The sequence below is a fragment of the Streptomyces sp. NPDC104581 genome, from assembly GCF_055583685.1.
Genome location: NZ_JBVJNN010000030.1, coordinates 1 through 56,747, shown reverse-complemented (window position 1 = coordinate 56,747; position 56,747 = coordinate 1). Strand labels below are relative to the sequence as shown.

Annotated in this window: 55 protein-coding genes (1 of these 55 running past the window's edge); 34 read left to right on the top strand and 21 right to left on the bottom strand. The window is 70.1% G+C overall.

The features are described 5' to 3' along the window. Positions 1-131 carry the final stretch of an Nramp family divalent metal transporter gene (locus ACZ61E_RS23100; protein ID WP_469701737.1) on the top strand. Its footprint begins 1,177 nt before the window's first position, so the window shows 131 of its 1,308 coding nt (coding positions 1,178-1,308); its start codon lies beyond the left edge, outside the window; its stop codon occupies positions 129-131. Between the two features lie 101 nt (positions 132-232). Here ACZ61E_RS23100 and ACZ61E_RS23095 read toward each other — a convergent pair whose 3' ends face one another. From ACZ61E_RS23095 to ACZ61E_RS23070, 6 genes are all read right to left on the bottom strand, one after another. Further along, positions 233-1,339 carry a chitinase gene (locus ACZ61E_RS23095; protein ID WP_469701736.1) on the bottom strand — a complete coding sequence of 369 codons (1,107 nt, stop codon included), beginning with the start codon at positions 1,337-1,339 and terminating at the stop codon, positions 233-235. Positions 1,340-1,457: 118 nt separating this feature from the next. Beyond that, entirely contained in the window at positions 1,458-3,116 is a 1,659-nt protein-coding gene (locus tag ACZ61E_RS23090) for a chitinase (RefSeq protein ID WP_469701762.1), read from the bottom strand. A 264-nt stretch (positions 3,117-3,380) separates the two neighbouring features. Continuing rightward, on the bottom strand, positions 3,381-3,824 hold the full coding sequence (locus ACZ61E_RS23085; RefSeq protein ID WP_469701735.1) for a hypothetical protein: 444 nt from the start codon (positions 3,822-3,824) through the stop codon (positions 3,381-3,383). A gap of 62 nt (positions 3,825-3,886) precedes the next feature. After that, on the bottom strand, positions 3,887-4,309 hold the full coding sequence (locus ACZ61E_RS23080; RefSeq protein WP_469701734.1) for a DUF3592 domain-containing protein: 423 nt from the start codon (positions 4,307-4,309) through the stop codon (positions 3,887-3,889). A gap of 10 nt (positions 4,310-4,319) precedes the next feature. Continuing rightward, positions 4,320-4,964 (bottom strand): hypothetical protein, encoded by a 645-nt coding sequence (locus tag ACZ61E_RS23075; protein WP_469701733.1) that lies wholly within the window; start codon positions 4,962-4,964, stop codon positions 4,320-4,322. 25 nt (positions 4,965-4,989) lie between these two features. Next, positions 4,990-6,501: a hypothetical protein gene (locus ACZ61E_RS23070; protein ID WP_469701732.1), complete on the bottom strand. Its 1,512-nt coding sequence runs from the start codon at positions 6,499-6,501 to the stop codon at positions 4,990-4,992. A 434-nt stretch (positions 6,502-6,935) separates the two neighbouring features. On the opposite strand from ACZ61E_RS23070, the gene ACZ61E_RS23065 reads away from it, so the two are divergent. From ACZ61E_RS23065 to ACZ61E_RS22975, 19 genes are all read left to right on the top strand, one after another. Then, the gene (locus tag ACZ61E_RS23065; protein ID WP_469701731.1) at positions 6,936-7,814 is read left to right on the top strand and encodes a hypothetical protein; all 879 of its coding nucleotides are present in this window, start codon (positions 6,936-6,938) and stop codon (positions 7,812-7,814) included. Positions 7,815-7,940: 126 nt separating this feature from the next. After that, entirely contained in the window at positions 7,941-8,654 is a 714-nt protein-coding gene (cpaB, locus tag ACZ61E_RS23060) for a Flp pilus assembly protein CpaB (RefSeq protein ID WP_469701730.1), read from the top strand. A gap of 7 nt (positions 8,655-8,661) precedes the next feature. Next, entirely contained in the window at positions 8,662-9,909 is a 1,248-nt protein-coding gene (locus ACZ61E_RS23055) for an AAA family ATPase (protein ID WP_469701729.1), read from the top strand. Positions 9,910-10,003: 94 nt separating this feature from the next. After that, positions 10,004-10,402, top strand: coding sequence for a TadE/TadG family type IV pilus assembly protein (locus tag ACZ61E_RS23050; protein WP_469701728.1), 399 nt, complete (start codon positions 10,004-10,006; stop codon positions 10,400-10,402). 2 nt (positions 10,403-10,404) lie between these two features. After that, on the top strand, positions 10,405-10,767 hold the full coding sequence (locus ACZ61E_RS23045; protein WP_469701727.1) for a TadE family protein: 363 nt from the start codon (positions 10,405-10,407) through the stop codon (positions 10,765-10,767). 74 nt (positions 10,768-10,841) lie between these two features. Then, positions 10,842-12,182, top strand: coding sequence for a CpaF family protein (locus tag ACZ61E_RS23040; RefSeq protein WP_469701726.1), 1,341 nt, complete (start codon positions 10,842-10,844; stop codon positions 12,180-12,182). 57 nt (positions 12,183-12,239) lie between these two features. Then, entirely contained in the window at positions 12,240-13,181 is a 942-nt protein-coding gene (locus ACZ61E_RS23035; protein ID WP_469701725.1) for a type II secretion system F family protein, read from the top strand. Between the two features lie 20 nt (positions 13,182-13,201). Further along, on the top strand, positions 13,202-14,092 hold the full coding sequence (locus tag ACZ61E_RS23030) for a DUF5936 domain-containing protein (protein WP_469701724.1): 891 nt from the start codon (positions 13,202-13,204) through the stop codon (positions 14,090-14,092). 74 nt (positions 14,093-14,166) lie between these two features. Continuing rightward, on the top strand, positions 14,167-15,501 hold the full coding sequence (locus ACZ61E_RS23025) for a sensor histidine kinase (protein WP_469701723.1): 1,335 nt from the start codon (positions 14,167-14,169) through the stop codon (positions 15,499-15,501). A 69-nt stretch (positions 15,502-15,570) separates the two neighbouring features. After that, positions 15,571-16,677, top strand: a complete 1,107-nt coding sequence (locus ACZ61E_RS23020) for a response regulator transcription factor (RefSeq protein ID WP_469701722.1) — start codon at positions 15,571-15,573, stop codon at positions 16,675-16,677. 221 nt (positions 16,678-16,898) lie between these two features. Then, the gene (locus ACZ61E_RS23015; protein WP_385046369.1) at positions 16,899-17,132 is read left to right on the top strand and encodes a hypothetical protein; all 234 of its coding nucleotides are present in this window, start codon (positions 16,899-16,901) and stop codon (positions 17,130-17,132) included. 2 nt (positions 17,133-17,134) lie between these two features. Further along, positions 17,135-17,803 carry a pilus assembly protein TadG-related protein gene (locus ACZ61E_RS23010; RefSeq protein WP_469701721.1) on the top strand — a complete coding sequence of 223 codons (669 nt, stop codon included), beginning with the start codon at positions 17,135-17,137 and terminating at the stop codon, positions 17,801-17,803. Between the two features lie 30 nt (positions 17,804-17,833). Continuing rightward, positions 17,834-18,427, top strand: coding sequence for a hypothetical protein (locus ACZ61E_RS23005; RefSeq protein ID WP_469701720.1), 594 nt, complete (start codon positions 17,834-17,836; stop codon positions 18,425-18,427). Continuing rightward, entirely contained in the window at positions 18,427-19,095 is a 669-nt protein-coding gene (locus tag ACZ61E_RS23000; RefSeq protein WP_469701719.1) for an OmpA family protein, read from the top strand. Before ACZ61E_RS23005 ends, ACZ61E_RS23000 begins: the two co-directional genes overlap by 1 nt. Before the next feature lie 289 nt (positions 19,096-19,384). Further along, positions 19,385-19,618: a hypothetical protein gene (locus ACZ61E_RS22995; RefSeq protein WP_469701718.1), complete on the top strand. Its 234-nt coding sequence runs from the start codon at positions 19,385-19,387 to the stop codon at positions 19,616-19,618. 293 nt (positions 19,619-19,911) lie between these two features. Further along, positions 19,912-21,330 carry a Hint domain-containing protein gene (locus ACZ61E_RS22990; protein WP_469701717.1) on the top strand — a complete coding sequence of 473 codons (1,419 nt, stop codon included), beginning with the start codon at positions 19,912-19,914 and terminating at the stop codon, positions 21,328-21,330. Further along, a complete protein-coding gene (locus ACZ61E_RS22985; protein WP_469701716.1) occupies positions 21,330-21,728 on the top strand; it encodes a hypothetical protein in 399 nt (132 codons plus the stop codon). The genes ACZ61E_RS22990 and ACZ61E_RS22985 overlap by 1 nt, the downstream gene beginning before the upstream one ends. A 210-nt stretch (positions 21,729-21,938) precedes the next feature. Further along, a complete protein-coding gene (locus ACZ61E_RS22980; RefSeq protein ID WP_469701715.1) occupies positions 21,939-22,097 on the top strand; it encodes a hypothetical protein in 159 nt (52 codons plus the stop codon). 235 nt (positions 22,098-22,332) lie between these two features. Then, positions 22,333-23,160 carry a hypothetical protein gene (locus ACZ61E_RS22975; RefSeq protein ID WP_469701714.1) on the top strand — a complete coding sequence of 276 codons (828 nt, stop codon included), beginning with the start codon at positions 22,333-22,335 and terminating at the stop codon, positions 23,158-23,160. Positions 23,161-23,177: 17 nt separating this feature from the next. Here ACZ61E_RS22975 and ACZ61E_RS22970 read toward each other — a convergent pair whose 3' ends face one another. Continuing rightward, on the bottom strand, positions 23,178-23,531 hold the full coding sequence (locus ACZ61E_RS22970; RefSeq protein WP_469701713.1) for a DUF192 domain-containing protein: 354 nt from the start codon (positions 23,529-23,531) through the stop codon (positions 23,178-23,180). 125 nt (positions 23,532-23,656) lie between these two features. Here ACZ61E_RS22970 and ACZ61E_RS22965 point away from each other — a divergent pair, with 125 nt between their 5' ends. Together ACZ61E_RS22965 and ACZ61E_RS22960 are read left to right on the top strand one after the other, a co-directional pair. Next, positions 23,657-24,673: a prepilin peptidase gene (locus tag ACZ61E_RS22965; RefSeq protein ID WP_469701712.1), complete on the top strand. Its 1,017-nt coding sequence runs from the start codon at positions 23,657-23,659 to the stop codon at positions 24,671-24,673. 102 nt (positions 24,674-24,775) lie between these two features. After that, the gene (locus ACZ61E_RS22960; protein ID WP_469701711.1) at positions 24,776-25,576 is read left to right on the top strand and encodes a class I SAM-dependent methyltransferase; all 801 of its coding nucleotides are present in this window, start codon (positions 24,776-24,778) and stop codon (positions 25,574-25,576) included. 358 nt (positions 25,577-25,934) lie between these two features. On the opposite strand, the gene mgrA is transcribed toward ACZ61E_RS22960, so the two are convergent. Continuing rightward, entirely contained in the window at positions 25,935-26,972 is a 1,038-nt protein-coding gene (gene mgrA, locus ACZ61E_RS22955; RefSeq protein ID WP_469701710.1) for an L-glyceraldehyde 3-phosphate reductase, read from the bottom strand. A gap of 189 nt (positions 26,973-27,161) precedes the next feature. On the opposite strand from mgrA, the gene ACZ61E_RS22950 reads away from it, so the two are divergent. The 5 genes from ACZ61E_RS22950 to ACZ61E_RS22930 all read left to right on the top strand — a co-directional run bounded on the left by ACZ61E_RS22950 (position 27,162) and on the right by ACZ61E_RS22930 (position 33,100). Next, on the top strand, positions 27,162-27,926 hold the full coding sequence (locus ACZ61E_RS22950) for an isoprenyl transferase (RefSeq protein WP_383833110.1): 765 nt from the start codon (positions 27,162-27,164) through the stop codon (positions 27,924-27,926). Between the two features lie 414 nt (positions 27,927-28,340). Further along, entirely contained in the window at positions 28,341-29,657 is a 1,317-nt protein-coding gene (locus ACZ61E_RS22945; protein WP_469701709.1) for a PhoH family protein, read from the top strand. Between the two features lie 392 nt (positions 29,658-30,049). Next, the gene (locus ACZ61E_RS22940; RefSeq protein WP_469701708.1) at positions 30,050-30,748 is read left to right on the top strand and encodes an aggregation-promoting factor C-terminal-like domain-containing protein; all 699 of its coding nucleotides are present in this window, start codon (positions 30,050-30,052) and stop codon (positions 30,746-30,748) included. Between the two features lie 160 nt (positions 30,749-30,908). Then, positions 30,909-32,312, top strand: coding sequence for an AI-2E family transporter (locus ACZ61E_RS22935; protein ID WP_469701707.1), 1,404 nt, complete (start codon positions 30,909-30,911; stop codon positions 32,310-32,312). Further along, on the top strand, positions 32,309-33,100 hold the full coding sequence (locus tag ACZ61E_RS22930) for a hypothetical protein (RefSeq protein WP_469701706.1): 792 nt from the start codon (positions 32,309-32,311) through the stop codon (positions 33,098-33,100). The genes ACZ61E_RS22935 and ACZ61E_RS22930 overlap by 4 nt, the downstream gene beginning before the upstream one ends. 24 nt (positions 33,101-33,124) lie before the next feature. Here the strand turns inward: ACZ61E_RS22930 and ahpD are convergent, their stop codons facing one another. From ahpD to ACZ61E_RS22915, 3 genes are read right to left on the bottom strand one after another with little or no spacing between them, the layout of a single operon-like run. Continuing rightward, positions 33,125-33,673, bottom strand: coding sequence for an alkylhydroperoxidase, AhpD family (gene ahpD / locus ACZ61E_RS22925; RefSeq protein ID WP_469701705.1), 549 nt, complete (start codon positions 33,671-33,673; stop codon positions 33,125-33,127). Between the two features lie 26 nt (positions 33,674-33,699). After that, positions 33,700-33,981 (bottom strand): type II toxin-antitoxin system antitoxin, encoded by a 282-nt coding sequence (locus ACZ61E_RS22920; protein ID WP_469701704.1) that lies wholly within the window; start codon positions 33,979-33,981, stop codon positions 33,700-33,702. Next, on the bottom strand, positions 33,978-34,913 hold the full coding sequence (locus tag ACZ61E_RS22915) for an SPFH domain-containing protein (protein WP_469701703.1): 936 nt from the start codon (positions 34,911-34,913) through the stop codon (positions 33,978-33,980). The genes ACZ61E_RS22920 and ACZ61E_RS22915 overlap by 4 nt, the downstream gene beginning before the upstream one ends. Before the next feature lie 280 nt (positions 34,914-35,193). Here ACZ61E_RS22915 and ACZ61E_RS22910 point away from each other — a divergent pair, with 280 nt between their 5' ends. Then, positions 35,194-37,470 carry a transglycosylase domain-containing protein gene (locus ACZ61E_RS22910; protein WP_469701702.1) on the top strand — a complete coding sequence of 759 codons (2,277 nt, stop codon included), beginning with the start codon at positions 35,194-35,196 and terminating at the stop codon, positions 37,468-37,470. Between the two features lie 23 nt (positions 37,471-37,493). On the opposite strand, the gene ACZ61E_RS22905 is transcribed toward ACZ61E_RS22910, so the two are convergent. The 4 genes from ACZ61E_RS22905 to ACZ61E_RS22890 all read right to left on the bottom strand — a co-directional run bounded on the left by ACZ61E_RS22905 (position 37,494) and on the right by ACZ61E_RS22890 (position 43,739). Next, positions 37,494-38,957 (bottom strand): catalase, encoded by a 1,464-nt coding sequence (locus ACZ61E_RS22905; protein ID WP_469701701.1) that lies wholly within the window; start codon positions 38,955-38,957, stop codon positions 37,494-37,496. A 168-nt stretch (positions 38,958-39,125) separates the two neighbouring features. Continuing rightward, on the bottom strand, positions 39,126-41,066 hold the full coding sequence (locus ACZ61E_RS22900) for a SpoIIE family protein phosphatase (protein WP_469701700.1): 1,941 nt from the start codon (positions 41,064-41,066) through the stop codon (positions 39,126-39,128). A 475-nt stretch (positions 41,067-41,541) separates the two neighbouring features. Next, on the bottom strand, positions 41,542-42,216 hold the full coding sequence (gene fomD, locus ACZ61E_RS22895; protein WP_469701699.1) for a cytidylyl-2-hydroxypropylphosphonate hydrolase: 675 nt from the start codon (positions 42,214-42,216) through the stop codon (positions 41,542-41,544). Positions 42,217-42,353: 137 nt separating this feature from the next. Beyond that, the gene (locus tag ACZ61E_RS22890) at positions 42,354-43,739 is read right to left on the bottom strand and encodes a class II fumarate hydratase (protein ID WP_469701698.1); all 1,386 of its coding nucleotides are present in this window, start codon (positions 43,737-43,739) and stop codon (positions 42,354-42,356) included. A 117-nt stretch (positions 43,740-43,856) separates the two neighbouring features. Here ACZ61E_RS22890 and ACZ61E_RS22885 point away from each other — a divergent pair, with 117 nt between their 5' ends. Then, positions 43,857-45,407: a ricin-type beta-trefoil lectin domain protein gene (locus ACZ61E_RS22885; RefSeq protein ID WP_469701697.1), complete on the top strand. Its 1,551-nt coding sequence runs from the start codon at positions 43,857-43,859 to the stop codon at positions 45,405-45,407. Positions 45,408-45,518: 111 nt separating this feature from the next. Here the strand turns inward: ACZ61E_RS22885 and ACZ61E_RS22880 are convergent, their stop codons facing one another. Continuing rightward, positions 45,519-47,210 carry a fumarate hydratase gene (locus ACZ61E_RS22880; protein ID WP_469701696.1) on the bottom strand — a complete coding sequence of 564 codons (1,692 nt, stop codon included), beginning with the start codon at positions 47,208-47,210 and terminating at the stop codon, positions 45,519-45,521. A gap of 187 nt (positions 47,211-47,397) precedes the next feature. On the opposite strand from ACZ61E_RS22880, the gene ACZ61E_RS22875 reads away from it, so the two are divergent. Beyond that, positions 47,398-48,063 (top strand): DUF1707 SHOCT-like domain-containing protein, encoded by a 666-nt coding sequence (locus ACZ61E_RS22875; protein WP_469701695.1) that lies wholly within the window; start codon positions 47,398-47,400, stop codon positions 48,061-48,063. Positions 48,064-48,343: 280 nt separating this feature from the next. Continuing rightward, positions 48,344-48,718, top strand: a complete 375-nt coding sequence (locus ACZ61E_RS22870) for a WhiB family transcriptional regulator (protein ID WP_469701694.1) — start codon at positions 48,344-48,346, stop codon at positions 48,716-48,718. Positions 48,719-48,854: 136 nt separating this feature from the next. On the opposite strand, the gene glpX is transcribed toward ACZ61E_RS22870, so the two are convergent. Then, on the bottom strand, positions 48,855-49,886 hold the full coding sequence (glpX, locus tag ACZ61E_RS22865) for a class II fructose-bisphosphatase (RefSeq protein WP_469701693.1): 1,032 nt from the start codon (positions 49,884-49,886) through the stop codon (positions 48,855-48,857). Positions 49,887-50,008: 122 nt separating this feature from the next. Here glpX and ACZ61E_RS22860 point away from each other — a divergent pair, with 122 nt between their 5' ends. Further along, positions 50,009-50,599 carry a DUF4245 domain-containing protein gene (locus ACZ61E_RS22860; RefSeq protein WP_469701692.1) on the top strand — a complete coding sequence of 197 codons (591 nt, stop codon included), beginning with the start codon at positions 50,009-50,011 and terminating at the stop codon, positions 50,597-50,599. Between the two features lie 81 nt (positions 50,600-50,680). Here the strand turns inward: ACZ61E_RS22860 and ACZ61E_RS22855 are convergent, their stop codons facing one another. The 4 genes from ACZ61E_RS22855 to ACZ61E_RS22840 form a co-directional block, all read right to left on the bottom strand. Further along, complete coding sequence (locus ACZ61E_RS22855; RefSeq protein ID WP_469701691.1) at positions 50,681-51,271, bottom strand: malonic semialdehyde reductase; 591 nt, start codon at positions 51,269-51,271, stop codon at positions 50,681-50,683. A gap of 208 nt (positions 51,272-51,479) precedes the next feature. Beyond that, entirely contained in the window at positions 51,480-51,737 is a 258-nt protein-coding gene (locus ACZ61E_RS22850; protein WP_469701690.1) for an exodeoxyribonuclease VII small subunit, read from the bottom strand. 69 nt (positions 51,738-51,806) lie between these two features. After that, positions 51,807-53,015 carry an exodeoxyribonuclease VII large subunit gene (gene xseA, locus ACZ61E_RS22845; RefSeq protein WP_469701689.1) on the bottom strand — a complete coding sequence of 403 codons (1,209 nt, stop codon included), beginning with the start codon at positions 53,013-53,015 and terminating at the stop codon, positions 51,807-51,809. Between the two features lie 128 nt (positions 53,016-53,143). Then, positions 53,144-54,691 (bottom strand): APC family permease, encoded by a 1,548-nt coding sequence (locus ACZ61E_RS22840; RefSeq protein WP_469701688.1) that lies wholly within the window; start codon positions 54,689-54,691, stop codon positions 53,144-53,146. A gap of 85 nt (positions 54,692-54,776) precedes the next feature. Here ACZ61E_RS22840 and ACZ61E_RS22835 point away from each other — a divergent pair, with 85 nt between their 5' ends. Next, entirely contained in the window at positions 54,777-55,805 is a 1,029-nt protein-coding gene (locus ACZ61E_RS22835) for a 4-hydroxy-3-methylbut-2-enyl diphosphate reductase (protein WP_469701687.1), read from the top strand. 34 nt (positions 55,806-55,839) lie between these two features. Continuing rightward, complete coding sequence (gene ppgK / locus ACZ61E_RS22830; protein WP_469701686.1) at positions 55,840-56,577, top strand: polyphosphate--glucose phosphotransferase; 738 nt, start codon at positions 55,840-55,842, stop codon at positions 56,575-56,577. Positions 56,578-56,747: the final 170 nt, after the last annotated feature.

Sequence of the window (56,747 nt, the reverse complement as noted above, 5' to 3'; positions counted from 1 at the left end):
TGTGGCTGCTCAACTCCTCGCGTACGCCCACGGAGTGGCGCAACGGCATGCTGAGCAACGTGATGCTCGCGTCGGGCGGGCTGCTGTTCGTCGTCCTGTGCGTGCAGCAGGTGCGGGACCTGCCCTGGTGAGGGGCGGGCGGAAGAACACAGGCTGAGAGCACACGGTGGCGCCGTCGGAGTCCGACGGCGCCACCGGTTTGTGGGGGGTGGTTCGGGGTGTCGCGGTACGGCTACGGCAGGCCGTGCACGTGCGGGCCGACCGCCTTGGACCAGGCGTCGCCGGCCGTCGCGTCCCAGTTGGTGGACCAGGCCATCGCACCGCGCAGACCGGGGTAGGTCTTGTCGGGCTTGAAGCTGCCGCAGTTGGTGCCCTGCGTCAGGCAGTCCAGCGCGTCGTTGACGACGGCCGGGTCGGTGTAGCCGCCGCCCGCCGCGCTCGGCGAGGCCGGCAGGCCGAGGCCGACCTGGGAGGGGTCGAGGCCGCCTTCGAGCTGGATGCAGGCGAGCGCGGTCAGGAAGTCGACCGTGCCCTGGGAGTAGACCTGCCCGTCGCAACCGAGCATCGAACCGCTGTTGTAGTACTGCATGTTGACGACCGTGAGGATGTCCTTCACGGCGAGCGCCGTCTTGAAGTACTCGTTGGACGTCGACTGCATGTCGATGGTCTGCGGCGCCATCGTCAGGACGAAGCCGTCCCCCGCCTGACCGGCGATCGACTTCAACGCCTGTGTCATGTAGGTGGAGTCGAGGCCGTTCTCCAGGTCGATGTCGACGCCGTCGAAGCCGTAGTCGTCCATCAGCGCGGACACGGATTCGGCGAACGCGTTCGCCGACGCCTCGTCGTTGACCGAGACGGTGCCCTTCTCGCCGCCGATGGAGATGACGACCGACTTGCCCGCGGCCTGCTTCGCGGCGACATCGGCCCGGAACTGCTCGTCGGTGTAGCCGCCGAGACCGGCCGAGTCGAGGGTGAAATCGACCTGCCCGGGTGTGGCGGTGGCGTCCGCGAACGCGACGGCGATGATGTCGTAGTCGTCCTGGACCTCGGCCAGCGTCTGGACGGTGGCGCCGTTGTCGAAGTTCTGCCAGTACCCGGTCACGGCGTGGGCCGGAACGGCGGCGGGCGCGGCGGCGGCAGGCGCGGGCTCGTTCGCGGCGTTGGCCACGGGTACGGCCAGTCCGGCGACCGCGAGGACGCCTGCTACGGCGAGGACTTTGAGCGTGCGGGGAGTGCGGGGTCGCGCTTTCCGGTGCACTGCATGGCCTCCGTGGGGGGAGATGTGGGGGCGGTACGGAACGGTGGCCACCGTTTGAACGTACAAGCTGGTCCAGACCATTGGCCCTTGTCAAGGGGCTGGACACGATGGGCCGTTTTCGGACCGGCCACGCAGCAGCGCCGCCGGGGGAGCGGCGGCGCTGCTGGTCCGGGCGTGGGGGAGCGTGCGGTGCGGGTGATTACGGCAGGGCGTGGACGTGCGGCCCGACCGCGTTCGACCAGGCGTTGCCGGCCGTCGCGTCCCAGTTGGTGGACCAGGTCATCGCGCCGCGCAGCGACGGGTAGGTCCTCGACGGCTTGAAGGTGCCGCAGTTGGTGCCGCGCGTCAGGCAGTCGAGGGCGTTGTTGACGATGGCCGGGGAGACGTAACCGCTGCCCGCGCCACGTGTGGAGGCCGGGACCCCGAGGCCGACCTGGGAGGGGTCGAGGCCGCCTTCGAGCTGGATGCAGGCGAGCGCGGTGAGGAAGTCGACGGAGCCCTGGGAGTAGACCTTGCCGTCGCAGCCGAGCATCGAACCGCTGTTGTAGTACTGCATGTTGACGACGGTGAGGATGTCCTTCACGGCGAGCGCCGTCTTGAAGTACTCGTTGGACGTCGACTGCATGTCGATGGTCTGCGGCGCCATGGTGAGCACCAGACCGGAGCCGGCCTTCGCGGAGAGCTGCCGCAGCGCCTTGGTCAGATAGGTGGAGTTGATGCCGTGTTCGAGGTCGATGTCGACCCCGTTGAAGCCGTACTCCTGCATCAGGGCGTAGGTGCTGTCGGCGAACGCCGCCGCCGAGGCGTCACTGTTGATCGTGACGTTGCCCTTCTCGCCGCCGACCGAGATGATCACGGACTTGCCGGCGGCCTTCTTGGCGGCGACGTCGGACTTGAACTCGGCGACGCCCGAGTAGCCGACGGCCGGGTCCAGGTTGAAGACGATCTGGCCCGGTGTGGTCGTCGAGTCGGCGAACGACACGGCGATGATGTCGAACTGCGACTGGACGTCCCGGAGTTTCTGGACGGCCGCGCCGTTGTCGAAGTTCTGCCAGTAGCCGGTCAGCGCGTGCCTCGGCACCGAGGGCCCGCCGGGACCGCCGCCGGGTGAGGTCCGGCCGCTGACGGCCGCGGACTTCGCGGACTCGCCGGCCGCGTTGGTCGCCGACACCTGGAACTGGTACGTGGTGGCCGCCGCCAGTCCGGTCACGGTCGCCGACGTCCCGCTCGCCGTCTGCCCCTTCGTGCCGTCGCGGTAGATGTTGTACCCGGTCGCCCCGCTCACCGCGTTCCAGCTCAGCGCGACCGACGAGCTGGTCACGGCGCCGGTGGTGAGCCCGGCGGGGGTGCCGGGGGCCTGCGGGTCGGGGTCGCCGCCCCCGCCGCCGTCCGGGCCGAAGACGGAGAGGTCGTCGACGAGGTACGCGCTCTGCCCGTACCAGCCGTGCGTGTAGACGGTGACCGCGCGCGTCGAGGCGCCGGTCCTGAAGGTCGTGGTGAGCTGCTTCCAGCCGCTCTCACCGGGCGTCCAGGTCGACACGTCGGTGGTCCCGGTGCCGCTGGCCCCGAGATACGCGTACCCGCCCTGCACCCACGCGCTCAGTGTGTAGGTGGAGTTGGGCTGCACGGCCACGGACTGCGAGCACCTGGCGTTGTCCTGCCCGGCGGGTGTCGCCCTCAGCGCGCCGGCCCCGCTCCGTACGGGAGACCCGACGACGGCCCCGCTCCCGCCGGAACACGACCAGTTGGCGAGCCCGGCCTCGAAGCCGGCGTTCTTGGCCACGTTGATGTCGGCGGCCTGCGCGACGCCGCCCAGCGCGCCCACGCTCAGGGCCCCGGCGGCCAGGACGGCCACCATCCCTCCCAGCCGGCCGCGCCTCCTGCCGGGCCGGTTGCCGGTGGCGCCGGTGCTGCCGGGTCTGCGTCTGCCGTCGGGTACACGTTCCACTTGATGCCTCCGCTGGGGATGTCGGGTTGGAGGTACGGATCAGGAACGGTGGCCACCGCCAGGCCCGGGACAGGACCTGGCGTAAAAATGGTCCAGACCATTCGAGTTGTCAATACCTCTGGCACGACATCCCTCCGGCGGGAGATCCCCGCGCGGTGGCGACGTGGGCGCCGGCTACTCGTCCTGGAGCCGGTCCGCCGCGTAGCCCGCCACCACGCCCACCACCAGGACCGCGTTCGACATCAGGATTCCCTCGGCCTCCAGGTCGTGCCACTGCATCACCATGTTCAGCGCCTGGGCCGCCACGCCGACGGTGAAGACCGCCAGGGCGTGCTGCGTCCTCGAATCGCGGAACGGGTCGCGGTGGAACCTGCCGGCCGCCCAGGTGGCCAGCGCGATGCAGACGGCGTTCGGGATGTGGATCAGCATCAGTCTGCCGTCGAAGGTCTCCAGGTTCTCCGAGGTGGCCAGGTGGTCGTTGACCAGCGTGGTCTGCAGGTACTCCGTCAGGACCAGGACGACGATGCCGGCCGCCCAGGCGCGTGCGAGCGCGAACACCGCCGCTCCGCGTCCCTCGTCCCGCTGGGCGGACGCCCCCGGGTAGCCGTACCTCGTCATCGCCAACCGCCTCCGTAAGTGCTCGTGCCGTGGCCGGGGGCGGGAACCTGAATCCCGCCCTCTCAGACCACCGTGAAGAGAAGAACCGCCGCGAAGCCGGCCGCCGCCAGCCCGCAGCCCGCCACCAGCAGCCCGTACTGGAGCAGCGGCGACCAGTTGCCGCGGGACGCGACCGTCGCCGTGCGCTCCGGAGCCGCCGGGTCGTACGCCACCATCACCGGGTCGCCGACGCGAATCGACCGGCTCGCCAGATCCTCGAACTCGACCTGGCGGCCGTCCGGCAAACGGAAGGTGAAGAAGTACCGCCGTGCGTCGGACCGGTTGTAAGGCTCCTGATCGATCCGTACGCAGACGCCTTCTGCCCGAATGCCTTTTCGCAGTGCCCGATTCACGCCCGAAAGGCGACGCGCGTAGTGCGTTGCCAACCAGCCGAAAAGCAGAATCATGCCGCCGAAGAAAAGGTAATCACCGCCCGGAACATCCATTGCCGACCGCCTATTCGACCGTGATCGATTCGATGATCTTCTTCAGGTCGCCCTCGCCGAGCGCGCCCTTGACCGCGTCGATCCGTACCGCGAATGTCTTGTCGCCGGCGTCCAGTCCCGCGATGATCACGCCGTCGACCCGGGTCCCCGCCTTCGGGGCGAGCGCCCCGCCCGGGGTCCCCGACCCGGAACCGTCGCCCGAATCCTTCTGGGTGAACTCGAAGTTGATCCGCCGGGCCTCCTCCTCGCCGTCCGGGCCGGAGACCGTGATCTCCTCCTGCTTCCCGAGCGTCGAGCCGAGCGCGACCCCCGCCTCCGCGCCGATCGCCGCCTCCTCCACCGAGTCGGCGTCCGTGAAGTCCAGCTGCACGGTGATCATCCCGATGGTCCCGCTGTCGTCCCGGAGCGTCGCCGCCGCGGCGTTGTACTTGCTGCGCTCGGCGGCGCTCTGCGCCTTGAACTCCGGCGGGTGGGCCACCGTCACGGCCGGGGTCCTGAGCGTCCCCCAGCCCTCCGGCACCGTGCCGCTGCTCGCCTCCGTGCCGCACCCCGCCGCGAGCAGGAGTGCCGCGAGCGCGGCGGTCGCGGTCGCGAGGGCCGTCCGTCCGGCGGGCCCGGCCGTCGTGTCTTCTCTCTTGCCGTCGTTGCTGCTCATGGCGTGTGTGCTCCTGTCCCCGGGATCAGTTCGCACAGTAGCTGTACGGGACGTAGCTGCGGTTGTTCCCCTGCGGCGCACCCAGGAACTGCGCGTCGTTGAGGTTCTCCTCCTTCTTCTCGGTGGAGACCGAGAAGCCGAAGCTCAGACCCAGATTCAGTTCGAATCCGTACTCGGCGGCCTCCGTCTGGCCGGTGTACGTGTTCTTGCTGGACAGGCCCTCGTCGAAGAGGAGCTGCCCGAACGGGTCGTCGGCGCCGGGCCGCTTCGTCGGCGCGTGGTCGTCGAACATGTAGGCGAACGGCGCTCCGTTGTCGCCGGTGCCGTCGAGGAACTCCTGGGCGACGGCGCGCTGCTTGTCACCCTCGGGGCCCGGCTTGAGGACGATCGAGTTGGTGACGACCTCGATACCGGACTCGTCGTCGGTGCCCTTGCCGCTGCCGCTGCCGCCGCGCTTGTCGCCGTCCTTCTTGCCGTTGTCGCCGCCGACCGAGACGCCGTCCTTCGTGGCGCCCTTCTCGACCGTACGCGTCATGTCGATGCGCAGCAGCTCACCGGTCGTCTTGTCGTGGCTGACCGTGATGGTGCCGGTCTGGGTGGTGGTCGCGCTCGACTCGCCGCTGATGGGCCCGGCCTCGTAGCCGACCTTGCCCGTGTACTCGATGGCCGCGCTGTACGTGTACGACTTGAGGTTGCGGTAGTTGTTGTCGGTCCAGGTCACCTCGGGCGAGAACTTGAAGCTGCCGCCGAGGGTCGCGCTGAGCTTCGACTCGTCGCCCGCCGACAGCTTCATACCGCCGGCGGCGCTGGCCTCCAGGCCGACCTTGCCGTAGCTGATGTGCCGGTTGCCGAGCTTCTCGTCGATGCGCTTGCGGAGCTGCTCCTCCTCGTACATCGGCCCGCTGTTGAAGAAGTAGGCGATGCTGTTGCCGAGCCCGCCCCCACGCGAGTTGGAGTGCCGGTTGGCCAGCTCGTACGTCTTGAGGTCCTCGATGTCCTCGCGGAACCTGGCCGCGTCCTCCTCGCTGTCGAAGACCCAGGTGTCCCCGTTGGTCACCTTGATCCCGGCACCGAGCTCGACCTTGTCCGAGCCGAACTTGCCCACCTTGGCGCCCGGCTTCCAGTCCTTCTTGGCGGCGACGGACGCGGCGTCGGTGAAGGTCATCATCACCTGCTGGTCCTTGTCGTCGACCTTGCCGTCCTTGTTCACGTCGGTCTTGGACTGGAAGGTCTGCTGCTGGAACCCGTACTCCTCGCCCCACTCGATGAACAGCAGCTTGCCCTTGGCGCCGGCCTTGTCGCTGATCGAGGAGATCTGGCAGAGCGGCGGCTCGTAGTCTGCGTCCGTCTTCGGCGCGGCCTGGCTCTCCTTGCCGCCGCCCGGCGTGCACGGCCCGAACGTGACCAGGCACTTGAGCTGGTCGGCGATGGTCCCGTCGACACCGGTCCCCACCAGTGCCCCGGCGACCGCCGCGACGACCACCACCATGCCCACGTACTCGGTGGCGGAGGTGCCGCGGTCCCCTCGCGGCCCCACTCTGACCCCTCGTACCGGTTCCCGCCTCATCCGACCGTCCCCCTCGGTGGACCGCACAGCTCCTCTGTATGCGGAATCGGATTCGGAGCGTACGGAGGGGCCGGACCCGGTTGCGTGGGTCCCTGGACCCAACCCGGACCCAAAGACCACCAGTTGCCTGGTGGCCGCTGTTCGGGTCGGCTACTTTCAAGTTCAAATGAAACATGGGTTAACGCCTGACTGCTTCGCCCGCTTTTGGTGGTGCGTACGATGTGCGGGCCGCACCACCGACATCGGTGAGGTGTTCTCTGCGCCCTAAGTCGTGGATAAAGTGCTGAGCAGTAGTTGAAGCTGTTTCCAAGCGGAAGTGCGCGGAAGGGCTGCGACGAGCTGTACCCAGCAGGAGAGAACCGCGGTCACCGGAACTCCGGCGGCCGAGCTGAACGGGGATCCAGGTGTCAACCGCCATAGCTGTCACCAGTTACGATCTGGTGCTGCCACCGACCGACCAGCAGACGCCCACGGCGGCCCTGCTGCAGGCGCCCGATGCCCAGCCTCTGGAGGCTGCGCTCGCGGACATGCAGGTCTTGGTCGAGCAGCACGGTTATGTCGTCGCGCTCTATCCCGCCTCCATCCCGGTGGCGCACGAGCGGCGGCTGCACACGGTCCGTTCCGTCCTGGAGAGCGACCGGATCGCCCTCCTCAAGCTGGACCTGCCACCCCTCGGGCTCGCCGTACTCGTACGGCAGCTCCGACAGTTGTCGATCTGTGACTTCAGTGCCGGAGTCGTCGCTTCGGCGGCCCGGCTGCTCTCGCACTACATCCACGCCGGCGCGCTCCTCAACTCGGTCACCAAGCTGGACCGCGTCCCGGTGAGCCTCAAGGCGCACGCCAAGTCCTGGATGCCGGGCACGCAGTTCGGCGTACTCGCCAACCCGGACCCCCAGCTGATCAAGATCGGGAACGGTGAACTCACCGGTCCCGAATTCGGCACGCAACTGCTGGTCGGAAAGGGACAATTGCAATCGGACTGGGTGACCGCGACACTCGCTCCGGCCTGGCAGGTGCAGGGAGTGGAGGAGATGTCACTGCTCGCGGACTCACCCCGCTGGTGGGGAACGTCCAAGATGGTGGAATTCGCCGCGTTCCTGCCGGACATCTCCGTTCTCTACCAGCTGGTTTCATCCGTACGGCGAGAGGTGTGTTCCTGGTGCGGTCTCGAACTCATCGGTGATCGTTGCGGATTCTGCTCGGCTCCGCTCCCCGCCGCTGAGAACCAAACCCACGGTTCGGGTGTCTTGAATCAAGGAACACCAACCCGCCAGGGGTCGTAGCCCGCCGCCAGGCGGTCCGTACGGGCCGGAGGCGGCAGCCGGCACCGCGCGGCGACCGCAGCCCCCGTACCTGCCCCCCGCCACGTCAGTCCCCGTCCCACGTCTTCGAACGAGGTTGTCCCGCTCATGAATTCACGGCAACGCCGCGGCATCATTCTTCTGCTCCTCTCGGTCCTCTGCGCCTTCGGCGCCTTCGCCGGCGTGCTCTCGGTGATCAGCGACGTGAATTCGAAGGTCGGACCCGAGGTGGCCGCGTACCGGCTGAAGGCGGATGTCGCCCCCTACACGGCGCTGGAGGAGGGGCAGTTCGAGAAGATAGAGATGCCGAAGCGCTGGCTGTCCGACAACGCGGTCACCGACCTCGCCGTCGTCAACGGCAAGATCGCCGTCACCCAGCTCAAGAAGGGGTCGCTGCTCCAGGACGACATGATCGTCAAGCGTCCCGCCCTCGCCAACGACGAGCAGGAGATCGCGATCATGATCGACGCCGCGACCGGCGTCGCGGGCAAGATCAACGCGGGCGACCTGGTCAACATCTTCGCCACCTTCTCCGCCGAGAACGAGGGCGCCAAGGCGCAGTCCAGGATCATCGTCCCCAACGCCAAGGTCATCGACGTCGGTTCGCTGACGCCGCTGGAGCCCAAGGAGGACGACCGGGGCAGCAGCACCGGACCGCGCTCGGCCGTGCCGATCACCTTCGCCCTCAAGACCAAGGACGCCCAGCGCGTCGCCTACGCCGAGTCCTTCGCACAGCACGTACGCCTCGCCCTGCTTCCCGACGACAGCCCGACCACGCTGCGTCCCGGGGAGAGCACCTACACCCTCGAAGGGGACAAGTGAGGGACGAATGACGACCAGAATTCTTCCGGTCGTCGGCGATGCCGACGCCGCCAGATCCGTCACCACCCTGCTCAGCCAGCTCCCGGACGCGGAGCCGGCCGGGCCGGTCGGTGACTCCACCTCGCTGATCGACACCCTGGCCAGGCTGGCCGCGGAGTCGATCGACGAACTGCCGGAAGTAGTTCTGGTACATGAGCGGATCGGCCCCGTCCCAGCTCTTGAGCTGATCCGGGAGGTGGCCCTCCGCTTTCCCGCGGTCGGGGTCATCCTGGTCACCGCCGACGCGAGCCCCGGCCTCTTCTCGGCCGCGATGGACTCGGGCGCGCGTGGACTGGTGGGGCTGCCGCTCTCGTACGAGGAACTCGCCCAGCGCGTCCAGGCAGCCGCCGCCTGGTCCGTGGGCGTACGGCGCCATCTCGGCCACGGCGGCGACGTGTTCACCGGCCCCGGTGGCACCGTCGTCACGGTCAGCGGGGCGAAGGGCGGCGTCGGCACGACCGTGGCCGCCGTCCAGCTCGCCCTCGCCGCCAAGGCGTCGGGCATGACGGTGGCCCTCGCCGACCTGGACCTCCAGGCCGGTGACGTCGCCTCCTACCTGGACGTGCAGTTCCGCCGCTCGATCGTGGACCTCGCCACCATCCAGGACATCTCGCCCCGCGTGCTCCAGGACGCGGTCTTCACCCACCCCACCGGGATAGGACTGCTCCTCGCGCCGGGGGAGGGGGAACGGGGCGAGGAGATCAACGACCGCTCCGTACGCCAGATCGTCAGCGCGCTCCGCAACCGCTACGAGGTGGTGATCATCGACTGCGGCACCCAGACGACCAGCGCGAACGCGGCGGCGATCGAGATGGCCGACACCACCCTGCTGCTGACCACTCCGGACGTGGTGGCGGTCCGGGCGGCCAAGCGCATGGTCAAGCTCTGGGACCGGCTCCAGATCCGCAAGGCGGAGGAGACCACGATCGTGGTGAACCGCTACATGCGGAACACCGAGATCCAGCCGCCGCTCATCGAGAAGATCACCAGCACCAAGGTGTCGCGGGTGGTCATCCCGGCGAACTTCAAGGAGCTCCACGCGGCGGTCGACGCGGGCAGGATGCAGGACCTGGAGTCCAAGTCGACGGTGAAGCAGGCGCTCTGGGGGCTCGCGGGGGAGCTGGGACTGGTGAAGACTTCCGAAGGGGCGGAGAAGCAGGGGAAGTTCAAGGGAGACCGGGGGTCGGTCGGGGTGCGACGCGGACGGTCGAAATGACCGGAACGGCTGCGGTGACCAGAGGGATGACGAGGCTGAGGGGGCACGTTGAACCATGAGCAATCCACAGATACGGCCAGATGAACCGGGCGGCGTGACCCCGGTACCGGGCCCGCGCCGGTTCCTCGGCCGTGCACTCGACGACCGCGGCCAGGCCGCGGTCGAGTTCACCGGCCTGATGCCGGTCATCCTGGCCACCGCCGTCCTGCTCTGGCAGGCGGCGCTGGTCGGCTACACCTTCTCCCTCGCGGGCAACGCCGCCGACGAGGCCGTACGGGCCGGGACCGTGGCCCTCCCGGGGTCGCGCGACGCGGCGTGCGAGGAGGCCGGCGAGAAGGACCTGCCAGGGGCCTGGGACTCCACCATCGACTGCTGGACCGAGGGCGACCTCGTCAAGGCGCAGGTCGACCTCAAGGTCCCGGTGCTCTTCGCGGGCTCGGTCAATTTCCCGTTCACCGTTCCGGGCCGGTCGGCCGCCGTTAAGGAGAGCTGACCATGCCCGAGCGGACCCCGCGCAGCCAGGACAGGGGCCAGGCGGCCATCGAGTTCGCCGGCCTCATCACCCTCCTGCTCTTCATCGGCCTCACCGCCATACAGCTCGGTCTCGCGGCGTACGCCGTCCAGCAGGCCGGCACGGCGTCCCGCGCCGCCGCCCGCGCGGCCTCCCAGCACGACTCCGGTTACGCCGCCGTCGGCAAGGACTCGATGAGCGACTGGCTGGCCGACGACGCCGACATCCAGACGCCGCAGTACTTCGGCGACGAGATCACGGTCACCGCGACCGTCCCCATCCCGGCGATACTGCCGATCCTCGACTTCGGCGAAGCGGAGAGAAGCGCCACCATGCCCCGTGACTGACCGCAGCGGCCGGGCCCGCACCGTACGGACGCACCACCCGAGCACCACACCAGCACGACCTGGGAGTTGAGGACATGAGCCTGAGGGCGCGCATCAACAGCCCCGAGCCGACGAACGGGCTGAGCGAGGAGAGCCTGCTCGTCGGCGTGTACCGGGCCAAGCTCCTCGAGGAGATCGACCTCGCGGAGATGTCCGCACTGGCCGCGGCCGAGCGCCGGGCCCGGCTCGAACGCGTGCTGGGCCACATCATCAGCCGTGAGGGCCCCGTGCTCTCCTCCGGCGAGCGCTCCCAGCTCATCCGCCGCGTCGTCGACGAAGCCCTCGGCCTCGGCATCCTGGAACCCCTGCTCGAAGACGCGTCCATCAGCGAGATCATGGTGAACGGCCACGAGCAGGTCTTCGTGGAGCGCAGCGGCCGGCTGGAGATGCTGCCGATGCGGTTCACCTCCAACGAACAGCTGATGCAGACCATCGAGCGCATCGTCTCCACCGTCAACCGCCGTGTGGACGAGGCGAATCCGATGGTGGACGCGCGACTGCCGTCCGGCGAGCGTGTCAACGTCATCATCCCGCCGCTCTCCCTCAGCGGCCCCATTCTCACGATCCGCCGCTTCCCCCGGGCCTTCACCCTCCAGGAGATGATCGCCCTCGGCTCGCTCGACGAGCAGATGATGATCCTGCTGTCCGGGCTGGTCCGCGCGAAGTTCAACGTGATCGTGTCCGGAGCCACCGGTACCGGTAAGACGACCCTCCTCAACGCCCTGTCCGGCCTCATCCCGGACGGCGAGCGCATCGTCACCATCGAGGACTCCGCCGAACTCCAGCTCCAGCAGCAGCACGTGATCACCCTGGAGACCCGTCCGGCCAACGTGGAGGGCAAGGGCCAGATCACCATCCGCGACCTCGTACGCAACTCCCTGCGTATGCGCCCCGACCGCATCATCGTCGGTGAGGTCCGTGGCGGTGAGACGCTCGACATGCTCCAGGCGATGTCCACCGGTCACGACGGATCCCTGGCCACGGTCCACGCCAACAGCGCCGAGGACGCGCTGATGCGACTCCAGACCCTGGCATCGATGTCGGAGGTCGAGATCCCCTTCGTGGCGATCAAGGACCAGATCAACAGCGCCGTCGATGTGATCGTCCAGCTCACCAGGCACGCCGACGGCTCCCGCCGGATCACCGAGATCGCCATCGTCGACTCCCACGGCCGCGAGGAGTACCGGATCGTCTCGGTCTGCCGCTACCTCGCCCAGCCGATGTCCGCCGACGGCCGGATCCACGGCCACTTCGAGTACTACCCGCTGCCCCGCCGGATCGCGGACCGCCTCTACATGCGGAGCGAGCCCCTTCCCCCCGCCTTCGGAGTCGCCGAGTCCGAGGAGCAGCTCGCACTCCGGAAGTCGGCCGCCTGATCCCCGGCCACCACCACAGTCCCTGCCCGCCGCTCACTCAGAAGGTCCCCGCACGACATGGATAATCTCCCGCTCCTGACGATAGGCATCACACTGCTCATGTGTGTGCTCGGCGTCGTCGGCGTGCACGTCTACTCGGCGGGCAAGGCCCAACGGCAGGTCCTCGTCGACCGGATGTCCCAGACGGGCCAGATGGCGGCGGTCGGCGGCCGGCGGCAGCGCTTCGTCGGGATCGACCGGCGGCTCCGCAGGACCGGCATCGGCAAGCGCATCGAGCGCAAGATCGCCGTGACCGGTCTCGACCTGTCGCCCGGTGAGTACGCGATCTACGTCCTCGCCGGCCTGCTCGCCGTCTACTTCATCATCGGCGCCATCTTCGCCCCGTTCTTCGGCGTGCTGGCGGCCCTCGTCGGAGTCTGGGGCGGCAACGCGTTCCTCAACTGGCAGCGCACCAAGCGGACAGAAGCGTTCATCAACCAGCTTCCCGAGCTGACGCGCGTGCTCGCCAACGCCACCCAGGCGGGCCTCGCGATGCGTACGGCCCTGGTCATGGCGTCCGAGGAACTCGACAACCCGGCCGGCGAGGAGCTGCGCAAGGTGGCCGACCAGCTGGCCGTCGGACACTCCCTGGACGACGCGCTCGGCGAGCTCGCCGAGCGGCTGCCCTCCCGGGAACTCGTCGTACTCGTCACCACACTGATCCTCTCCAGCCGCGCCGGTGGCCAGGTCGTCAGCTCGCTGCGCAACCTCACCGAGACACTGGAGGAGCGCAAGGAGACCCGGCGAGAGGTCAAGACGATGCTCTCCCAGATCCAGGTCACCGCGCTCGCCGTGCCGATGCTCGGCCTCGGCTTCCTGCTGATGATCAACGCCACCACGCCCGGGGCGCTCGACAAGATGACCGGTTCGACGCTGGGACAAGTCGGCACCGTAATCGCCTTCGCCCTCTACGGCGTCGGCTTCTTCTTCATCCGCCGCATGTCCCGCATCCAGGTCTGAGAAAGGAGGGCACGCACCTCATGGAACTTCTGCTTCCGGCCCTCATGGGACTCGCCATCTACGGCGTCTTCCACGGCATCCGGCTCTACCGCGCCGACGCCAAGCTCCCCGGCGACCTGGCCGTGGCCCTGGAGGTCGGCGCCACCCGCACCACCGCGGTCGGCTCCGGCATCGACCGCATGGGCATGCGCTACGCCCCGTCCGTACTGCGGATGATGGGACCCAAGCGGGTCGACGCGCTGCGCCGCCGCCTCGACATGGCGGGCAACCCCGGCGGTATGACCGTCGACCGGTACGCGGCCCGCCGCGCCGTCTACGGCGCGCTCGGCACGATGGCCGCGCTCTCCCTGATCGTCCGCGGCCAGACGGTCATCGCGGTCGTCGCCTTCGCCTACGGCATGGTCTGGACCGACGTCATCATCCGCAGCGCCATCCGCCGGCGCCGCGCGGACATCGAGCGCACCCTGCCGGACTTCCTCGACGTTCTCGCGGTCGTCGTCTCCGCCGGCCTCGGCTTCCGCCAGGCCCTGGAGCGCGTCGCGGAGAAGTACAAGGGCCCCTGGTCCGACGAACTGCGCATCACACTGCGCCAGATGGACATGGGCGTGGGCCGCCGCGAGGCGTTCGACCAACTGCGCAAGCGCAACGACTCCGAACAGGTCTCGATGTTCGTCACCGCGCTCCAGCAGGGCGAGGAACTGGGCGCGCCGATCGTCGACACCCTGATCCAGATCGCCAACGACATGCGCCGTACCGACGCCCAGAGCGCCCGGCGGACCGCGGCGCAGGCGGTTCCCAAGACCACGCTCGTCGTGACCATGGTGATGCTTCCGGCGACCATGATCCTGATCGTCCTGAGCTTCTACTACGGTTCCGGTGTGGACTTCGGGGAGATCCTCTCCGGGGGCTGACGCCCCGCGCGCACCGGCGCGAGGACGCCGGCACCCGGACCAGACCGAGACCCATCCGAGCGGGAGGTGACCCCATGGCTTCACGGAAGACGACCCTGACCGGCGGAATCCGCAGCGAGACCCCCGGTACGGCCGCCACGCCGAACCACCTCCCGCCGCTGCCGATCCAGGTCAACGCCCTCCAGGCGCTGTGCCGTCAGACGTTCGGCTTCCGGATGGCGATGATCGTCCTGGCCGCGCCGTTCGCACTCGACCGCACGGCGCCCGGACTCGCGACCTGGCTCGTCGGCTCCTCCGTGCTCGTCACGTTCATGGTCTCCTACGTCCTGCTGCGGGACTGGGAGCGCTTCGGTCCCATCCTGCTGCGCCACCCGTCGCTGCTCGCCGTCGACATGCTCTTCGGCGCGCTGCTGCTGGCCACCGCGTCACCGGACTCGACCCTCGCGTACGTCACCATCTGTACGCCGCTGCTCGCCGGCCTGGTCTACGGCTGGCGCGGCGCCGCGCTCTTCGCGGTGCTCCAGGCCCTCATCGTGGCCGGCGCCTACACCGTCAACGACGAGGTGGAAGCGGGCTTCAACGCGCTTCTCCTGCCCGGGCTGTGCGTGATCGCCGGTGCCATCGGCAGCACCCTGCGCAACCTCATGCTCGGCTTCGGCACCGCCAGCCAGGCGCTCACCGAGGCCCGCGCCCGGCTCGCGGTCACCGGCGCCGTCGAGGAGGAACGGGCCCGGCTCGCCCGCGAGATGCACGACTCGGTGGCCAAGACCCTGCACGGTCTGGCGATGGCCGCCGACGGCCTCGCCAGCACGGCCGACCGCATGGACCCGCTCACCGTCAAGCACCAGGCGGAACTCGTCGCGCGCTCGGCCCGCCGTGCCGCGGCCGAGTCCCGCGAACTCCTCTCCGACCTGCGCCGGGAGTCCGGTCTCGACGGCGGGGTCGACGTCGTCGCCGAGCTCAAGTCGCGTACGGAGGACTTCACCCGGCGCCACAGCGTCCCGGCGTCCTTCCGTCAACTCGGCGAGACCGCCATGCCGCCCATCCCGCACGCCGTGGCCAGGCAGGCCCTGACCATCGCGAGCGAGGCCATGGAGAACGCGAAGCGGCACGCGCACCCGACATACCTCGACGTATCGGCGGGCGTGGTGCGCGACGTGCTGCGCATCAGCGTGTACGACGACGGGAAGGGCCTGCCCGAGGGCACCTCGCTCGAAGACCTCCGCCGGGCAGGCCACTTCGGCCTTGTCGGCATGGTGGAACGCGCGGCGTCGATCGGGGCCCGTATCCGCATCGGCAGGGGCCGGGCGGCGAAGGGCACCGAAGTACGGCTCGAACTCCCCCTCACGGCCCTGGGGCTGCCGCCGGGACAGCGTCCGCGGCAGCACCCCGCGCCACAGCTGAACTGAAACCGTCCGCGGTACGTCCCGGAGCAGCAACCCGCCCATCGTCCCCACCCATGAGAGGAGGCCGCAGCCATGCCGGACGACATCTCCCGGAGTTCCGGGCAGCACTGGACACAGCAGTCGCACGTATCGCAGCACTCGTCCTCGCACGCCACCCCGATCAGCTCGGAGCACACCGCGGGAGTCCCCACGTCAGCACCGCCGGCGGCATCCGGAGGATTCCCCGCCCTGCCAGGGCCGATGCCCACGACGCCCCCGCTGCGCGTCGTGGTCGCCGACGACAACCCGGTCGTACGCGCGGGTCTGACCGTCCTGCTGTCGGGCCGTGACGACATCGAGGTCGCCGCCGAGGCGGTCGACGGCCGCCAGGCGTACGAGCAGACGGTGCAACACAAGCCGGACGTGGTCCTGCTGGACGTCCGGATGCCGGGGGTCGACGGGATCTCCGCACTGCCGCACCTGGTGAGGCTCGCGCCGGTGCTGATGATGACGTACAGCCGGGAGAGCGAGATCGTCCACGAGGCGCTGCGGCTGGGCGCGGGCGGCTATCTCGTCCACGGCGAGTTCACGGCGGACCAACTGGTCGCCGCCGTGCGGGACATCAAGCAGGGCCGGGCCCACTTCACGCACTCCGCGTCCAGCGCGCTCCTGGCGAGCGTCCGGGACGGGGGCGGCGCGGACCCGGGCGCCGGTGCGCTCCCCGAGGGTCTGGGGACGGCGTTCACCGGTCCCGGCTACCAGCCGGCGCCACCGAGCCATTCGTCTGCAAACGCACACGCCGGTCATGGGCATCCGCCCTACGTTTCTCCGGCAAACCGGCAAGTAACACCCGGTGATCGGGAGTTGAACCGGCAACAATTTGCTCAAAGGTCTTCGCTTTCGCAAGCGAATGTGGCACATTCATCTCAAGCACAGGCGATGCCGGGGATGCCCGGCACGGCCGGGGCGGCCGGGTCTCCGGAGGGCCTCTACTCGGAGCTGAGCCAGCGGGAGGTGGAGATCATGGACCTGATCGCGTCGGGAATGACGAATCAGCAGATCGCCTCCGCCTGCTTCATCAGCCAGAAGACCGTCAAGAATCACATCAATCGCATCTTCGCCAAACTGAACGCCGGCAGCCGGGGCGAGGCCATCGCCTTCTGGCACGGGGCACGAGGGGGGTCGGCCGGTCGTGGCTGAGCGCACTGGGGGCCGCGAGGGCCGTCGCCGGAACATCGGGACCCGGCAAGCGGGTTGGGCCCGGCCTTGGGCCTTGGGGCCCATGCCGTGGGGTGTCGTCACGTCGTACTTTTCTCATGTCGCCAGCGGCCCCGGCCAGGAGGAAGCCGGAAGCGCGAGCGACACCGAGGACTCGTACGAGTCGGCCGGTCACCGGCCGGCCGACACCAAAGGGGAAGCTCATGTCGAACGTCACGCTGAAGGCCGCCACCAACGCCAAGCTCTACGTCGGCACCTGGGCGAACACGGCCGTCACGGCGATGAAGCGCCGCAGCGACAAGGGTCAGGGCGCGGTCGAGTACGTCGGCGTCATCGTGCTGGTGGCGCTGATCATCGCCGCGATCGTGGGCTCGGGTGTGGCCGACGAGATCGCGAACGGTCTGACCGAGAAGGTCGGCGAGATCCTCGGCGGCTGATAGTGCGCAGATCCCGCGAAGCAGGGCAGGCCGCCCCCATCTACATCACGATGGTGGCGGGCCTGCTCTTTCTCGCGCTCGCGTTCTTCGCGGTCGGCCAGGCAGGCGCCACACGCAACGGCGCCCAGTCCGCGGCCGACGCGGCAGCACTCGCAGCGGCCCAGGAATCCCGGGACCAGTTCCGACTCGACCTCCTGGGCAACCTTCTCCAGCCCGGCTATCTGGACGACATCTTCAACGGCAACCCGCTCGGGACCTTCAACGGCTGCGCCGAGGCCACCCGCTTCGCCGACAAGAACGAAGCGGACCTCGACACCTCCAAGCCCTCCGGCGGATGCGGCTGGACGGGTGACGGCCGGTGGGGCTTCACCGTCGACGTCATCACCCAGAAGCCGATGGGGGACAGCGTCCTCCCGGGCACCGAGGACGAGAAGGCCGAGGCCCACGCCACGGCCGTCGTCGAACCCCGGTGCACCTTCAAGCCGGCGGAGGACGACGAACCGCCGGCCGAGGAGGAGCCCGAGGAGCCCGGTGAGGGTGACGAGGGTGAAGAGGAACCGGTCTCTCCGGGTGAACTCGTCTGTGACGGCAAGGGTCTGAGCATCGACCCGGTTAATCCTGTGCTGCCTGACATGTCTGTCCTGTTCTCCGTCCGACTGGCCGAGGACTGACCGCGAGTGAACGCAAAGGAACAATTACTGATGAATATGCGGCATGGAACGAAGGCCCGGAAGGCGGCGGGAAGCGTCCTCGCAGCCGTGGCACTGACCGTGTCCCTCGCGGCCTGCGGCGGAGGGGACGACGGCGGGGACGACGACGCGGGCAAGTCCTCGTCGTCCTCCGCGCCGGCGGCCGACAAGACGGAGGACGACGGCGGGAACACCGTGCCGGACACCAGCCAGACACTGGCCACGGTCAACGGCAGCGACGGATTCCAGGTGGTCGTCCACACCGCCGCGCGCGACGACGGCGGGTTCCTGACCGTCACCGGAACGATCAAGAACACCGGCGACAAGAAGACGGGCGTACCCACCGAGTGGAACGGCCGTGAGACACAGGTCCAGCGGACCGGCCGTTCCCTCGCGGGATTCACCCTCGTCGACAAGGCGGAGAAGAAGCGCTACTACGTGCTGCGGGACACCGACGCGAACCCGCTGACCACCACCGGTATCGGCCTCGTGGACGCGGGCGCCAGCGAGGCGTTCTTCGCCCAGTTCCCCGCCCCGCCGGACGGGACGACGCAGGTCGACCTCCAGATGCCCACGATGCCCACCGCGACGATTGAGATCTCCTGATGCGTGCCCTGACGCGGCGCACGGGCCGGGCGGGCGTACGGCCCGCGGCGACGGCCGTGGCGGCGGCTGTCCTGTTCACCAGTGTGCAGTTCACCTTGGCGGCGAGCGCGTCCGCCGACGAGTCCCCCAGCACACCGCCGGGGACCGAGTCGACCCAGCCGCCGCCCGAGGTCGACGGCAACAGCTCCGGCCTCAAGCTCCGTGACGGTGCCACCCTCGCTCCCGCGAAGGTGCTGCCGATCATCTCGGTGGTCGAGTCCGAGGGCGGCGAAGAGCGCCGCGAGGACACCAGCGAGAGTGTGAAGTTCGCGCTCCAGGCCGAGGTTCTCTTCGGCAAGGACTCCGCGAAGCTGTCCGGGGCGGCGAACGCGCGGATCGCCGAGGTCGCCGCGGAGATCGAGAAGCAGGGCGCCAAGAAGGTCCGGGTCTTCGGCTTCACCGACAACCTCGGCTCGGCCGCCCATGGAGACGTGCTCTCCAAGCAGCGCGCCGAAGCCGTACACGGTGTTCTGGAGAAGGAGTTGTCCTCCGCCGGGATCACCTACGAGATCCGTGGCTACGGCGAGCAGTTCCCGATCGCCGACAACAGCGACGAAGAAGGCCGCAAGAAGAACCGCCGTGTGGAGGTCTCCTTCCCGCGCAGCGAGGCGGAGAGCTCCCAGAACTGATCGCTTCGCACGACACAGCGCTGCCCCGGTCGTCCTCCGTTCGGACGACTCGGGGCAGCGCTGTGTGCTGTCGGCCCGAGGAGGGCCGGCACATCCGCCCGGCCGGGCCCACTGCGCTGGTTGGGCCTGGACTTGGGCCTTGGGGCCCATGCCGGTGGGTGTCTCCCCGGCGTACGTTTCTCATGTCGCCAGCGAGTCCGGCCAGGAGGAAGCCGGAAACGCGGGGCGGCACCAGAGACTCGTACGAGTCGGCCGGTCACCGACCGGCCGTCACACAAGGGGGAAGTTCATGTCGAACGTCACGCTGAAGGCCGCCACCAACGCCAGGCTCTACGTCGGCACCTGGGCGAACACGGCCGTCACCGCCATGAAGCGCCGCAGCGACAAGGGCCAGGGCGCCGTCGAGTACGTCGGCGTCATCGTCCTGGTCGCCCTGATCATCGCCGCCATCGTCGGCTCCGGTGTCGCGGACGAGATCGCCGGCGGTCTGACCGACAAGGTCGGCGAGATCCTCGGCGGCTGATCAGCCACCGCACCACACACACCCCATCGAGCAGGGCAGGCCGCTTCCATCCCAGGCCAGGATGGAACCGGGCCTGCCCTGCTCGTTTTCCCGGCCTTTGAGCCCCTGTTGGGCCCTGAGGCCCATGACCCGGTCCGAGGGCGGGCCGTAGCGTTGTGGGTATGTTGCCATCGGGGGTAGTACGTCTGGTTCGTCAGGTCCACCGTCGTGCGCGGCCGGCTATGCCGCGCACCGAGACGCGTTTGCTGGGTGCGCTGCGTTGGTCGCAGCGGGGGCAGGGGGCCATCGAGTACGTGGGTCTGGTTGTCGTGGTGGCGGCGATCGTCGGTGCTCTGGTGGGTACGGGTGTGGGGCCGGCGTTGGCTGAGGGGATCAGTACGCAGGTCTGCAGGATCACCGGTGGTGGTGACTGTGGTGGCGGGAGTGATTCCGTCGCGGACGGCGGTGAGGACGATCAGGGTGGGTCCGGTGAGCCGGTCGCGGATGATCCGGCGTCCGACACCGGTGGTGGCGAGGGTGGGAAGTCGCAGACGGAGCTGGATTACGAGGCCGCGCTGAAGGAGCTTCAGGACGCTCAGGCGGCTGAGAAGAGTGATTCCGACAAGGCGAAGGAAGCGGCGAAGGAACTCGCGAAGATCCTGGCCGACGAGTTGGGTATCACGGATGCTCTGGACTGCGTCACCAAGGGCGACATGGGCGCCTGCACGGAGACGTTGATCAATGTGCTGCTCAGCATCGTCGGCGGTGCGGTCGGCAAGTTGGCGGCGAAGTACGGGGCTCCGTGGAAGTGGAAGAAGGCCGTCGAGCTGGTCAAGAAGCTGAAGAAGCACGGCGGTGATCTGTATGACGGTCTCAAGGGTCTGATCAAGAACCGTAAGCGGGTCGACGACGCGGAGGACAAGCTCGCCGACGCGAAGAAGAGACTCGACCAGGAGAAGAAGGACAAACCCAAGGACGGCGACAAACCGAAGTCCTGCGCCGTCAGGCACAGCTTCCTGCCCGGTACCCCGGTGCTGCTCGCGGACGGCAGCCGGACGGCGATCGACAAGCTGCGCGCCGGTATGTACGTCGTCGCCACCGACCCCAGGAGTGGTCGGAGCGAGGCACGCGCGATCGAGCGGACGATCACCACGCACGACGACAAGGACTTCACCCGGCTGACGGTCCGCACCGACTCGGGCACGGACGTCCTCACGGCCACCGACACCCACCCGTTCTGGCTGACCGGCCGTCAGCGCTGGGCGGACGCCGGGGACATCAGGGCCGGTGACGACCTCCGTACGCCCGCCGGCACGTCCGTGCGGGTCACCGCCGTCGAGCGGTACACCAAGCGACAGACCACGCACGACCTCACCGTCAACGGCATCGCGACGTACTATGTCGTCACCGGTGACACCCCGGTCCTCGTGCACAACAACGACTGGTGCACCGACGAGGAGAGGCTCGAAGACGCCGGTGACATCGCCAGTGGCCACGCCGACAACAAGCACGCGAAGGACTTCCCCGGTGTCTCGGCGGAGGACCTCGGCAAGCTCGCCACCGATGTCATGAAGAATCCCTCGCGGACCAAGCCTCTCGGCAGCGGCCGGAAGGCCTACCTCGGCAAGGACGGCACGACCATCGTGATCCATGACCCGATGCATCCGGACGGCGGAACCATCTTCCGCAGGGACCCGGCATCGCTGGAAGACTACTGGACGGAACTCAACTGATGGGCAGCGAAGTGGCGGCGAGCGCACTGCTCGCCGAGGACGAGACGGCGCTGCTGCGGCGCGCGCTCCTGGAATGGGGCGGGCCCGCCCGGTGCTCGGACCAACTCGCCGTCGGTATGGGCTTCGAGAGCGAGCGCGACCTGCTCGACCAGTGCCCCCGGCTGCGGCGGGCGCTCGCCGACGACGCGCCTCTCGCCCCGGTCGACTGGGCACGGATCCTGCTCGCCGTCGAGATCGTGTTCGTCAGCGATCTGGCGGGCACGGGGTTCGAGTGGCCGACGACGACCGGACTCAGTGACGAGGTGACGATCAGGACGCTGCGGTCCGTCCAGCGCAAGCTCGGACGAACCGTCAAGCAGTACTACGGCGAGACCCCGAGCGACGCGCCGCGACCTTAGCGACGCGTGACGTTCCCGAGGGAACCGCACGGCCCGTTCCGCTGTCCCGTACCGGCAGAGGCTCACGTACAGGGGGACGGGTCGTGCGCCGTTCGTGGCCGGAGTCGCGCACCGAGACGCGCTCGCTGGGTGCCTCGACCCCCGCCGACGCGAAGTTCCGCACGGAGGCGGGCCGCGCACGGCCTGTCGGCGGGCGGCACCCTCGTGGCGGTGGTCCCCGCCGGTGTGGACGACGGCTTCCTCACGCACGGCACGACGGTCGGACTCGCGACCGAGCGCGGTGGCTTCCCCGAGACGTACGCGGAGCTGGACCGATTCGTCTCCGAGGCGATGGCCGCACTCGGAGCCGGCCGGGACGACCGGTCCTGAGCACCGGCATCGAATCCACCGCGGGGGACGGCGACGGACAGCCGAGGGTGCCCTTCGGGGCCGGCCTGCGGGACGCGCTCGGCGCGGCCCCACCCGTACCCATGACAGAAGGCCGACCCGCCACGACGCCGGGGTGAACCAGAGGTGACGCGCTTGGGTCCCCGGACCCATGCGAGGCGGCGTGAGCCGCTGTTAGCGTGCAATACCGGTCAGTAGAGAGCGAGATGGGATTCCGATGAGGACGCGCACCGCAGGTACGTCACGGCGGACCGGCACGGTCGCCGCGCTGGCCGCGCTCGTGCTGGGGCTCACCACCGCCTGCGGCGGCGGGGACAGCGGTGGCGGGGACGCCGACAAGCCGAAGAAGCCGGACGCCGCCAACGCCTCGGCGGAGACCGAGGACCCCAAGGATCCCGGGCAGGTCTCGGAGCCGCCGGCCCTGGAGGAGCAGCCGAAGACGGTCGACCCGAAGGTGAAGGGCGTCGGCGCCGGTGGCGGCAAGGAGCTGACGAAGGCCGGGCTGGACGAGGCGGTGCTCGCCACCGGCGACGTGTCGACGTTCAAGGTCGGACCGATGGACGGGCCGCCCGCGCAGGGCGAGACCGCCGACGACCCCGCGTGCGCGCCGCTCACCGCGATGATCAACGGCAGGCCCGAGCCCGGTGCATCGGCCGCCGTCTACCGCCAGCTCGTTGGCGCGAAGACCGGCCGCCCCGCCATCTCCGAGTTCCTCACCACCCACGGGACCCAGGGCGCCACCACCCTCCTCAGCCGGCTGAGCGACGCGGTCAAGGCCTGCGAGGGCGGCTTCAAGGGGAGTGGCGCGGGCAGCAGCCCCTCGACCTACTCGGCCGTCAAGCGCCTCGACATCCCCAAGGCGGGCGACGACGCCCTCGCGTACCAGGTGACGGGCGAGTTCGAGGGCGATCCGGTGCCGCTGGTGTTCCATGTCGTACGCGTCGGCGGCACCGTCGCCACCTTCTACACCGTGAACCTCGAAGGCACCAGGACCCCCGAGATCCCGTCCATCCTGCTCGCGACCCAGGCGGCCAAGCTCAAGTAACGGCGGACGGGCGGACCTTACGCGTCCACGCTCAGCCGTACGCCCGGCCGCACACCCCACCGCTCCATCGCCCCGGCCTCCGCCTCCAGCACGTGCCGGGCCCGCAGCCGGGGCAGCGGCAGCCGGCCGGGCTTGAGCGTATGGACGTCGACGACCTTCAACTCCTTGTCCAGATACGCCACATCGATGGTGAAGCCCATCCGGAACGTGTGGACGCTGCTGCACGGCGTGATCAGCAGCGCCCCTTCGAGCCCGGTCCGCCCGAGCAGCCCCCGCCGCCGTGTGCCGTACGAGGCCGCGATCTCCAGTTCCACCGGCTCGTTCCGGCCCTCGACCGTCAGCCTGCCCTTGCCGTTCTGCCATTTCCCCATGGCGGTAGACCATACGACCCCCTCGCACGGTGTTCGGCAGGGGCGGCAGGATCTGGGCCCGGTGACGGCCGGATGTGGGCCCCAGGACCCATGACCCGCGGCGCGGTCCGCCCTAAGGTCGAGCTGTGTACGCCACGCTGATCGTTGTCGCCGTTATCTGGGGCTCAGCCACCGGGCTCCTCCTGCCGCGCGCCGCGTACCGGCTCTCCGTCGAACCGGAGGACCCGTACCGCGACAGCTGTGAGGCCGGGCACCCGATCACCGGGCCCGCGCGGGGCTGGCTCGGCACCGCGGGCTGCGCGACCTGCGCCGCGGCGGGCGGTGCGGTGACAAGCGCCGGAGCGGCGGGACGTACGGACTCCGTGGCCGCGGTCTCACCGGGGCGCGCGGAGGCCGGCGAGGCCACCCTTCCCCGCGGCGACGTCCGCACAGACGGGCCCGCGACGGCGCCCGGCGCGGACACCACCGCGGGCGGAACCGGCACCCCGGCGGACGGGGCCGACAGCGCCCCGGACCCCGGCGCCGACGCCCACGACGCAGGCGACGACACCGACACCGCGTCCGACACGACGGCCTCCGCGCCCGTCCTTCGCGGCGCGCGCTACGCCCCTTCCGCCCCCGTCGTCGTCATCACCGCCCTCGCGTGCGCCGCGCTCGCCGCCGCCACCGGCCCCCGCCCCGAACTCGCCGTATGGCTGCTCCTCGCGCCCTTCGCCGTACTGCTCGCGCTCGTCGACCGCAATGTGCACCGGCTGCCCGACCAGCTGACGCTGCCGCTCGCAGCTGCCGCCGCCGCGCTGCTCGGGATCGCGGCGCTCCTCCCGCACGACGGCGGCTCCTGGTCGACCGCGCTGCTGGGCGGACTCGTCCTCGGCGCCTGCTACTTCGTGCTCTTCCTGATCAACCCGAACGGCATGGGCTTCGGCGACGTCAAGCTCGCGCTCTCGCTCGGCGTCGTGCTCGGCTGGTACGGCTGGCTGGTGCTCTTCGTCGGCGCGTTCGCCGGATTCCTGCTCGGCTCGCTGTACGGGCTCGGGCTGATACTCCTGCGCCGCGCGAACCGTAAGTCCGCGATCCCGTTCGGCCCCTTCATGATCGCCGGGGCGCTGCTCGGTGTGCTGCTCGGCGCCCTCGCCGTCTGACCCGGCCGTCCACCGCCCTCCACCGCGCGTGAAACCCGGTCGCGGTCCACGGCGCGTGAAATGCGCTCGCCGCCGGTACGGGGCTCCTGCCACCATCCCCTCATGTCCACCACGCCCCCTCCCCGTTCCGCCTCCGGCCCCCGTACCTTCGGCGAGCTGATCGCCGAGGCCGACGCCGTCCCCGTCGACGGCTGGGACTTCTCCTGGCTCGACGGGCGGGCGACCGAGGAGCGGCCACCGTGGGGCTACGCCCGTGCCATGGGCGAGCGGATGGGCCGCGCCACCGCCGCCCTCGACATCCAGACCGGCGGCGGTGAAGTCCTCGCCTCCGTACCGAAGCTGCCGCCCCTGACCGTGGCCACCGAGTCGTGGCCGCCGAACGTCGCCCGTGCCACCGCGCTCCTGCACCCGCTCGGTGTGGCGGTCGTCGGCGACCACGACGAGCCGCCGCTGCCCTTCGGGGACGAGGCGTTCGACCTCGTCGTCAGCCGCCACCCGGTACGGGCGTGGTGGACGGAGATCGCCCGGGTCCTGCGGCCCGGCGGCACCTACTTCTCCCAGGAGGTCGGCCCGGCCAGCGTCTTCGAACTGGTCGAGTACTTCCTGGGACCGCGGCCGCCCGGGGCGCGTGCCGCACGCGATCCCGAACGGGCCGCGGCGGCGGCCGGGGCCGCCGGGCTGGACGTGGTGGATCTGCGAACGGCCGAGCTGCGCACCGAGTTCCACGACATCGGCGCCGTCGTCTACTTCCTGCGGAAGGTGATCTGGATGGTGCCCGGCTTCACCGTCGACGGACACCGGGACCGACTCGCCGCGCTGCACCGCCGTATCGGGACCGAGGGCCCCTTCGTGGCCACCACGACACGCTTCCTGATCGAGGCGGTCAAGCCCGGCCTGGCCTGACCGGGCACCCGCCCGCGCGCGACCGCGCCGGCAGTCAGGCGCGCGCCCCGACCGGCACCGGCCCGACCGTCGGCCTCGGTACGCCCTGAAGAATCTCGCCGGTCCGCTCCACCCGCTCGTCCTCCACGTACTCCCATCGGGTGGCGACTTCTCGCCAACGCGCCGCCCCTCTCCGCACGCGCAGCACCGCTGTCCTGGGCCTTTACCTGTCCGGCACAGCGATCGGGTGACTCCGGAACGTGACGACGGTGCTGCGTGGCACGCAGCACCACTTACGAAGGGTTATGGTGGAAACCCCCCCTCGGGCCGGTCCGTATCCCCCCCACGGACCGGCCCGTTTTTCATGTCCGCGCCGAGGTCAGCCGCGCCCGGCCCAGATGTTGGTGCCCTCGGTGTCCACGGCGAAGGCGTCGATCTCCGTCAGCTCCTCGGCCGACAGCGCCGCCCCGGACAGTGCCGCCACGTTCTCCTCCAGCTGCTTCACGCTGGACGCGCCGATCAGCGCCGATGTCATCCGCTCGTCGCGCAGCACCCAGGTGATCGCCAGCTGCGCCAGCGACTGACCGCGCCGCCGGGCGATCCCGTCGAGCCCCTTCAGCCTCCGCAGGACCTCGTCCGAGAGCAGACCGGGGTCCAGGGACTTGCCCTGGGTGGCCCGCGAGCCCTCCGGGATCCCCGTGAGGTACTTGTCCGTCAGCAGGCCCTGCGCCAGCGGTACGAAGGAGATGCAGCCCATGCCGGCCGACTCCAGCGTGTCGAGCAGACCGTCGTCCTCGATCCAGCGGTTGATCATCGAGTAGGAGGGCTGGTGGATGAGCGCCGGGACGCCCATCTCCTCCAACAGCCGTGCGGCCTCGGCGGTCTGCTCCGCCTTGTACGACGACACCCCCACGTAGAGCGCCTTGCCCTGCCGCACCGCCGACGCCAGCGCGCCCATCGTCTCCTCAAGAGGCGTGTGCGGGTCGAAGCGGTGCGAGTAGAAGATGTCGACGTGGTCGAGACCCATCCGCTTGAGGGAGGCGTCCAGCGACGACATCAGATACTTGCGCGAACCCCATTCCCCGTACGGCCCGGGGTGCATGAGATAACCGGCCTTGGTCGAGATGACCAACTCGTCGCGATAGGCCGTGAAGTCCTGCGCGAAGATCTTGCCGAAATTCAACTCGGCCGATCCGGGCGGCGGCCCGTAGTTGTTCGCGAGGTCGAAGTGCGTGACGCCGAGGTCGAAAGCGCGGCGCAGGATCGCGCGCTGCGAGTCGAGGGTCCGGTCGTCGCCGAAGTTGTGCCAGAGGCCGAGGGAGAGCGCGGGCAGCTTGAGGCCGCTGCGCCCGCTGCGCCGGTACTCCATGGAGTCGTACCGGTCCCGGGCCGCGAGATAAGAGGGGAATTCAGTCACGAGTCCTTCCTTATCACGTACTTGTGACAGGCCGGGTTGGGCCCTTGTGCCGCCCGCGCAGTAATGTGACGGCTTCGGGTGCCAGGGGCGGTCCCCATCTCTCGCGGACGGCCTTCCCCGTGGTGGACGGGCGCCCCCGCGGGCCGCCTGGCGGGGCGGTCCCCATCAGAAACCGAAGAGGTGGACTCAGTGAACTTGCGCGACCTGGTGTACAGGCTCTACGCACGCCGGGTGGAAAGGCGCCTCGATCACACCCAGGTGCTGCCCAAGCACATCGGCGTCGTCCTCGACGGGAACCGCCGCTGGGCCAAGGCCTCCGGGGGTACGACCGAACAGGGGCACAAGGCCGGCGCCAGCAAGATCCAGGACCTGCTCGGCTGGTGCGACGAGACGGACGTCGAGGTGGTCACCCTGTGGCTGCTGTCCACGGACAACCTCGACCGCGCCGACAACGAGCTGATCCCCCTCCTCGGCATCATCGAGAACGCCGTGCGCGACCTCGCCGCCGACGGCCGCTGGCGCGTCCACCACGTCGGCACGATGGACCTGCTGCCCGCCCGTATGCAGACCGTCCTCAAGGAGGCCGAGCAGGCCACTCGGAACAACACCGGAATACTGGTCAACGTCGCCGTCGGCTACGGCGGCCGGCAGGAGATCGCCGACGCGGTCCGCTCTCTCCTCCTGGACCACGCGAGCAAGGGCACCTCGTTCGAGGAGCTCGCCGAGATCGTCGACACGGACCTGATCGCCTCGCACCTCTACACCCGCGGCCAGCCCGACCCCGACCTGGTCATCAGGACGAGCGGGGAGACGCGCCTCTCGGGCTTCATGCTCTGGCAGAGCGCCCATTCGGAGTACTACTTCTGCGAAGTGTTCTGGCCGGCCTTCCGCAAGGTCGACTTCCTGCGCGCCCTGCGTGACTACGCGGCGCGACACCGCCGCTACGGAGCCTGACCCCCCGCCCTGCAAGGCATCCGATACCCCTCCCCGGAATCCTCCCCGGCAGCCGCGCCCGGCGGCGTTCACCGCCCCTCGCGGCCTCTCGTCACCCGAGGTTCACGCACCGTCCGTCATATGCCGTGGCATGGCTCCGCGTGTTCGAGGGAATACCTCTCCACAGGTCGACGTCCGAGCAGAACCGTCAGCGATGACGGCGGGCGTCGAATCTCAGCGGTCGGCCCCAGCCGTCCGCCCGGGAGGCCCTTTGCACCAGGACGATCGTGCGGTGACGCGTACGGGCGCCGTGGAGGGCCGGTCCTCGGCCCGCGCACTTGGGCCCGAGTCCGGTCCGCCGTCCGCCGCCAGGCGGGCGACCACAGCCCGTGACGCCGTCGTATTCCGACCTCGTCCGAGGGGGTACGTCCTTCCGTGGTGACCAGCACAAAGCGCCGCATGCCCGACAGGCGCACCTATGTTCTCGACACCAGCGTCCTGCTGGCCGATCCCAACGCCATGTCCCGCTTCGACGAGCACGAGGTCGTGCTGCCGATCGTGGTGATCACGGAGTTGGAGGCCAAGAGGCACCATCCGGAGCTCGGATACTTCGCCCGGCAGGCCCTGCGCCTGCTCGACGACTTCCGTATCCGCTACGGCCGCCTCGACGCCCCCATCCCGCTGGGCGACCTGGGCGGCACGCTGCGCGTCGAGCTCAACCACTCCGATCCCGGCGTCCTTCCGGCCGGCTTCCGATTGGGGGACAACGACTCGCGGATCCTCGCGGTGGCACGCAATCTCCAGGCGGAGGGGTACGACGTCACGGTCGTCTCCAAGGACCTGCCGCTGCGCATCAAGGCGTCGTCGGTCGGCCTGCTCGCCGAGGAGTACCGCGCCGAGCTCGCCATCACCGACTCCGGCTGGACCGGTATGAGCGAGATGGCGCTCTCCGCCGAGCAGGTCGATCTCCTCTTCTCCGAGGAGACGCTGTACGTGCCGGAGCTGGCCGACCTGCCCGTGCACACCGGACTGGTCCTCCAGTCCGAGCGCGGCAAGGCACTCGGCCGGATCACCCCCGAGGGCAATGTGCGGCTCGTCCGCGGCGACCGGGAGGCCTTCGGGATCCACGGCCGCAGCGCCGAGCAGCGCATCGCGCTGGATCTGCTGCTCAACCCGGACATCGGCATCATCTCGATGGGCGGCCGGGCGGGCACCGGCAAGTCGGCGCTGGCCCTCTGCGCGGGCCTGGAGGCGGTCCTGGAGCGCCGTCAGCACAAGAAGGTGATGGTCTTCCGTCCGCTGTACGCGGTCGGCGGGCAGGAACTCGGCTATCTGCCGGGCACCGAGGCCGAGAAGATGAGCCCCTGGGCGCAGGCGGTGTTCGACACCCTGTCGGCCGTCGCCGGCCGTGAGGTGATCGAGGAGGTGCTCGGGCGCGGGATGCTCGAAGTGCTGCCCCTGACGCACATCCGGGGACGGTCGCTGCACGACGCGTTCGTCATCGTCGACGAGGCCCAGTCGCTGGAGCGGAACGTACTGCTGACCGTTCTCTCCCGTATCGGGGCCAACTCGCGTGTGGTGCTGACCCATGACGTGGCGCAGCGCGACAACTTGCGTGTGGGCAGGTACGACGGCGTGGTCGCCGTCGTGGAGAAGCTCAAGGGCCATCCGCTCTTCGCGCACGTCACCCTCAGCCGCTCCGAGCGCTCGCCGATCGCGGCGCTCGTGACCGAAATGCTGGAGGAAGGCTAGATCTCCGCCTGAATGCGGTAGTTGGCGCCGCCCGGCCAAGGACGTAAGAGCCTAGCCGGGCGGCGCTGTGCCATGCCGCCATTTCCGTGAAACTGGTGTGCCAAACGGGGTGTGAGCTATCCCACGCAACGAAGAATTGCCTTGCGGCGTCGGCGTCCGGCAGAGTCTTGCTTCCGTCAGGCCCCGCATACGACACACGTGCATCCTCAGGGATGCGGAACCACACAACTCAACACTTGACGTCGTATGCCGCCCGCGCTTCATCCGGTGCTTCCGCCATGGGAGTTGCCGACGGGCCCGTGTCTCCCGTGACGTGCGGTACGGAGACCAGTGCCAGGGGCACGATTGCATCCGTGAGGTCACGAACACGGACGCTGCTGGAAGGAAACCGTGTGAGCCGGATCTCGGTCCGGGGATTCGCCGTGGCATCAGCTACAGCGGTCACCACCGTCGGCGCAGTCGTGGGAGTCGCTTCGGGCGCTCCCCAGACCTCGGACGACAATTTCGAGGCGACCGCAGCTGACACGACGCTCCTCGCAGACATCCCCGCGGGCCAGCACGCCCAGGTCCAGACCGCGTCGTTGACGCAGCAGGCCGACGTGCAGGCCACTGCCGCCGACGTGGCAGCGAAGAAGTCCGCCGAGGAATCGGCTCGTATCCAGGCGGCCAAGGACGCCAAGGCGAAGAAGGAAGCCGCCGAGGAGAAGGCGGAGCAGGCGCGCGAGGCCAAGCTGGCCGAGGAGCGCGCCAGCCGCGACGAGACGCGTGACTCCTCCGACTTCTCGGTGCAGAGCTCGTACTCCGTCGCCGAAGTCCAGGCCATGGCCCGCCAGATGATCCCCGGCGACCAGTTCCAGTGCTTCAGCAACATCGTGGACCACGAGTCCACCTGGAACTACAAGGCGCAGAACCCGTCTTCGGGTGCCTACGGACTCGTCCAGGCGCTGCCCGGCTCGAAGATGGCCTCCGCCGGCGCCGACTGGCAGACCAACCCGGCCACGCAGATCAAGTGGGGCCTGAACTACATGAACGACCGCTACGGCAGCCCGTGCGGCGCCTGGTCGTTCTGGCAGGCCAACAACTGGTACTAGGCCCGCCGGACCACCCGCTTCCCGCCGGCTCACCAGGCCGCCGGAGCTCAACCCTGTGAAGCCCCTCCCCGTCCTACGGGGAGGGGCTTCGCGCGTGTACGTTCAGGCGGGGCGACTCGGGGAACAAGCAGGCAGTACGACTCGGGGAAGAAGGATGAGCATGTCGAAACTGCCGGGCTGGCTCGGCCGGGTCGGAGCCGAACTCACCGAACTGGGTGAGCGGTTGGGGGAACGGCGGGCCGAGGCCGCGGGCGGCGACGGACCCGCCGGGGGTTCCGCGCGCGACAGCGTCCCGGCACCGCCGGACTACGCGCCCAGCGTGTCCGCCAAGCCGGAGCCCGTCGCGGCGATCCCCTGGGGTATGCGGGTCGCCGCGGAGGCCGCCTGGCGGCTGGTCGTACTGGCCGTCCTGCTCTGGGTGTTGATGAAGATCATCAGCACCGTGCAGCTGGTGGTGATGGCCTTCGTCGGAGCCCTCCTGGTCACCGCGCTCCTCCAGCCCACGGTCGCCCGGCTCAAGAAGTGGGGCCTGCCGCGCGGTCTGGCCACGGCGGTCACCGCCATCGGCGGCTTCATCGTCATGGGCCTCATCGGCTGGTTCGTGGTGTGGCAGGTCGTGGAGAACATCGACGTGCTCTCCGACCGCGTCACCGACGGCATCGAAGAACTCAAACGCTGGCTGCTCAACAGCCCGTTCCATGTGACCGAACAGCAGATCAACGATCTCGCGAAGAGCCTGAGCGACGCGATCGGCACCAACACCGAGGAGATCACCTCCGCCGGTATCCAGGGTGTGACCGTCGTGGTCGAGCTGCTGACCGGGATCCTGCTCGCCGTGTTCTCCACGCTCTTCCTCCTCTACGACGGCCGGCGGATCTGGGAGTGGTCGCTCAAGCTGTTCCCCGCGGCGGCGCGCCCCGGTCTCGCCGGGGCCGGGCCGCGCGCCTGGCGCACGCTCACCGCCTATGTGCGGGGCACGCTGATAGTGGCGCTCATCGACGCCGTCTTCATCGGCCTCGGGCTCTACTTCCTCGATGTCCCGCTGGCGGTGCCGCTGGCCGTCTTCATCTTCCTCGGCGCGTTCATCCCGCTCGTCGGCGCGGTGATCTCGGGCGCGCTCGCCGTGGTCGTCGCGCTCGTCACCCAGGACGTGTTCACGGCCCTGATGGTGCTGATCGTCGTCCTGGCCGTCCAGCAGATCGAGGGCCACGTCCTCCAGCCGTTCATCCTCGGCCGCGCGGTCCGCGTGCACCCGCTGGCCGTCGTCCTCGCGGTCGCGACGGGCGGCCTGGTCGCCGGTATCGCCGGAGCCGTCGTCGCCGTGCCGCTGGTCGCCGTCACGAACACCGTCGTCGGCTACCTCCGCGCGCACAGCCAGGAGCGGGCCATGCGGGGTGGCTCAGGGCCGCACGGCGCGACGGCGCACGACATCGCCCCGACACCCGCGCCGGGCGCCACGGCCGCCACGGCCGCGCCCCCGGCGGGCCCCGAGGGCCCGGCCGCCGCTCCCGCCGCGCCGGTCTCCGACACGCCGCCCGCCGAGCCCCGGAACGGCCAGGAATGATCTCCGAGCCGGAGCTGGAGGGCGAACTCCCCGCGCCGGTGCCCGCGCCGGTGCCGGTGCCCGCCCCGCGGCGCCCGGGGCACCCGGCCGAGACCCTGGGCGCCGGAGGACCGCCCCTGATGGCGGGGCCGCCGCTGCGGCGGCGCCCCTGGGTGTGGGGGCTGACCGGTGTGCTGGTGACCTCGGCCCTCTGGGCGGGCGCCCTGTGGGCGTACGAGAGGGCGGAGCCGGATCTCCAGGGCTACGGGGTCAGCCGCAATCTCTGCCTCGACGCCGATCTCGTGGCGCTCTCCGCCGTTCTGGGCAAGAAGCGGGACCCGTTCGCCGCCGTGGGCGAGGACAAGGCGCTCGACCAGGCCGTCTGCACGGTCAATCTGGTACCGGAGAGGCCGCCGAGGCCCGAGGGGCGTCAGGGGCCGACCGTGCGCGCGTACGCGGAGATCACGTACACGCTGCACAAGAAGACCGATCCGGGGCCGCAGTTCGACGCGTCCCTGATCGAACCGGCCGACCAGGGGGCCGGGGAACAGATCCTCAAGCTCGTCCCCGAAGTGGGGGAGCGGGCCTATCTGGTGAGCCGGCCCGGCGACGAGAGCCCGTCACTGGAGGTCCTCGACGGGCAGGCGGTGCTCTCGCTCTCCGTCGGCCAGGTCACCGAGTACAACGACGTCGATCCGCTGAATCCGGGCTTCGAGAGCGACGACCAGGACATCGTGCACCTCGGCGGTCTCGAACCGGCCATGGTCGAGGACATGCTGGCGCTGATGGACGAGCTCAGGAAGAAGTGACCGGGGCGCCCGCGCGTCCGGGTGTCAGGCGCCCTCGCCCGCGCCGTCCATGACGGCTTCCGCGTCGAGCGTGGTCGCCAGGGCCTGGATCACGGCCGCGATCTTGACGGCCTCCTGGATCGTCTCGCGGTCCACCTCAAGCCTCCGCAGCGCGCGCTCGTGCGCGTCGAGGCAGAGTCCGCAGGCGTTGATCGCGGAGACCGCGAACGACCAGAACTCGACGTCGGCCTTCGGGACGCCCGGATGAGCGGTCGCGGTCATCCGCAGCCCCGCGCGCAGCTCCCCGTACGCGGGGTCGGAGAGCAGGTGCCGGGTCCGGTGGAACACGTTGTTCACCGCCATGAGGGCGGCGGCCGATTTGGCCGTGGTGAAGGCGTCGGGGGAGAGCCGGGACTCGGCCTCGGGCGCCAGCTCGCGCAGCACCCGGGCCGAGCGCGCGGCGATCGCGCACGCCAGCACCGTCCCCCACAGGCGCTGCTGCCCGAGCCCGCCGTGCTCGACGACCGCGTCGAGATTGCGCCGCAGATCCCTGGCGTAGTCGGGTACGGCGGCCTTCAGCGCGTCGAGTGACATCGGGCTTCTCCTGCCTGGGACGGGGCCTACGGTGCGTGGTCGTCGGGCGACTGGTCGCCGGGGGCGCGGCCCTCGCCCGGAGCGGGCGCGTCGCCGGGCCGCTCCGGGGGCTTCGGTGCCTTCGGGGGCCTGCCCCGGCGCGGGATCGGCTTCGCGTTGCCGGGGAGCCGGCCCCCCTCCGCCAGCGCCCGGCGGAGCAGGAACTCGATCTGCGCGTTGGCGCTGCGCAGTTCGTCCGACGCCCATCGTGCCAGGGCGTCGTACACCGCCGGGTCCAGGCGCAGGAGGACCTGCTTCCGTTCGGTCACTGGTAAAGGGTGCCCGTGTTCACGACCGGCTGCGCGGCCCGGTCACCGCAGAGTACGACGAGCAGGTTGCTCACCATCGCCGCCTTCCGCTCGGAGTCCAGCTCGACGATGTCCTGCTCGGTCAGCCGGGTGAGCGCCGCCTCGACCATGCCGACGGCGCCGTCCACGATCAGCCGCCGCGCGGCGACGACCGCGCCCGCCTGCTGGCGCTGGAGCATCGCCGAGGCGATCTCGGGAGCGTACGCGAGGTGGGTGAAGCGGGACTCGATGATGTGCACACCGGCCGCCTCGACGCGGGCGTGCAGTTCTACGGCGAGCTTCTCGGTGATCTCCTCGGCGTTGCCGCGCAGCGAGAGACCGTCCTCCTCGTGGGCGTCGTACGGGTACTCGATCGCGATGTGCCGGACGGCGGCCTCGGTCTGGGTGGAGACGAACTCCAGGAAGTCGTCCACCTCGAAGAGCGCCTGCGCGGTGTCCTCGACCCGCCAGACGACGACAGCCGCCAGTTCGATCGGGTTGCCGTAGGCGTCGTTGACCTTGAGGACGGCGGTCTCGTGGTTCCGTACGCGGGTCGAGATCTTGGCGCGTGAGGTGAGCGGGTTCACCCAGCGCAGGCCGTCGACGCGGATCGTGCCGCGGTAGCGCCCGAAGAGCTGGACGACGCGGGCCTCGCCCGGCGCCACCATGTTCAGCCCGCACATCGCGAAGAACGCGGCGATGGCGAGCAGGACGCCGAGCACGATGAGCGCCACCTTCGCGCCGGTCGACGAGACGGCCGCGCCGATCACGACGAGGGCGACTCCGCCGATGAGGCCGATCAGTCCGAGCAGCAGCGCGAGGCCGCCGCCGATGCTGCTCGCCTGGTGTTCCCGGACGCGTGGCTCGGGCATCTCGGGCAGGTCGTCCACCACGGGAGTGCTGGTCGTGGGCATGTCTGGTCCCCGTTTCCGTTACTTTCGCGTCGCTCGACGCAGCTAGCATTGTGATTACACATTAACGCGCTTCGCAACCCTGCGCCCCCGTCGTGAGTCGGTTCCTCTGAGACGGGTGCTGATTGTCACGTCGGAAAAGACCGGATCGGCGCTCTTTGTCACAGGGGACGGTGTTAGCTTTCTGAGCTGATTCCGGCAACTGGGACAAGCTGACAATCGGACGAGGCCCGGCAGGACGAGACCCGAGACCCGAGACCCGAGAGCGGAGCGACTGAGCGAGATGGGCCGAGCGGAAGCGCGACAGGCCCGGCAGCGTGAGACGCGCCGGGCGCGGAAGGCCGGTGGCATACGTGGCTTCTTCACGCTGAAGAGACTGCTCGGCACGTTCCTCGGGCTGTGTCTGCTCGCCATGGGCGCGTTCGTCGTGATCTATTTCCTGGTCCCGGTGCCGAAGGCCAACGCCCAGGCCGAGATGCAGAGCAACGTCTACAAGTACAGCGACGGCACGGTCCTGGCGCGGACCGGCGAGATCAACCGCGAGATAGTCGGCTTGGAGAAGGTCCCCAAGGACGTCCAGCGGGCCTTCGTCGCCGCCGAGAACAAGTCCTTCTACAAGGACTCCGGCGTCGACATCAAGGGCACGACCCGCGGCCTGGTGAACACCCTCTCGGGCAAGGGCAAACAGGGCGGGTCGACCATCACCCAGCAGTACGTGAAGAACTACTACCTGGACCAGGACCAGACGGTCACCCGCAAACTCAAGGAGCTGGTGATCTCGCTCAAGGTCGACCAGCAGATGAGCAAGAGCGACATCCTCGCCGGGTACATGAACACCAGCTACTACGGGCGGGGCGCGTACGGCATCCAGGCCGCGGCGCAGGCGTACTACGGCGTGGACGCGGCCGAGCTGAACGTCGCGCAGGGCGCGTACCTCGCCGCGCTGCTCCAGGCCCCCAACCAGTACGACTGGACCCCGGCCTCGGAGACCGGCAGGAAGCTCGTCACCGAGCGCTGGAACTACGTGCTCGACAACATGGTCGAGGAGGACTGGCTCGCCGGTACGGAGCGGGCCGGGCTGAAGTTCCCCGTACCGCAGAAGCCCAAGCCCGCCCCCGGCACCGAGGGGCAGGCCGGCTATCTCATCGAGGCCGCCAACAGCGAGCTGGAGCGGCAGGGCCTCACCAAGCAGGACATCGCCGCCGGCGGCTGGACGATCACGCTGAGCGTCGACAAGAAGCGCCAGAAGGAGCTGGTCGGCGCGGTCGACAAGCAGCTGGAGTCCAAGCTCGACCGCGAGAAGAACAAGATCGACGCGACCGTTCAGGCGGGCGCCACCTCGGTGGACCCGAAGACGGGCGCGGTCGTCGCGCTCTACGGCGGGGTCGGTGCCACCGAGCACTGGATCAACAACGCCACCCGCACCGACTACCAGCCCGCGTCGACCTTCAAGCCGGTGGTGCTCGCCTCGGCGCTGGAGAACAAGTCCAAGACGCAGGGCGGCGACCCGATCGGGCTCAGGACCGTCTACGACGGCACCAGCAAGCGGCCGGTCGTCGGCAGCGACACCCCCTTCGCGCCGCAGAACGAGGACGACGTCGACTACGGCGACATCACCGTGCAGGAAGCGGCCAACGACTCCGTCAACTCCGTCTTCGCGCAGATGGTCGTGGACGTCGGCCCCGACAAGGTGAAGAAGACCGCGCTCGGCCTGGGCATGCGCGACAAGAACTTCCCCGAGCGGCCCGCGATCACGCTCGGCACGATGCAGGCGTCCACCTGGGACATGGCGGGCGTGTACGCGACGCTCGACAACCACGGCGAGAAGGTCACGCCGTCGATCCTCAAGTCCGCCGAGCACAAGGACCGCGAGGTCGAGCTGCCCGACCGGATCGGCAGCCAGGCGATCAGCCGCGAGTCGGCGGACACCGTCACCTCGGCGCTCACCGGCGTCGTCAAGAACGGCACGGCGCACGAGGCGAACACCGACGCCTACGAGGCGGCCGGCAAGACCGGTACGTCGGAGAACAACAAGTCGGCGTGGTTCGCCGGCTACACGCCCGAACTGACCACGGTGGTGGCCCTGTTCGGCGAGTCCACGAAGGAGGGCGGCGGCCAGGTCACCCTCACCGGCACGGCCAACTCCGGACGCGCCAACGGTGGCGGCTTCCCCGCCAGGATCTGGGCCGACTACACCCGGGGCGCGCTCGGCGGCGGTTCCGACGCCTCGTTCGACCTCGAAGTCGCCGAGGACACCTATGTACCCCCGCCGCCCCCGCCGGACCCGACCCCGTCCGACGAGCCGACGAACGACGACCCGTCGAGCCCGCCGCCCGACCAGCCCGATCCGGGCGAGACGGGCAGCAGCCCGCCGGCGTCCGAGCCCCCGCCGACCAGCGAGCCGCCCGCACCGCCGCCCGAGCCCGGCGCCGACGGGGGAGCCGGCGGCGGGGACACCGGCGGCACCGACGGTGGCGCCGACAACGGCGGAACGGGCTCCGCGGGCGGTTCCGGAGGCGGCTCGAACGGCGGCGGTCAACGGCCACCGTTCACCCCGTAGGGCGGGCCGTCCGGCGCGGGCGGTCAGCCGCCGTTGACCTTGCCCGCGATCCGGTCGCCGACGTTCTTGTCGATGTTGCGCCAGTACTGGAGCGCCCGGTCCAGGACCGGGCGGGTCACGCCCTGGAGCAGATGGCCGGAGACGTTCGACACGAGCCGGTCGCGCTGCGCGTCGTCGAGCACGTTGCGGACCTGGGTGCCGGCCTGGCCCCAGTCGTCGTCCTCGCGCCGCTTCGTGTACGCCTCACGGACCATCTCGCCCGCAGCCGCCCAGCCGGCCGGGTCGCCGTAGTTCCGCGTGTCGGCGGCCGGTCCGCCGTACGAGTTCGGGGCGTAGGGCATCGCCGCGTTCGACGCGACGTACCGCATCGGGCCGTCCTTGGCGTACGAGTTCACCGGCGAGTGCGGCCGGTTCGGCGGCAGCTGCGCGTAGTTCGGACCGATGCGGTAGCGGTGCGTGTCCGGGTACGAGAACAGCCGGCCCAGCAGCATCTTGTCCGGCGACGGGCCGATGCCCGGGACCATGTTCGACGGCTCGAAGGCGGCCTGCTCGACATGGACGAAGAAATTGTCCGGGTTCCGGTTGAGCGTCATCCGGCCGACATCGATCAGCGGGTAGTCGCCGTGCGGCCACACCTTCGTCAGGTCGAACGGGTTGAAGCGGTAGTCGGCCGCCTCCTCGAACGGCATGATCTGGACCTTCAGGCTCCAGGTCGGCGCGTTCCCCGACTCGATCGACTCGTACAGGTCCCGGCGGTGGTGGTCCGCGTCCGAGCCCGCCAGTTCGTCGGCGTCCGCCTGGCTGAGGTAGTCGATGCCCTGGTCGGTCTTGAAGTGGTACTTGACCCAGAAGCGCTCACCCGCGCCGTTCACCCACATGTAGGTGTGCGAGCCGTAGCCGTTCATGTGGCGGAAGGACTTCGGGATGCCCCGGTCGCCCATCAGCCACGTCACCTGGTGCGCGGACTCCGGGGACAGGGTCCAGAAGTCCCACTGCATGTCGTTGCTGCGCAGCCCGGTGGCCGGGTGGCGCTTCTGCGAGCGGATGAAGTCCTGGAACTTGATCGTGTCGCGTACGAAGAAGACCGGTGTGTTGTTGCCCACCAGGTCGTAATTGCCCTGCTCCGTATAGAACTTCAGGGCGAAGCCGCGGGGGTCGCGCCAGGTGTCGGGGGAGCCGAACTCACCGGCGACCGTCGAGAAGCGGGCCAGCATCTCGGTGCGCCTGCCCGGCTGGAAGAGGTCCGCCTTGGTGAACTGGCTGACGTCGTCGGTCACTTCGAACACGCCGTACGCACCCGAGCCCTTGGCGTGGACCACCCTCTCGGGGACCCGTTCCCGGTTGAACTGGGCCATCTTCTCGATGAGGTAGTGGTCCTGGAGCAGGATCGGACCGTCCGGTCCCACGGTGAGCGAGTTCTCGTCGCTCTCCACCGGGATACCGGCGTTGTTGGTGGTGTACGGCGCCTTGGGGGTCGACCCGGTCACGAGTGTTCTCCCGTCATAGGGGCTCCCGCGGCGGGATTTCCGCGCCACGGGACGACAGCGGTCGTACCGGCCGCCTGCCCCAGTGAAACCCGCCGACACATCGTCGGCAACATTTGACAGGAGTCCCCGCGGGGGCCGGAACCACACCGGAACCGGCCCCGCACCGCCCTACGGGCGCGTCGAGATCTCGAACCAGACGACCTTGCCGGTGGACAGCCGCGTCGCGCCCCACCGCCTCGCCAGCCGGTTGACCAGGAACAGGCCCCGGCCGCCCTCGTCGGTTTCCCGCGCCCGGCGCTGCCGGGGCAGCTGCGGCGAATCGTCGCCCACCTCGCAGCGCAGCACGTCCGTACGGAGCAGCCGCAGGGTGACGGGCCGCTCCGCGTACCGGACCGCGTTGGTCACCACTTCGCTGATCAGCAGCTCGACCGAATCGCTCAGCTCCTCCAGACCCCACCGCGAGAGCGCGCGCCGCGCGAGCCGCCTGGCCCGCCCCGGCGCCGCGTCCTCCGGCTCCAGGAACCAGTACGCGACATCGCTCGGCGCGATCCCGTCGAACCGGGCGGCCAGCAGCGCGATGTCGTCGTCGCGGTCGCCGGGGCCGAGCACGTCCAGCACATCGTCGCAGAGCGCCTCCAGGGGAGGCGAGTGGTCGGGGCCGGTGAGCTGCGCCGTCGCGGCGAGCCGCTCCCGCAGCTGCTCGATCCCCGTCCACACGTCCCGCAGCCGGGACTCCACCAGACCGTCCGTGTAGAGGAGCAGCGTGGCGCCGGCCGGCGCGTCCAGCTCGACGGCCTCGAAGTCCACCCCGCCCACACCGATCGGGGCGCCGGGCGGCACCCGCAGAACCTCGGCCCGGCCGCCCAGGTGGAGCAGTATGGGCGGCGGATGGCCCGCGTTGGCGATGGTGATGCGGTGCGAGACCGGGTCGTACACCGCGTACAGGCAGGTCGCCATCCGGTCGGTGCCCAGCCGCTGCGCCTGCTCGTCGAGGTGGTGCAGGACCTCCTGCGGCGGCAGGTCGAGACCGGCGAGGGTCTGCGCGGTCGTCCGCAGCTGGCCCATGATCGCCGCGGACGTCATGGAGTGGCCCATGACATCGCCGACGACGAGGGCGACGCGGCTGCCGGGCAGCGGGATCGCGTCGTACCAGTCGCCGCCGACGCGCGCCGTCTCGGCGGCCGGCAGATAGCGGGAGGCGAGCCGCACGCCCGTCGGCTGCGGCAGGCCCTCCGGGAGCATCGTGCGCTGGAGCTCGTCCGCGATGTACGCCTCGCGGCCGTACAGCACCGCCTTGTCGATGCCCAGCGCGGTGTGCGTGGCGAGCTGCGCGGCCACCAGCAGGTCGTTGGGCTCGAAGGCCGGACGGTCGGGCCTGCGCAGGAAGACGGCGGCGCCGATGACGCGCCGCCTGCCGCGCAGCGGCGCCAGGATCGCGCGCCGGCCGCCCGGCACGGCCATCTCGTCGCCGAGCAGCTCCGGCAGCGCCGCGCGGGCGGCGGCGGAGTCGCCGAAGACCGGCCGGACACCGCGCAGGACTTCGGAGAGCGCGCCGCCGGACGCCACCTCGCAGAGCTGCGCGGCGGGCATCACATCGGTCTGCGGGTCCAGGACCGGCACCCGGCCCGCCTCGGACTCCGGAAGCAGGATGCCCACGGCGGCGGTGGCGCCGGTGCTCTCGCTGTCCTCGTCGGTGAGCCGCAGCCGGTCCGTACGCCGCAGCCTCAGTACGAAGGGCGAGATCGGGCGCTCGTCGCCGACGGGCAGCGGGTCGCGGAGATAGACGAGTATCGCGTCGGAGAACGTCGGGACCGTCGCCCGGCACAGACCGAGCACGATCTCGTCCAGGTCGATCCCCCGTGCGATACGGCGGGTGGCGGCCCCCACGAAGCGCAGCCGGTCGCCCTCGCGGCGCGCGGCGCCCACGGGGTCCAGCGGGGGCGCCGCCGGGGGCACGGTGGCCTGCGCGGACGCGGGCGCGGGCGCCGGTGTGGGCACCGACGGCTGCGGCACGGCGGCTGCGGACGCCTCCTGCCGTGGCCGGGTGCGTTCCTGGGACCGCGCAGCCAAGGGCTGACGGCCTTCATGGGAGGTGGGATGCTCCGTCACGCGTGGGATTCCGTCCGTCCGGGCCGGTGGTGCGAGACAACCGATTCGACTGGCGATGCCACCCTCGTCCAGGGTGCCCCGGGTCTGTCCCCACCGGGGCCGTCGCAGCCGGTCACCGGGACCTTGCGCCGGAAGGTCCCCGCGCGGGCGCCGAGGGCGCGAACGCCGGGGCGGCAGGCGTCCTGCACGGCTCCCCCCCCTCGTCGATGTCCAGCGGCTGATCTGCGCTGTCCTGCGGCTGTCTGCGGCTCGTCGGTCGTGCGAGTCGTTGCGGCGTGCGTCGTACGTCGTGGGGCTCGGTGGTACAGCGACATGACTTTAAGTCAGCTCCGCTGCCCCGCCTGCGCGTTGGTCGGACGCAGCCTCGCGGAGGACGATCCTACGTTTGAACCCCTGGGGCGCATCAAGGGTCTCACGACCTCGGCGAACCCGCCCCGGTGATCACCAGTTAGGTGCGGCTACCTGCCGTTCTCCCTCATCTGGTACGGACCTTCGCCGGTTCGGGGGCGCGGTCCCAGCCCTCCGGCAGCTCGGGCACCGGCCACCCCGGATCGGGCCGCCAGCTCTCCCAGCCGTCGGAGAACGGCGCCCCCCACGCCTTGATCATCTCGACCGCCGCGCTGCCGGCCTCCCGTACCCGCGACGCCTTCGCCGCGTCCAGCAGTCCGGCGCGCTGGGCCTCGGCGAACTCGTCCTCGTCCCGCCACAGCCAGCTGCGGTCCGGGTACACCGAGATGTCGAGGAAGTGGTCCTCGGAGTCGATGCCGTCCGCCCAACGCAGGCGCGGCTCCTCCAGATTCACGTACCAGCTGCGGAACTCCCAGCCCTGTTCCCAGAACAGCCAGATCGACCACGGCTCGCCGGGCCTGGCCAGCTTCAGCACACCCGTGCCCTCCCAGTGGGCGCGAGCCGTACCGCGCGGCGCCGTGTACCGGGTGGCGAGGGGTTCGTGGTGCACGGGGGTCCCGTCGGCGAGCACCGGCTTCACGCACTCGGTGCCCGGCGCCATCCACACGGCCAGCAGCTCGTCGGTGTCCTGGACGACGGTCACCGGGCGGCAGATGTGCACATGGCCGGAGCGGTTGTCCCGGTAGCGCCAGAGAATCCGCTCGCCCCGGTCCCAGTGTCGAATGCCGTCCGCTCCTGTCATGCGCAGATCTTAGGGCGGAGGTGGCGCGGGCGCTGTGAGGTGCGTCCGGACGGCTCGATCCCGTCGGTCCCGATCACCGGCGCCCGGCCCCGGTCACCCGGCCCCCGCCGGGGGCGCGGCGCCGGCCGGGACCACTCTCACGGGTGGGTCATCCGCAGGACGTCCAGTGCCTCGTCGAGCTGCTCCGGGGTGAGATCACCGCGCTCCACATAGCCGGAGTCCAGCACCACCTCGCGGATCGTGCGTCCCTCCGCGAGCGACCTCTTGGCGACCTTGGCCGCCTCCTCGTAACCGATGTACTTGTTCAGCGGGGTGACCACGGACGGGGACGACTCCGCGTACAGCCGGGCCCGCTCCACGTTCGCCGTGATGCCGTCGACCGTGCGGTCCGCGAGGAGCCGGGAGACGTTGGCGAGCAGCCGTACGGACTCCAGCAGGTTCCTGGCGATCACCGGCAGCATCACGTTCAGCTCGAAGTTGCCCGCGGCGCCCGCCGCGGCGACGGTCGCGTCGTTGCCGGTGACCTGGGCGGCCACCATCAGCACGGCCTCCGGGATCACCGGATTGACCTTGCCCGGCATGATCGAGGAGCCGGGCTGGAGATCGGGCAGATTGATCTCGGCGAGCCCGGTGCGCGGCCCCGACGCCATCCAGCGCAGATCGTTGGAGATCTTGGTGAGCGAGACGGCGACGGTACGCAGCTGGCCCGAGGTCTCCACGAGCCCGTCGCGTGAGCCCTGCGCCTCGAAGTGGTTCCTGGCCTCGGTCAGCGGCAGCCTGGTCGCGCGGGCCACCTCGGCGATGACGGCGGCCGGGAAGCCGGGCGGGGTGTTGATGCCGGTGCCCACCGCCGTACCGCCGAGCGGCAGTTCGGCCAGCCGCGGGAGAGCCGACTCCAGCCGCTCGATCCCGTACCGGACGGCCGCCGCGTAACCGCCGAACTCCTGCCCCAGCGTGACGGGCGTCGCGTCCATCAGATGCGTACGGCCCGACTTCACGACGCCGGCGAACTCCTCGGCCTTGCGCTCCAGCGCGGCGGCGAGATGCCCGAGCGCCGGGATCAGATCGGCGGTGACGGCGGCCGTGGCGGCGATGTGGATGCTGGAGGGGAACACGTCGTTCGAGCTCTGCGAGGCGTTGACGTGGTCGTTGGGGTGGACGTCGCGGCCCAGGCGCTCGGTGGCGAGGGTGGCGATGACCTCGTTGGCGTTCATGTTCGACGAGGTGCCCGAGCCGGTCTGGAAGACGTCCACCGGGAAGTGCTCGTCCCAGCGGCCCTCGGCGACCTCGTCCGCCGCGCCGCGCACCGCCTCGGCGATGTCCGCGTCCAGCACGCCGAGTTCGGCGTTGACGGTGGCGGCGGCGGCCTTGATCCGGGCCAGGGCCTCGATGTGGGCGCGCTCGATGGGCCGGCCCGAGACGGGGAAGTTCTCCACGGCGCGCTGCGTCTGGGCGCGCCATTTGGCATCCGCGGGGACCTGGATCGCGCCCATGGAGTCGTGCTCGGTGCGGTAGCTCGTCATCGTCGTCGTACCTCCTGGATAACTCCTCGACAAGTTGAGCAATTGTCTTGTTCGGAGTGTTCCCAACCCTCCTACCCGCCAGTAAAAACCCCTGGTAACACTGAGATCGGGGAGGCCATGCACCGTACGAGACCCACGTTCCGGAGTACCGTCGCCACGCTCGCCGCATTCGCGACCGTCGTCGGCGGACTCGTCGCGCTCACCCCCGCGGCCCAGGCGTCCGCCCCCACCGGCGCGCCCGCTTCCGTCCGCGCGTCCACCCCGCTGCCGCCCGCCCTGGAGGAGATACGCGCGGCCGAGGCCACCCGCCTCTACGGTTCCCCCGCCGAACGGCCGCTCGACCAGCGCAGGACCGGGCTCATCTCGCTCGGCGACAGTGAGATCTCCGGCGAGGGCGTCGGCGACTACGAGCCGGGCACGAACGGTCCCGACAACTGGTGCCACCGGTCGCCCGACGCGGCGATCCACCGCACCGGGATCGCGGCGGACGTCACCTACAACGTCTCCTGCTCCGGCGCGTCGACCGTCAACATCCGCGTCGGCGGCACGGCGCAGTACGCCGACGAACTCGTGCAGAGCGACAGCCTCGCGATCAAGGCGCGCAACACCAGGATCAAGATGGTGCTGCTGGTGGCGGGCGCGAACGACGATCTCCAGTTCGGTCCCGTGATCACCGACTGCGTGCTGCGCTGGTTCACCTTCCAGGGACCGTGCGTCAACAAGTACCGGGCCGGCTGGCAGGCGAGGGTCGACGGGCTCGTACCGAAGGTCGAGTCAACCGTGGCCGATCTGCGCGGCGTCATGCGCGACGCGGGCTACGCCGACGGCGACTACAAGCTCGTCGTGATGGGCTACCCGGGCCCGCTCACGCCCGACTACGCCGACAACCCGCACTTCCCCGGCAAGATCCCCGGCGGCTGCACCGGCTACGACGAGGACGCCGCCTGGGCGCGCGACGGCGCCGTTCCCGCCTTCCAGAGCGGTGTGCGCGAGGCCGCCGAGAACTCCGGCGCGGTCTACCTGGACAACTCGCGGCTCTTCCACGGCCACGAGGTGTGCACGGACGAAGACTGGGCGCGGGGGCTGTTCATCGACATCGGCAACCCGTTCCCGCCGGACGCCAACTCGGCCCGGCAGTCCTTCCACCCGAACGCCGCCGGGCACGTCGCGTTCGCCTCGTGCCTCACCCAGCTCTACGACTCGGGCCTGAACGAGGCGAGTTGCGCCGATCCGGCGAGCACGGGGCGGCCCGTCCTCCAACCGGGTTCCTGGGACGACGCTTTTCAGCCATTGAGGAACGCTGGCACCGGTACCTGTGTCGACGTGAGCGCGTCCCGGACCCGTAACGGATCCGGGATCACCGGCCGCGGCTGCGACGACGGGCGCAACCAGGGCTGGTGGTACGACACCGGCACGGGCGCCGGCGCGCGCTCGCTGCACAGCGAGCTGAGCCACGACCGGTGCGTGGACGTCCCGTCGGGGAGGTACCGCGCGGGCACCGCGGTCACCCTGTGGGACTGCCACGGCGGCGAGAACCAGAAGTTCGTACGCGAGGCGGGCACCATCCGGCCCGCGTCGGCCGGCGCGCTCTGCCTGACGCTGGCGTCGGCGCAGGACCCGCTGCGGCTCCAGACCTGCGACGGTTCGGCGAACCAGCGCTTCGCCTGATCCGGGTCGTCCGGGTCGTCCGGGTCGTACGGTCCGGCGGGGACGGCGCACGCGTGCCGGGGCCCTCCGCGCACTGCGCGGAGGGCCCCGGCACGCGTACCGCCCGGGTCTCTACGCGAGACCGGGTCCCCGCACCGGGATGCTGGTGAACGTCGGCGCCGGCGCGGGCTCGGTGAAGAAGTCGTTGCCCTTGTCGTCCACGACGATGAACGCGGGGAAGTCCTCCACCTCGATCCGCCAGACCGCCTCCATGCCCAGCTCCTCGTACTCCAGGACCTCGACCTTGCGGATGCAGTCCTGCGCCAGCCGGGCCGCCGGGCCGCCGATCGAACCGAGGTAGAAGCCGCCGTGCGTGCCGCACGCGTCGGTGACCTGTTTCGAGCGGTTGCCCTTGGCGAGCATGACCTTCGAGCCGCCCGCCGCCTGGAACTGCTCCACATAGCTGTCCATGCGCCCCGCCGTCGTCGGGCCGAACGACCCGGAGGCGTAGCCCTCGGGCGTCTTGGCGGGCCCGGCGTAGTAGACCGGGTGGTCCTTCAGGTACTGCGGCATCTCCTCGCCCGCGTCCAGCCGCTCCTTGATCTTGGCGTGCGCGATGTCGCGCGCCACGACGAGCGTTCCGGTGAGCGAAAGCCGGGTCTTGACGGGGTGCCGGGTCAGCTCGGCCAGGATGTCGTCCATCGGCCGGCCCAGGTCGATCCGTACGACGTCGCTCCCGCCGGCCTCCCCGCTCTGCTCCAGGTGCTCGTCGGTGGTGTCGGGCAGGAACCGTGCCGGGTCGGTCTCCAGCTGCTCCAGGAAGACCCCCTCGGCGGTGATCTTCGCGACCGCCTGGCGGTCCGCCGAGCAGGACACGGCGATCGCCACGGGCAGCGAGGCGCCGTGCCGGGGGAGCCGTACGACCCGCACGTCGTGACAGAAGTACTTGCCGCCGAACTGCGCGCCGATGCCGATCCTCTGCGTCAGCTCGAAGACCTTCTCCTCCAGCTCCTTGTCCCGGAAACCGTGACCGGTGGGGGAGCCCTCGGAGGGCAGCTCGTCCAGGTAGTGCGCGGAGGCGTACTTCGCGGTCTTCAGCGCGAACTCGGCGGAGGTGCCGCCGACGACGATCGCCAGGTGGTACGGCGGGCAGGCGGCCGTACCGAGGGAACGGATCTTCTCCTCCAGGAACCGCATCATGGAGGTCTCGTTCAGGACGGCCTTCGTCTCCTGGTAGAGGAACGACTTGTTGGCCGAGCCGCCGCCCTTGGCCATGAAGAGGAACTTGTAGGCGCCGCCGTCGGTCGCGTACAGCTCGATCTGCGCGGGCAGGTTCGAGCCGGTGTTCTTCTCCTCCCACATGGTCAGCGGGGCCATCTGCGAGTAGCGCAGATTGAGCTTGGTGTACGCGTCGTAGATGCCGTGCGACAGGGCCGCCTCGTCGCCGCCCTCCGTGAGGACGTTCTGTCCGCGCTTGCCCATCACGATGGCCGTGCCGGTGTCCTGGCACATGGGGAGCACGCCGGCGGCGGCGATGTTGGCGTTCTTCAGGAGGTCGAGCGCGACGAACTTGTCGTTCGACGACGCGGCCGGGTCGTCGACGATCCTGCGCAGCTGGGTGAGGTGGGCCGGGCGCAGGTAGTGCGAGATGTCGTGCATCGCCTCGGCGGCGAGCGTGCGCAGCGCCTCGGGGGCGACCTTGAGGAACGTACGGCCGTCGGCCTCGAAGGTGGAGACACCGTCGGCGGTCACCAGGCGGTACGGCGTGGTGTCCTCTCCCAGAGGGAGCAGATCGGAGTACGCAAACTCTGGCATTTCGGCCATTCCTCACTCGGCAGACGGCGGCTGCCCTTCGTCGGACAGCGCGCCTCTCAGCGTAAGACGTGCCGCGCGGGCGGGAGGGGTGAGGTGGGACTCAGTAGGAGGCGCGTGCGGCGGGCGCCCCCTCGTCCGGCCCGATCCGGACGACAGGCCCTAGTCGCGATCTATCGCGTTTCGCTACTCTGTTGCCGTGGACCTCGAAAAGCACCCCCAGAAGCCGGTCGCGCCGGCGGAGCCCCACGCCGGTATCCGGGCCTCCGACGCCGACCGGGACCGGATCGCCGACATCCTCAGGGAAGCCCTCGCGCTCGGTCGGCTGGATGCCGAGGAGCACTCCGAACGGATCGACGCCGTCTACCGCGCCAAGACGATGGGCGAACTGGAGCCGCTGGTCAGGGACTTGCCCGCGACGACCACCACCCCCCGCCCCGCCGCGACGCAGGTCTACGGTCCCGACAACGACAACGAACCCGCCGAGTCCATGGTCGCGATCTTCAGCGGCTCGACCCGCAAGGGCCGTTGGCGGGTGGGCCGCCGTACGAACGCCTTCGCGCTCTTCGGGGGCATCGAGATCGACCTCACCGAGGCGATCTTCGCCCAGCGGACGACCGTCATCAACGCGACCGCCATCTTCGGCTCGATCGAGGTCCGGGTCCCGGAGAACATCTCCCTGCGCGGCGGTGGCACCGGCGTCTTCGGCAACTTCGAGGTCCGCACGCTGGAGAGCGTCGAAGCGGACGCACCGGTCGTGCTCGTGAACGGGTACTCGGTCTTCGGCAGCATCGAGGCCAGGCCGAAGCGCGGCAAGTTCATCGCGGACCTCAACAGGCGGCTGCGCAAGCACCTGGGCCACTGACCCGCGGGCCAGAGCCGCCGGGCCGCCCCGGGAACGGCCGGCAACCGGCCATCGGTCTTCCGGTTGCCGATCCCCTCCGGTTCGGGTTCCGTTTGCGGTCGCGCCGTCGGTCGCGGGGGCCGTCATCCCACCCGGGCCGACGCGTTCACCACCCCGAGCACCGCTCCGTACGCGGTTCCGCACCTCGTATCTCAGTACCACTCAGTGCTTAGGCGTGCGCACAGCGGGTAGGGACTGCTGCATCGCCTCTCGCTCGCGAAGCCGTCGTCAGGAGTGGACCGTGCTGCCATTGCCGCATCAGCCCCTGCAGGTCGCCGCCGTACCGCCTCAGCGGAGTCCCGCTCGGGAGGATCAGGCCGGACCCTGGCATTCGGAGGCGGTGTGCCGCCGGGACGAAGCCGGGTTGTTCTTCGCACCGTCCAAGGAGCCGACGGCCGCGAGGCTGGCGCGTGAGGAGGCCGCGAAGCGGGTCTGCTCACGCTGTCCGGTGATGGTCGACTGCCGGGAGCACGCCCTGCTCCAGCCCGAGCCGTACGGGGTGTGGGGCGGCCTCACCGCCGCCGAGCGCCGTGTGGTCCTGGCGCGCCGCCGGCGCCGTGAGGTGGAGCTGCGGAACGCGGCCTCGGCCGCGGGCCGGATCGCCGCGGCGGGCTGACCCGCACGCTTCCGGCCGTTCGGATGTGACCGGGGCGCCCCTGCCGCACATGGGGAGCGCCCCGGATCCACGCGTACCGAACGCGGCCCACCGGCCGCCGGGGCCGTCGCGTACCCGTCCGTACCCGCGTGCACCGCTACTTCGCGCGGTCGAAGTCGATCGTGCTGTACGCGCGCAGCTTCGACAGCCGGTGCGTCGAGTCGATCTGCCGGATCGTGCCCGACTTCGAACGCGTCACCATCGACTGGGTGGTCGCGGTCTCGGAGCGGTACCGCACCCCGCGCAGCAACTCGCCGTCCGTGATGCCGGTCGCGACGAAGAACACGTTGTCGCCGCTGACCAGGTCGTCCGTCGACAGCACCCGGTCCAGATCGTGCCCGGCGTCGAGCGCCCGCTGTCGCTCGGCGGCGTCCTTCGGCCAGAGCTTGCCCTGGATGGTCCCGCCCAGGCACTTGATCGCGCACGCCGAGATGATGCCCTCGGGGGTGCCGCCGATGCCCATCAGCAGGTCGACGCCGGTGCCCTCACGCACGGCCATGATCGAGCCGGCCACGTCCCCGTCCGAGATGAACTTGATCCGCGCGCCCGTCTCGCGGATCTCCTTGACGACGTCGTCGTGGCGGGGGCGGTCGAGGATGACGACCGTGACGTCCTGCGGGGACGAGTGCTTGGCCTTGGCGACACGGCGGATGTTGACCGAGACCGGGGCGTTGATGTCGACGAAGTCGGCGGCCTCGGGCCCGGTCACCAGCTTGTCCATGTAGAAGACCGCCGACGGGTCGAACATGGCGCCGCGGTCGGCCGCCGCCAGCACGGCGATGGCGTTGGGCATGCCCTTGGCGTTCAGGGTGGTGCCGTCGATCGGGTCCACGGCGATGTCGACCTCGGCGCCGGTGCCGTCGCCCACCCGCTCCCCGTTGAACAGCATCGGGGCCTCGTCCTTCTCGCCCTCGCCGATGACGACGACGCCGTTCATCGAGACGGTGGAGACGAGGGTGCGCATGGCGTTCACGGCCGCGCCGTCCGCGCCGATCTTGTCGCCGCGTCCGACCCAGCGTCCGGCCGCCATGGCGGCGGCCTCGGTGACTCGTACGAGTTCGAGCGCGAGGTTGCGGTCGGGGGCCTCGGGAGAGACCTCCAGCGGTGACGGGAGTTGATGCTCGGTCATCGGAACGCACCTTTCTGTACGGCGACGGCCGGAATGAGGGTGCTGCGACTCTATCGGTACGTCGATAAAATGAGCAGAGGGCCCCACGTATGAGCATGAACCCTTGATGGGACGATAGGAACGTGGCAGCGAAGCGAGGCAATCAGACGGTGCGGAGCATGTTCCTGTCGATGGCGGTCGTCGTCGCCGTCGCCGGGATCTTCTACGTGGCCAATCCGCACGACGAGGACGCGGATCCCCTGAAGGCGGTCGACTACCGGGTCGAGCTGGTGACGGCGCAGCGAGCCGCCCCCTATCCGGTGGTGGCCCCGAAGGGTCTCCCCAAGACATGGAAGCCGACATCCGTCTCCTACGCGAGGCAGGACGCCCATGCCTGGCATCTCGGCTTCCTCGACCCCGACCGTGAGTACGTGGCCGTGGAGCAGTCGGCGGCGCCGGCGCGCAAGTACATCGCCGACGTCACGCACCGGGCCGAGGACACCGGGAAGACCGCGCGGGTGGGCGGCGAGACCTGGCAGCGGTGGGAGGGGCCGAAGTACGACGCCCTGGTGCGGGCCGGTGACGGGGCGACGACGGTCGTGACGGGCACGGCGCCGTACGAGCGCCTCGTCGAGATGGCCGAGGCGCTGGAGGCCGACCAGGCACCGGACGGCGGCACCGGGTCCGGCACCGACAACGGCGGCGACGCCGGGTCCGGGTCCGGCGAGACCTGAGCGGTCCGGGAGCCACGACGAGGCCACCGCCCCGGGGAGGGGTGGTGGCCTCGTCGCCTTGCGCGGCGGGGGCCGGGCGCCTCAGACGGTCGTGACGACCTCGTCGTAGGAGCGGCGCGGGCCACGCTCGGACCAGGCGTCGTCGCCGGGCTTGCCGATGTTCACGATCATCAGGGGCGTGTGGTCGCCGTCCAGGAACTCCTTCTGGACGCCCGCGTGGTCGAAGCCCGACATCGGGCCCGCGGCCAGACCGGCGGCGCGGATGCCGACGATGAAGTAGGCGGCCTGGAGCGCCGCGTTCATACCGGCGTTCTGTTCACGCACCGGGCGCTGGGAGAAGATCGCGTCCCTGGCCGCGGGGAAGGCCGGGAAGAGCTCGGGCAGCTCCTCGTGGAACTCGTTGTCGGCGGCGAGGATCGCGACCAGCGGGGCGGTGGACGTCTTGGCCTTGTTGCCGTTGCTCATGTGCTGGACGAGCCGCTCGCGGGCCTCGGGGGAGCGGACCAGGACGATGCGCAGCGGGGTCTGGTTGTAGGCGGTGGGACCGAACTTCACGAGGTCGTAGATCGCCTGGATCTGTTCTTCCGTCACCGGCTCGTCGGTGAACGTGTTGGCGGTACGGGCCTCACGGAAAAGGAGGTCCTGGGCGGCCGGGTCAAGGACGAGGGACATCTGGGCGTACCTTCCGAACGGGCGGACCGACCAAATGATCGATCAGACGACTCCGTCAACGTACGCCGTGATGTATTAACTTTCAACTAAAACCGCGGCCGCGGTGACTCGCTTCACACGATGTTGACAATGGGCGCTCAGGCGACGACAGCAACGGCGACGATGGCGACTACGACGACGGCGGCGGACCGGGTCCGCGCCTACGCCCTCAGCCCCGGTCGTCGGGCCCGGAGGCCGGTGTCGCTTCCGCCAGGGAGGCGTCGAGGCGGGCACGGGCGCCGTCCAGCCAGCGGCGGCAGACCTTGGCCAGCTCCTCGCCCCGTTCCCACAGGGCGAGCGACTCCTCCAGCGTCGTACCGCCGGTCTCCAGCCGGCGCACCACGTCGATCAGCTCGTCCCGCGCCTGCTCGTAGCCGGGCGCGTCCGCGCCGGCGGCCGCTGCTGTGCCGGTGTCCTTCTTGGCCATGTGATCCACCCTAAACGCGGTCTGCGACAACGAATCGTTGAGTAAGTGCGTGCGCCGTGCGCGTGCGGCTCATCCCGAGACCCGCACCGTGAACTCGCCCTCCGCCACCCTGGCCCGCAGCTCCTGGTCCGCCGGGACGTCCGCCGGGGAGCGTACGACCGCCCCGTCCGGCCGCTGGAGCACCGCGTACCCACGCTCCAGCGTCGCCGCGGGCGAGAGCGAGACCACGCGCGCCCGGGTGTGCGACAGCTCCGAGTCCGCGCGGTCCAGCAGATGCCGCAGCACCCGCCGGCTCCGGTCGGCCAGCGCGTCGATCTCGCTCCCGCGCTCCTCCACCATGCGCTGCGGCCGCTCCATCACCGGCCGGGCCAGCGCGTGCGCGAGCCCGCGCTCCTCCCGGTCGAGCAGCCCCTGCACCGTCCGCAGCGCCCGGTCCCGCAGCCCCTGCACACGGTCCAGCTCCTCGCCGACGTCCGGCACGGTCTTCTTCGCCGCGTCCGTGGGGGTCGACGCCCGTACGTCGGCGACGAGGTCCAGCAGCGGGGAGTCGGGCTCATGGCCGATCGCGGACACGACGGGCGTACAGCAGTCGGCCACCGCCCGTACCAACTGCTCGTCCGAGAACGGCAGCAGATCCTCCACACTGCCGCCGCCGCGCGCCACGATGATCACGTCGACCTCGGGCAGATCGTCCAGCTCCTTGACCGCCTGGACGACCTGACTCACCGCGTTGACGCCCTGTACGGCGGTGTTGCGCACCTCGAAGCGGACGGCGGGCCAGCGCCGTCGCGCGTTCTCCAAGACGTCCCGTTCGGCCGCGGACGCCCGGCCGCAGACAAGCCCGATCAGCTGCGGCAGAAAGGGCAGCGGCCGCTTGCGATCGGCGGCGAACAGCCCTTCGGCGCCCAGGGACTTCTTCAACTGCTCAAGCCTGACGAGCAGTTCGCCGATGCCCACGGGCTTTATCTCGGTGGCCCGCAGCGACAGCTGCCCCCGCGGCGCGTACCACTCCGGCTTCGCGTGCACCACGACCCGCGCGCCTTCGGACACGACGTCGGCGATCGCGTCGAAGACCTGCCGGAAGCAGGTGACGCTCACCGAGATGTCGTACGACGGGTCGCGCAGCGTCAGGAACACGACCCCGGCACCCGGCCTGCGCGAGAGCTGGGTGATCTGTCCCTCGACCCAGACGGCGCCGAGCCGGTCGATCCAGCCGCCGATGAGACGCGACACCTCACCGACGGGCAGCGGGGCTTCCGCGGACGTGTTGAGAGCCATGCCGCCGAGCGTATCGGCCGCCTCCGACAACGCGGCCCGTGCCGCTCGGCGCCCGCCCCGTTCCCACCGGCCGTACGTACGGAGGCGGGAGAGGGCGTGAGGGCGTAGAGGGCGCAGAGGGACGGGAGCTACGGAGCCTGCGGGGCCTTCCTCGCCGGCGTGCGACGACGCCACTGGATCGCGAACACCACCAGCCCCGCCGCCAGCCAGATCGCGCCCACCACCTGCGCCGACTCCGCCGCCTCCACGATCACCGCGACCAGGATGCCCGCGCCGACCACCGGCGCCACCACATGCGCCAGGATCCGCGGCGGGCCCTCCATGCGCCGTACCGCGTACCACCCGACCACGGACGCGTGCAGCAGGATGAACGCCGTCAGGGCCCCGATGTCGACGACCGACACCAGATGGTCCAGCCCGTTGTCGTTCCTGGCCGCCCACACGGCCGCGACCAGCGTCACCACCGCGGCGAGCAGCAGCGCCACCCGGGGTGTCCCCGCGCTCGTACGGGACAGCAGCTTCGGCAGCCGCCGCTCCCGGCCCATCGCGAAGAGGAGCCGCCCGGCGGCGGCCTGCCCCGCCAGCGCGGCGAACGCGGCGCCGATCGCCTTGCTCACCGCGACCAGGTCGTGCAGCCACGTTCCTACGGAGGCGTCCACCGCGTCGTAGAAGGCCGACCCCTGCTTCGCCGGATCGGCGGCCAGCTCCGCCGAGCTGAGCGGTTCGAGGAGCGCCACGAGATACGTCTGCGCCACGAACAGCACACCGGCGAGCGCCAGACAGAACAGCACCGCCCGCGCCACCTTCCGCGAACCGCCCGTCACCTCCTCGGCGAACGAGGCGATCGCGTCGAAGCCCAGATAGGACAGCACCGCGATGGACACCCCGCTGAGCACCGCCGTCAGTGAGAAGGTCAGATCACCGGTGAGCGGTGACAGCCAGCCGCGCGTCGCCCCGTCCTGGGCCAGCACCACGATCGCCGACACCACGAACACCACCAGCACCACGATCTCCATCGCGAGCACGAAGAAGCCGACACGCGCGGCCGCTCGTACGCCCCAGAGATTGAGCAGCGTCGTGATCACGACGGCGAGCCCGGTCCAGATCCACCGGTCGACGGAGGGCACCAGCGCCTCCATCGCGATCCCGGCGAAGAGATACGCGACGGCGGGGATCAGGAGGTAGTCGAGCATCGCCATCCACCCGGCGATGAATCCCGGCCCTTCGCCGAGCCCCTTGCGCGCGTACGCGAAGACCGAACCGGCCTGCGGCGCGACCCGGATCATCTGCGCGTAGCTGAACGCCGTGAACGCCATCGCGACGGTGGCGAAGACATAGACGAGCGCGACGGCCCCGTGCGACTTGGCGTCGAGCGTGCCGTAGACACCGACGGGGGCCATCGGCGCGATGAAGAGGAGCCCGTACACGACGAGATCGCGGAACCCGAGAGTCCGCCGCAGCCCGCCCACGGCGTCCGCGCCCCCGCCGCCGCCCGCGGCCGAGGGTCCGTCCGAACCGGAACCCGAACCAGGGCCCGAACCAGGGTCCGAACCCGAACCAGCGCCCGGCGCGGGTTCGCGGCCGAACGCACCGCCTCTGCCGCCCGTACCGCCCGTACCACCGAACCCGTCCGAACCGCCCGTACCGTCCGCATCGCCCGCACCGCTGTCGGCCATGGCGTCCCTCCGTCGATCACGTAGGCCCAGTCTCGGCCCGGCAGACGATCCTCCGCCTCTTCTGGACGGCCTTACGATGGTGGGCATGACTGCTACGCCCAGCCCGTCGCCCGCCGCCACCCCGAGTGGAGACGCCGCGCGCCGCGCCGGCAAACGCGTCCTGCTCGCCGCGCCCCGTGGTTACTGCGCCGGCGTCGACCGTGCCGTGATCGCCGTGGAGAAAGCCCTGGAGCAGTACGGGGCACCGATCTATGTCCGCCACGAAATCGTCCACAACAAGTATGTCGTGCAGACCCTTCAGAAGAAGGGCGCGATTTTCGTCGAGGAGACGGCGGAGGTCCCCGAGGGATCGATCGTCATGTTCTCCGCGCACGGCGTCGCCCCCGTCGTCCACGACGAGGCCGCCGACCGCAGGCTCGCGACCATCGACGCGACCTGTCCCCTCGTCACCAAGGTCCACAAGGAAGCCGTCCGCTTCGCCAACGACGACTACGACATCCTGCTGATCGGACACGACGGCCACGAAGAGGTCATCGGCACCTCCGGTGAGGCCCCCGACCACATCACGCTGGTCGACGGACCGGACGACGTCGCCAACGTCGAGGTGCGCGACGAGTCCAAGGTCGTCTGGCTCTCCCAGACGACGCTCTCCGTGGACGAGACGATGGAGACCGTCGACAAGCTCAAGGAGAAGTTCCCGCTGCTGATCTCGCCGCCGAGCGACGACATCTGCTACGCCACCCAGAACCGGCAGATCGCCGTCAAGCAGATGGGCGCCGACGCGGACCTGGTCATCGTCGTCGGGTCGAAGAACTCGTCGAACTCCGTACGGCTGGTCGAGGTCGCCCTCGGCGCCGGAGCCCGCGACGCGCATCTGGTGGACTCCGCCGACGAGATCGACGAGGCGTGGCTGGCAGGCGTCACGACGGTCGGCGTCACCTCCGGCGCTTCCGTCCCCGAGATCCTCGTCGAAGGCGTCCTGGAGTGGCTCACGGGCCACGGCTTCGAGGACGTCGAGATCGTGAAGGCCGCCGAGGAGTCGATCGTCTTCTCGCTGCCGAAGGAACTCCGCCGTGACCTGCGCGCGGAGGCGGCCGCTCTGGCCGAGAAGTAGGGCAGCGCGGTCATCTCCCCGTAACGTTGCGTCCATGAACGTCTTCGGAGTGGACATCGGCGGCTCTGGCATCAAGGGCGCGCCCGTGGACCTGGAGCGCGGTGAACTGGCAGAGCCGCGCCACAAAGTGCTCACGCCGCAGCCGGCCGCACCTGACGAGGTGGCCGGCTGCGTCGCCGAGGTGGTCGAGCACTACAGCTGGTCCGGCCCGGTCGGCATCACCTTCCCGGGAGTGGTCACGGGCTCGGTCGTCCGTACGGCCGCGAACGTCGACAAGCGCTGGATCGACACGGACGCCGGCGAACTGCTCGGCGGCCGGCTGAACCTGCCCGTCACGATCCTCAACGACGGGGACGCGGCGGGCGTGGCCGAGATGACCTTCGGCGCCGGCAAGGGCCGGCACGGCACCGTCTTCCTGCTGACCTTCGGTACGGGGATCGGCAGCGCCCTGTTCATCGACGGCAGGCTCGTCCCGAACACCGAGCTGGGTCATCTGGAGCTGAACGGCCACGACGCGGAGAAGCACGCGTCGACGAAGGCCAAGGACGACCACGACCTGAGCTGGCACCACTGGGCACACCGGGTGCAGAAGTATCTGGCGCATCTGGAGATGCTGTTCTCGCCGGAACTCTTCATCATCGGCGGCGGAGTGAGCCGCAAGGCGGACAAGTTCATCCACCTGATCGAGGACATCAAGGCGGAGATCGTCCCCGCGCAGCTTCAGAACAACGCGGGAATCGTGGGCGCCGCGATGACGGCCGCGGAACGCTGACCCGACCCGCCGGACGGGCCACCAGAGCCTGTCCGGCGCCCGGACACACCCTGATCCAGGGCCTGTCGTGTGGATGAGCCCTCTTAGGCCGTGTCTGACAAATCCCGCCTGGCCCGCGGCGCCTGGTACGGCACCTCGCCGCGTTGCCGGACTCGGCCGAGTACGCCCGG

Bases quoted from the DNA above. Each gene is read 5' to 3' on its own strand.
- ACZ61E_RS23025 (WP_469701723.1), top strand. From the start codon at position 14,167: ATGGCTTCACGGAAGACGACCCTGACCGGCGGAATCCGCAGCGAGACC.
- ACZ61E_RS23040 (WP_469701726.1), top strand. From the start codon at position 10,842: ATGAGCCTGAGGGCGCGCATCAACAGCCCCGAGCCGACGAACGGGCTG.
- ACZ61E_RS23090 (WP_469701762.1), bottom strand. From the start codon at position 3,116: ATGGTGGCCGTCCTGGCCGCCGGGGCCCTGAGCGTGGGCGCGCTGGGC.
- xseA (WP_469701689.1), bottom strand. From the start codon at position 53,015: ATGGCTCTCAACACGTCCGCGGAAGCCCCGCTGCCCGTCGGTGAGGTG.
- ACZ61E_RS22935 (WP_469701707.1), top strand. From the start codon at position 30,909: ATGTCGAAACTGCCGGGCTGGCTCGGCCGGGTCGGAGCCGAACTCACC.
- ACZ61E_RS22890 (WP_469701698.1), bottom strand. From the start codon at position 43,739: ATGACGAGCTACCGCACCGAGCACGACTCCATGGGCGCGATCCAGGTC.
- ACZ61E_RS22850 (WP_469701690.1), bottom strand. From the start codon at position 51,737: ATGGCCAAGAAGGACACCGGCACAGCAGCGGCCGCCGGCGCGGACGCG.
- ACZ61E_RS22915 (WP_469701703.1), bottom strand. From the start codon at position 34,913: ATGCCCACGACCAGCACTCCCGTGGTGGACGACCTGCCCGAGATGCCC.
- ACZ61E_RS23000 (WP_469701719.1), top strand. From the start codon at position 18,427: ATGCGTGCCCTGACGCGGCGCACGGGCCGGGCGGGCGTACGGCCCGCG.
- ACZ61E_RS22995 (WP_469701718.1), top strand. From the start codon at position 19,385: ATGTCGAACGTCACGCTGAAGGCCGCCACCAACGCCAGGCTCTACGTC.
- ppgK (WP_469701686.1), top strand. From the start codon at position 55,840: ATGAACGTCTTCGGAGTGGACATCGGCGGCTCTGGCATCAAGGGCGCG.
- fomD (WP_469701699.1), bottom strand. From the start codon at position 42,216: ATGACAGGAGCGGACGGCATTCGACACTGGGACCGGGGCGAGCGGATT.
- ACZ61E_RS22975 (WP_469701714.1), top strand. From the start codon at position 22,333: ATGAGGACGCGCACCGCAGGTACGTCACGGCGGACCGGCACGGTCGCC.
- ACZ61E_RS23030 (WP_469701724.1), top strand. From the start codon at position 13,202: ATGGAACTTCTGCTTCCGGCCCTCATGGGACTCGCCATCTACGGCGTC.
- ACZ61E_RS23095 (WP_469701736.1), bottom strand. From the start codon at position 1,339: ATGGTCTGGACCAGCTTGTACGTTCAAACGGTGGCCACCGTTCCGTAC.
- ACZ61E_RS22835 (WP_469701687.1), top strand. From the start codon at position 54,777: ATGACTGCTACGCCCAGCCCGTCGCCCGCCGCCACCCCGAGTGGAGAC.
- ACZ61E_RS22910 (WP_469701702.1), top strand. From the start codon at position 35,194: ATGGGCCGAGCGGAAGCGCGACAGGCCCGGCAGCGTGAGACGCGCCGG.
- ACZ61E_RS22885 (WP_469701697.1), top strand. From the start codon at position 43,857: ATGCACCGTACGAGACCCACGTTCCGGAGTACCGTCGCCACGCTCGCC.
- ACZ61E_RS22930 (WP_469701706.1), top strand. From the start codon at position 32,309: ATGATCTCCGAGCCGGAGCTGGAGGGCGAACTCCCCGCGCCGGTGCCC.
- ACZ61E_RS22855 (WP_469701691.1), bottom strand. From the start codon at position 51,271: ATGTCCCTCGTCCTTGACCCGGCCGCCCAGGACCTCCTTTTCCGTGAG.
- ACZ61E_RS22840 (WP_469701688.1), bottom strand. From the start codon at position 54,691: ATGGCCGACAGCGGTGCGGGCGATGCGGACGGTACGGGCGGTTCGGAC.
- cpaB (WP_469701730.1), top strand. From the start codon at position 7,941: ATGAATTCACGGCAACGCCGCGGCATCATTCTTCTGCTCCTCTCGGTC.
- ACZ61E_RS23035 (WP_469701725.1), top strand. From the start codon at position 12,240: ATGGATAATCTCCCGCTCCTGACGATAGGCATCACACTGCTCATGTGT.
- ACZ61E_RS23055 (WP_469701729.1), top strand. From the start codon at position 8,662: ATGACGACCAGAATTCTTCCGGTCGTCGGCGATGCCGACGCCGCCAGA.
- ACZ61E_RS23005 (WP_469701720.1), top strand. From the start codon at position 17,834: ATGAATATGCGGCATGGAACGAAGGCCCGGAAGGCGGCGGGAAGCGTC.
- ahpD (WP_469701705.1), bottom strand. From the start codon at position 33,673: ATGTCACTCGACGCGCTGAAGGCCGCCGTACCCGACTACGCCAGGGAT.
- ACZ61E_RS23080 (WP_469701734.1), bottom strand. From the start codon at position 4,309: ATGGATGTTCCGGGCGGTGATTACCTTTTCTTCGGCGGCATGATTCTG.
- ACZ61E_RS22970 (WP_469701713.1), bottom strand. From the start codon at position 23,531: ATGGGGAAATGGCAGAACGGCAAGGGCAGGCTGACGGTCGAGGGCCGG.
- ACZ61E_RS23085 (WP_469701735.1), bottom strand. From the start codon at position 3,824: ATGACGAGGTACGGCTACCCGGGGGCGTCCGCCCAGCGGGACGAGGGA.
- ACZ61E_RS22960 (WP_469701711.1), top strand. From the start codon at position 24,776: ATGTCCACCACGCCCCCTCCCCGTTCCGCCTCCGGCCCCCGTACCTTC.
- glpX (WP_469701693.1), bottom strand. From the start codon at position 49,886: ATGACCGAGCATCAACTCCCGTCACCGCTGGAGGTCTCTCCCGAGGCC.
- ACZ61E_RS23045 (WP_469701727.1), top strand. From the start codon at position 10,405: ATGCCCGAGCGGACCCCGCGCAGCCAGGACAGGGGCCAGGCGGCCATC.
- ACZ61E_RS22985 (WP_469701716.1), top strand. From the start codon at position 21,330: ATGGGCAGCGAAGTGGCGGCGAGCGCACTGCTCGCCGAGGACGAGACG.
- ACZ61E_RS22880 (WP_469701696.1), bottom strand. From the start codon at position 47,210: ATGGCCGAAATGCCAGAGTTTGCGTACTCCGATCTGCTCCCTCTGGGA.
- ACZ61E_RS23015 (WP_385046369.1), top strand. From the start codon at position 16,899: ATGTCGAACGTCACGCTGAAGGCCGCCACCAACGCCAAGCTCTACGTC.
- ACZ61E_RS23020 (WP_469701722.1), top strand. From the start codon at position 15,571: ATGCCGGACGACATCTCCCGGAGTTCCGGGCAGCACTGGACACAGCAG.
- ACZ61E_RS23075 (WP_469701733.1), bottom strand. From the start codon at position 4,964: ATGAGCAGCAACGACGGCAAGAGAGAAGACACGACGGCCGGGCCCGCC.